Here is a 57,509-nt window from a genome sequence, read left to right as displayed (position 1 = left end):
ATGACCTGCCGCGCATTCCGGATGAAGACAACGAGCTGTACTACATCCCGCTCGGCGTAGGCGTAGTAATCCCGCCATGGAACTTCCCTCTGGCAATCATGGTCGGTATGACAACAGCAGCTCTCGTAGCGGGTAACACCGTTGTGCTGAAGCCTGCTTCCACTACACCAGTAATCGCAGCGAAATTCATGGAAATTCTCGAAGACGCTGGCGTACCAGCAGGCGTAGTAAACTTCGTGCCAGGTTCCGGCAGCGAAATCGGCGACTTCCTCGTAGAACATACGCTGACTCGCTTCATCAGCTTCACAGGCTCCCGTGACGTAGGTCTGCGCATCAACGAGCTGGCTGCGAAACATCGCCCAGGCCAAAAATGGATGAAGCGCCTGGTAGCAGAAATGGGCGGGAAAGACTCCATCGTGGTTGACAGCGATTGCGACATCGAGTTGGCTGCACAATCCATCGTTGCTTCCGCATTCGGCTTCTCAGGTCAAAAATGTTCCGCTTGCTCCCGTGCGATCGTTCACCAAGACGTGTACGATCAAGTGCTGGGCCGCGTAGTCGAGCTGACCAACCAACTGACTGTAGGCGACGTAAGATCCAACGAGTTCTACACAGGTCCGGTTGTCGATGAAAAAGCTTACAACAAAATCCTCGAATACATCGAGATCGGTAAAACAGAAGGCAAACTGGTTGCAGGTGGCGAAAAAGGCCCAGAAACCGGCTACTTCATCAAGCCAACCGTATTTGCTGACGTAGATCCGCAAGCTCGCATCATGCAGGAAGAAATCTTTGGCCCAGTCGTAGCGTTCTGCAAAGCCAACGATTTTGACCATGCACTGGAAATCGCAAACAACACTGAGTACGGCTTGACTGGCGCTGTTATCAGCCGCAACCGTGCACACCTGGAGCGCGCTCGCGAAGAGTTCCACGTGGGCAACCTGTACTTCAACCGCAAGTGCACAGGCGCACTGGTTGGCGTGCATCCGTTCGGCGGCTTCAACATGTCCGGTACGGACTCCAAAGCGGGCGGACCAGACTACCTGCTCCTGTTCACTCAAGCAAAAATGGTTTCCGAAAAAATGTAAGAAAACACACGACAAAGCTGCCTCCAAACGGGGGCGGCTTTTTTGCGCTCCTTTTGTCCACACTAATGGGTAAGAAAATGATGTGCGGGCAGGTGAGGGTAGCTGTTTACTTACATTGCTTCAGGACTCTCGACGTTTTTTCTCGTCTACTTGCTGATGCCGTTAGCGTACCGTCTGGCCTGGAAAACGAAGCTGCTGGACATGCCCAGAGGAAGAAAAGGACACAGCAGACCGATGCCTTTGTCCGGCGGGCTGGCGATGTTTGTCGGGCTGCTGTTGGTGACAACTTTTTTTGCAGGGGCGCAAAAAACGGTGGCAGTTTTGGCAGTCGGCGGTTTGCTGCTGGTGGCGATCGGCTGGGTGGACGACACCTTCAAAGCCCGGCAAAAAGATTTTCCGGCATTCCCAAAGCTGCTGGTGCAACTGGCGGTGGCCGTTCTCGCTTTTCTTTTGGATATCCGGTTTCGCGGCATCAGCTTGACGTGGCTCGGGGCGGAGGAAGGCGCGTACGTATCGTTTCCGTTGCTCGTTTCGTTGCTGGCGACGGTGCTGTGGATTGTCGGACTTATCAACATGGTGAATTTTTTGGATGGAGTGGACGGGCTGGCGGCTGGGGCGACATCGTTTTCCGCGATCACCTTGTTTTTTCTGTCCATGGCCCGGGGCCAGGAGGTGACCGCTCTGCTTGCGGTGGCGCTGGCAGGTGCTGCGCTTGCGTTTTTGCGCTTTAATTTTTATCCCGCAAAAATTTTCATGGGGGATGCCGGGTCGATGTTTCTGGGGTTTGCGCTCGGGGTAATCTCGTTAGAGGGCACAATGAAAGGGGCGACGCTCATTTCGTTGGTCGTGACGGTGCTGGCGCTGGGCTTGCCCGTCGTGGACACGATACAGGTGATGATTAGTCGGCTGTTGGCCGGATCACCCATGTATCAGGCAGATCGCAGGCACGTTCACCATCGGCTGATGTCGTTCGGGCTGTCGGCCAAGCAGACAGTCGTCGTCCTGTACTTGGTGAGCTTGCTGTTTTCCGTCCTGTCTGTGTTCCTGTTTTTATACGGGTGAGATCGTTATTGCCTTAACGTGGTGAAGCCATTGACAAAAGAGCGGCCGCCAAATGAGTTGGCGCAGCCGAAATCTATCCATAAAACGGCGAACGGCTCAGTTTTGAGCGGGATCGAAGAAAAAGAACTGGTTGCGTCCCGTCGCTTTCGCTTTGTACAGAGCCTTGTCCGCATTGCTCAACAACTGGTCCGCCTCGCTTGCGGAAACAGGGTAAAGCGCGATGCCGATGCTGGACGTAAATGAAAAAGTCTGGCCCTGAAAGCTCCACGGTTGCTGCAGCGAATGCAAAATCCGGGTCGCGACTTTTTCCGCCTGACGCTCGTTCTGGATGCCAGTGAGAATGACGACGAACTCGTCTCCCCCCAGACGCGCGACCGTATCCTGTTCGCGGACACAAGCCTGGAGGCGCTGGGCGAGCATTTGCAAAAAAACGTCGCCGGCGTCATGGCCCCAAGTATCGTTTATTTGCTTGAAATGGTCGCAATCGAGATAGAGGGCCGCGACCATTTCGCCGGACGCTTTAGCCTTTTCCAAAGCTTGCTGGAGATTGGCGTAAAGCAGGCGTCTGTTTGGCAAGCCTGTGAGCACATCGTGGTAGGCCATGTATTCGAGCTGCCTTTCCAGCTTTTTGCGCTCGGTAATGTCCCGGGTCACGGAAAAAACATGGGTGCAAACCCCTTCACAGTTGAAGACGGGAGAGAGGATCGACTCTCCGATCATGTTGCCGTTTGTCGTGAAGTGAGTGGGGCTTGCGTCTTCGACCGTCTGTCTGTACATGCTGTTGAGCAGGTCTGCTTTTTCCGGCGGATACACTTCCTCAATCAGCTTTCCGTAAGTGTCCTCAGTAAGACCTGCTCCTTTCATAGCGGCAGGATTCATCAGGACATACCGGAACTGGTAGGCCCCGTCGGCGTTTTTTTCCACAGCCATAAGGAAAAACATATCCGACATGTGATGAAATAAGCTGGTCAAGATGTCGCCGTGCTGACTGATGAGAGTTGTGATATCAAGCTTCGCCATATCTGTAGTCTCCTGATTGTAGGCTTGTCCCATTATTATAGTATAGCAAGTCCGGGCAAGAAAATGATGAGACGTTGGTAATAGTGCAGGGTTTACTGGCTGTAAGTGGAGGTGGTAAAGTAAGGGTATTCGCTACTTGCTGTCTAATCGAAAACGATTAAGGAGTTCCACTTATGCGCAAAAAGCTGCTGCCAGGTCTGATTCATCGACTGCCGCAAAACGCAATGTCACGGACCATGGGGAAAATTACCGCTTCTCGCTTCAGTCGATTAGCGATCCAACACTACATCCGTCACTATAAAATTGATGCCTCCATCATAGAAAAGCCGGTAACGGAATACCGGACGCTCAAGGAATTTTTTACGCGCCGTCTGAAGCCGGGAGCAAGGCCGATCGCTCCCGGCAACGACGTTATCGTCAGCCCGGTAGACGGGACCGTCTCCCAGCTCGGCGACATATGCGAGGGCACGCTGATTCAGGCAAAAGGCAAGGAGTTCAGCGTGACAGAGCTGCTGGGCGGTTCCGAGGAAGAAGCAAAGCGCTACTACGGCGGAAAGTTCATCACGATCTACTTGAGCCCGCGCGACTATCACCGCATCCATATGCCGGTGGCAGGCGAGCTGGTGCGCTACAGCTATTTGCCGGGCCGTCTCTATCCGGTGAACCGGCTCGGGATTGAAAATGTGGACAGACTGTTTGCCCGCAACGAACGGCTTGTCACCTACATCGAGTCGGATGGCCTGGGCGAGATCGCACTGGTAAAAGTCGGCGCCCTGTTCGTCGGCAGCGTCAAAGTCGTGTACAATACCGCCACGACCAATATCAAGCACGGCCGGCAAACAGACGAGCCGATCGAAGGCACGCCGCACTACGCAAAGGGCGACGAGCTCGGCTGGTTCGAGTTCGGCTCGACCGTCATCCTGCTCCTGGAATCTTCGCAGCTAACATGGGCGGCAGGCGTGGAAAAAGGGAAGTCGCTGCTCATGGGGCAGTTGCTGGCGACGTTGCAAAAGGAACAAGCATAGCGGCTTGTTGCCTGAAAAATAGAATCCGAATGAAAATGGAGTCCGCTTTGGAGAAAAGGGACTCCTTTTTGCTATATATAGATGTTCCGCTGGTTGCAGACAACAAGCTGATTTTAACACTGGGACCGCGTCCCGCCTACTGTCTCGCCTGTATAGGCATCTATGATATGTGTCCCGCTCTCGCAGTTGGTTTCGCGAATGTAACGGATATAATACTGCCCGTTTGCGTATGTGACAGAGGTGATTTTTACCGGGCCAAGAGCGGGGTTTTTGCTCAAAATGGCGGTCAGTACTTGCGTGGCTTCCTCCGGGGTAAGCATTTGCTGCCGGGGGACTGAAAGCAGCAGGTTGGATATGGGAAGCGCATGATGCGTAGAAAGGATGGCAGCCAGCAGCAGCACGATCATTGAGTTCAAGGGCATCCTCCTTATTTTTAGAAATATCCATTTTTTAGGTGCTTGTCTTTCATTATACGCTTCACGCGTTACCGTTCCAAGTCGAGACATTGCCAGGACGATGCCCGGCTCCGAGACATGCCAGACCGCATGCCAGAGCTGAAACGATCTGTTTTCGAAACAGCTTCGCCTCTCTAATCATTCAGCCAATCATTTTTACTCGAAAAAATTTTGTTTCTATGCTGCCGAATCCGCGCGAAAATTGACTGAACCTGCTGTTTTCAAGTAAGATCAAAGTTATGTGATACGATTCGGAGGTGGAAGAGATGAGTGCCATCACTCGCAAAGAAGTAGAGCATGTAGCCAATCTGGCCCGTTTGCAACTGACGGAGGACGAGGCTTTGCAATACACAAAGGACCTGAACGCCATCCTGGAGTTTGCCGCGAAGCTGAACGAGCTCGATACGTCCAACATTGAGCCGACCAGCCACGCGACCGATGTGAAAAACGTGATGCGCGAAGACGTGAACAGACCGTCGCTGCCGCGCGAAGAAGTGCTGAAAAACGCACCGGATCACGAAGACGGGCAATTCAAGGTACCGGCTGTATTCGAATAATCTGTCAGGAGAACGAGAAGGGAGGAACCCACTGTGTCGCTGTTTGACAAGCGATTGTCGGAAATACATAGCGCCTTGCGCGCAAAAGAGCTTTCGGTCACAGACCTGGTGCAGGCTTCCATCGCAAGCATCAAGGAGCACGATGAAAAAATCAAGTCCGTCCTGCACGTGGATGAGGAGGGAGCGCTCGCCCATGCTCGCCAGTTGGACGAGCGTCTGGTTAAGGAGAACGGGGAGCTGGGACTTCTCTTCGGCTTGCCGGCAGGGCTCAAGGACAACCTGATTACAAAAGACGTACGGACAACCTGCGCCAGCAAATTTTTGGCGAACTACGATCCTGTCCATGACGGAACTGCTTCGAAAAAGGTGAAGGAAGCGGACGCCGTGATCGTGGCGAAGCTGAACATGGACGAGTTCGCCATGGGCGGCTCCAATGAAAACTCCGGTTTCTTCCCGGCCAAAAACCCGTGGAACACCGATTACGTGCCAGGCGGCTCGTCCGGCGGTTCTGCCGCAGCGATGGCTGCCCGTCACTTCTATTTCACGCTCGGCTCGGATACGGGCGGCTCCATTCGCCAGCCTGCCGCTTTTTGCGGTGTCGTCGGTCTGAAGCCTACGTACGGCCGCGTGTCCCGCTTCGGTCTGGTGGCTTTCGCTTCTTCTCTCGACCAGATCGGACCTGTGACCAAGAGCGTAGAAGACGCAGCATACGTGCTGCAAGCGATTGCCGGACATGACGAGTTCGACTCCACCTCTGCCAATGTGGAAGTGCCGGATTACCTCTCCGCGCTCACTGGCGATGTCAAAGGTCTGCGCATTGGAGTGCCAAAAGAGCTGATCGGCGAAGGCATTGATGCCGAGGTGCGCGAGGCTGTGCTCGCCGCCTTGAAGCAGCTTGAGAGCATGGGCGCAACTTGGAGCGAAGTCTCCATGCCGCATACCGAATACGCGGTTCCAGCCTACTACCTGCTGTCTTCCTCGGAAGCATCGTCCAACCTGGCCCGCTTCGACGGCGTGCGCTACGGCGTGCGCGCAGACAATGCGTCCAACTTGATCGAGCTGTACAAGGAATCGCGCAGCCAAGGCTTCGGACCGGAAGTGAAACGCCGGATCATGCTCGGAACCTATGCGCTTTCGTCCGGCTACTACGACGCCTACTACAAAAAAGCGCAGCAGGTGCGCACGCTGATTATCCAGGACTTCAACAACATTTTCGCCGACTTCGATGTCATTTTGCATCCGACTACGCCGTCGACCGCGTTCAAGATCGGCGAAAACGTCAACGATCCGGTCAAAATGTATCTGGAAGATATTTGCACCGTGCCTGTCAACCTGGCAGGGCTGCCAGCGATCAGCGTACCGTGCGGCTTCGCCCAAAACGGTTTGCCGATCGGCTTGCAGATCGTCGGGCGCGCGTTTGACGAATCCACCGTATTGCGCGTAGCACATGCCTACGAGCAGGCAACAGGCTACAGCAAGCGCAAGCCGGAATGGGTGAGGGGGTAAGAGGCATGAGCAAGTACGAAACCGTCATCGGCCTGGAGGTTCACGCCGAGCTTTCGACCAAGAGCAAAATTTTCTGCGGCTGCCCGACTGAGTTCGGCGCGCCACCGAATACACATACATGCCCGATTTGTCTGGGACATCCGGGCGTGCTTCCGGTAACGAACAAGCAAGCGGTAGAGTTTGCAATGAAAGCAGCGCTCGCGCTCAACTGCGAGATTTCCCGCGAGACGAAATTCGACCGCAAAAACTACTTTTACCCGGACTCGCCAAAAGCGTACCAAATCTCCCAGTACGACCAGCCGATCGGCTACAACGGCTGGATCGACATTGAGGTCAACGGGGAGACGAAGCGCATCGGGATCACCCGCCTCCACCTGGAGGAAGACGCGGGCAAGCTGACGCACAGCGACTTCGGCGGAGAATCGCTCGTAGACTTCAACCGCGTGGGCGTACCGCTCATCGAGATCGTGTCCGAGCCGGACATCCGCTCGCCGGAAGAAGCACGCGCCTATCTGGAAAAGCTGAAAGCGATCATCCAGTACACGGAAGTGTCCGACGTGCGCATGGAGCAAGGCTCGCTGCGCTGCGATGCCAACGTGTCGATTCGTCCATATGGGCAAAAAGAGTTCGGTACCAAGACCGAGCTGAAAAATATGAACTCCTTCCGCAACGTGCAAATGGGGCTGGAATACGAAGTTCAGCGCCAGACAGAGGTGTTGAACTCCGGCGGTACGATCGTGCAGGAAACCCGCCGCTGGGATGAGGCGAACAAAAAGACGGTCAGCATGCGCTCCAAAGAAGAGGCGCACGACTATCGGTACTTCCCGGACCCAGACCTGGTGCGCATGCAAATCTCCGAAGAGTGGATTGAAGCGGTCCGCGCCACGATTCCGGAGCTGCCGGATGCCCGCAAGGCTCGCTACGTAAACGAGTTCGGCCTGTCGCAGGCAGATGCGGAGGTCATCACCATTTCCAAGGAAACGGCGGATTTCTTCGATGCAACCGTCAAGACAGGCGCAGATGCGAAAGCAGTCGCCAACTGGCTGATGGTAGACCTGCTCGCGCACCTGAACGCCAACAACCTGACGTTTGCCGATGTGAAAATGACGCCGCAGGGCTTGGGCGACATGATTAAGCTGATCGCAGACGGCACGATCTCCTCGAAAATCGCCAAAACCGTCTTCAAGGAGATGGTGGAGACCGGAAAAGATCCGAAGAAGATCGTCGAGGAAAAAGGACTGGTGCAAATCAGCGACGAGGGCGCCCTGCGCCAAATCGTCATCGACGCCGTCAATGCCAACCCGCAGGCAGTAGCGGACTACAAGGCCGGAAACGAAAAAGCAGCCGCTTTCTTCGTCGGCCAGGTCATGAAGCAAACCAAAGGCAAAGCAAACCCGCCAATGGTTAACAAGCTGATTCAGGAAGTATTGAGCAGCCTGTAAGGCACAACAACAAGCAGCACTTTCCGACTAGGGAAAGTGCTGTTTCTTTTGGCAAGAGAGAGGCACAAAACAGAAGAGGGGGACATGGCGAGGAACGGCATTGGCAGCAAGTACCAATGGCTTTGAAGCGGTTTGACGCGCCTCTAGTTGGCGGCGAGAGCAGCTTGCAGTTTTTCCAGCAAGGAGACAGCCTGAATCTCGTTTTGCTCGATGGCCTGCAAAAGCTGTACAGCTTGCTTGCTTTGCTCCTCTGCATTTGGTTCGCCGCCAGCCGGGAAAGGAAACAGTCTGGTCAGCTTGCCGAAGTCGTCCGCGATAGCGGCGTAAAGCGCGGCTGCTTCCTTGAGCAGCGGGCGCGCTTCATCCAGCGAAGGGTCAGTCCACGTGTCGGCGATTTCCGTAAAGAACCGGTAGGCGTTGCAGCGGGCGTCGTGTGCGACCGCTGTGGTGTAGGCGTTTCCGTTTGGCTCGATGGTTCCTTTGGCAAAAGCCGCCTGCCAGGCAGGATAGGCAGCCAGGCCGTAGATGAAGTTGGCGTTTTGCCCTTCCTGGCCGCGGTAATGCGCCAGGGCTGAATCCAGAGCGTTAGCCAGCATCGTGCGCTGGTCGATGGGGAGCGTCTCTTCGATGGCGAGCACAAACAGCTCTGCCACCAGTCCGCGCCCCAGATGCTCATACGGCACCGTGCCGTCGTTGCCGCAGTTGTCTCCGGCGTGCAGCAGCTTGGCTTCATCCTCGTAACCGTAGATCAGGCCAAATTCAGGCATGAACAAGTCCCAGGCGAGCACCGGATTTCCTTTGTCAACCGCGTGGTGAATCAGCTCCAGTGCCTGAGGCAGCAGGGCAGGAAGCTGCCGCTTTTCGCGCGCGGCAGGGCTGAGCAGCGCGGGATCGACCTGGTTCGCATTCGGGCCAGGCGTGCCGTCCAACTGCTCCTGGCAGACGGAACGAGGCTTGAAGCCCATGTTCCGCAAGCCTTGCTCCAGAACGGGCTGGAAGTAAAACATGGTTGGCCCCGCAATATGAATGCTCTTTGGAACGATCGTCAGGCGGAAGGCGTGCCCGCTCAAACCGAGAACCAGCGGCAGGGACAGCTTTCGTTCCGTACACTCGACTAATCCGTGCAACGCTGCCCCGCATGTAATCCATGTTTTCAGCTTCATGGCTTCCGGCTTTTTCAAAACGACTTTTTTCATAATTCCCGCATCCTTTCGCATTTGCACATAGTGGTCAACAACGAGGCGAATTTTTTCCTGCACGAGCTTTTTGCGTGAGCGAGACAGCACCTGGTACACATTTGCCTGGGTCATCTCGAACATGCGCGCAATCTCGTGAGGGGCCAGATGGTCAAAAAAGTGAGATTCGACGATCCGCCGTTCGCGCGGGCTGAGGCAGTGCAGCAAGCTTTTGATCGTCGTAAACAGCTCGCGGCGCATCAAGACCTCCTCGGGGTTGCCGTTGCTCTCGGCTGCGGTCGACCAGCTACGGCCAAGCCTGTGCAAAATGCTGTCGAGATCCTCCCAGTCGGTCGGCTCTGCCTCGCCCGTTTGCCTGGTTAGCCCGGAAAAGACCTGCTCCCGTGCTTGCGGTCCCTTTTTCAGACGCGTGTACGCCTGATTGCGCACAATCCGGTGCAGCCAGGGCAGGAAGCGGCGGCTGTCGACCAGCGTACCCAGGTGGAGGAAGGCGCGAATGAGCGCGTCCTGGACGATGTCTTCCGCGAGATAGGCTTCCTGGGTGTACGAACGGGCGTAGCCGTACACTTTGGAGCGGTGGCGTCTGACCAGTTCGCCAAACGCCTCCTGATCTCCGGCTTTTGCCCGTTCTACCAAAGTCTCGTCCTGCTCCTCTTCTCTTTGACTGGCAGGCTTGATAACCAAATGATCCATTGCCAAAACTCCTCGTTGTTAGTTGACTTACTGCATAGACTACCGGGCGCAGGATTTTCTGACAGATGCGTAAAAACTTTTTGTAAAAAATTTATTTGCAAGCGGCGGACATAGACTCCGGCCTGATTTGCTGCGGGTTGGCCGGATTTGTAAGAAATTCCACTCTACCCTATAATGAACATACACGAACAAAAAGGGGGAAGGAAAGTACATGAAGCTGATTTCTGTCACAGGAGAGAGTGTAGCGCCGGGCAAGGGCGGCTCGCCATCCGATACATTTGACCGTTCGATTGCGACGTGGGAAGACAATGGGCAGCAAAAAACGGTGACCGTGACCTACTGTCGCTACTTCGGCAAAGTGTTGGCCGAGCGGGGCATCTACGACCAGGAGGCGGAAGGGATTCCGGTCACGCATCTGGTCGCTCCGCTGTTTGAAGAAAAGTACCCCGGGCAAAAAGAAACGCGTCACTACATTAACGATACGGAAAGCTTTGTGGCCCTGTTTGAAGGCTTTTCCCTGCCCAAATGGAAGGAACGCTACGCGAGTGCCCTGACCTCGGCATGAGGAGAGCGCAGCTATAGCGCCCGTGTGTAAAAGTCAAAAGATTCTGAGCCAGCATCAGACACATAGCTCAAACTTTGCGGAGGGCATGCTAAGGACAACCATTTACTGGAGATGATTAGCATGCTTTCTGTATGGATGACGCTTCTGCTCATGGCTTCCGCCAGCCCGGCAGGCTCGCTTGGCGCAGCATCGCCGCAGGCCACTGTGATCGCTTCGCCTGCGGCGGTTCAGGAGTTCGACGCTTTTTTGCAAGATTGGAGGGGCGGGCTTGCGCTTGCTTCGCTGCGCCATCCGCTGTTTGACCTGACAAGGGTATCCGGCGGCGTCAGCGGAGCTGTGAATACGATCGTGTTTTCCGGGGAGGCGCACGGTGCCGCAGGGGAAATCTCGCTCGTGTTTTATTCGCTGGACGGAGACAGGATATACTCTCCGCCGGGCACAGTGACTGTCGCGCGCGTCGATGACAGGCACAGGCAGTTCCACGTGGCGGCGGCGATACCGCGAGTGCTGCAAGGCCGCACAGGGGTTGTACAGGTGACGTTTTCCGGGGAGAAAAGAGCTTCCTATTTGCTGAAAGTCCGATTTTGACGGCGGGACGCCAGGCGTCAACTGCCGTTGCGGCTGGCCGTGGACCAAGTGCTGGCCGTTCGGTTCGAAGGGAGAAGGAGAGGAGGGCTGCTGTTGATTGAGGTAAAAGAAGTCAGCAAACAGTTCGGGACGATCACAGCGGTCCGCGATTTGACGTTTCGCGTGGAAGAGGGCGAGGTGTACGGCCTGTTGGGCGAAAACGGCGCCGGGAAGACGACGACGATGCGCATGATGGCGACGATTCTCGCGCCGACTGCGGGAGACATCGAGATCAGCGGATTTTCGGTGCGGCACGAGCCTTTGGAGGTGCGGCGCAGAATCGGCATCCTGTTTGGCGGGGAAGTCGGCTTGTACAGTCGGCTGACAGCCAGGGAAAACATCGCCTACTTCGGTAGCCTCTATGGCTTGCCGCCGTCGCGGGTGCAGGAGCGGATCGACAGCCTGAGCCGCATTTTGGAGATGGAGCCGTTTATCGACAGGCGCGTCGGCGCTTTTTCCCGGGGAATGAAGCAAAAAGTGGCAATCGCCCGCACGCTTGTCCACGATCCTGACGTCATTTTGCTGGATGAGCCGACGACAGGGCTCGACGTGACGGCTGCTACCATTTTTCGCCGGATGGTGACAAGGCTGCAGGAGGAAGGCAAGACGATCCTGTTTTCCAGCCACAACATGGGCGAAATCAACAAGCTGTGCAAGCGGGTGGCTCTGATCCACAAAGGCCGGCTGCGCTTTTCCGGGGGATTGGACGCCTTGCGCAAGCAGTTTGGGACTGACGATCTGGACGACATCTTCATGGCGGTTGTGGAAGGGGGCGAGCACTGATGGACTGGCAAATCATCTGGACCGTTTTCAAAAAGGAGCTGCTCGACCTGTTTCGCGACCGGAAGGCGTGGCTGGGGACGTTTCTCGTGCCCTTGGTGATTATTCCGTTTGTGTTTTTTTTATTGGGCAACTCCTACAGCAACGTGGAAAAGGAAGCGCGGGAATACGTGCCGCTGGCTGTTCACGGCTCCTCCAAGCTGATTAAGTCCCTGCAAGAAAACCAAGGGGTCAAAATTCTTCAGCCGCCTGATCCCGAGCAAGCGCTGCAGGCGGGGCAACTGCGCGCGATCATTACGATCCCGGAATCGTTTGACGAGCAGATTCAGGCGGGGAAAACGGCCACACTGCACGTCGCTTTTGACTCGACCAATTCCAAGTCAGTCTACGCCCGCGATCTGATCGAGCGGACCGTAGAGGCGTACAGCAAGGAGATTGTGGCGAAGCGGCTCAAGCAGGCAGGCTTGTCCGAGCAGACGATTCAGCCGATCGCGCCTGACTTTCAAAACGTAGCGTCGGAAGAAAGGCAGTCGGGCGGGATGCTCGCAGGCATCATTCCGCTCATGCTCGTCGTGTCGCTCGCCTCTGGAGGAATCGCCTCCGCCAACGACCTCGTCGCGGGGGAAAAAGAGCGGGGGACGCTGGAGTCGCTTCTGACGGCGCCGATTGCCGCCAACCACATTCTGACGGCGAAGCTTTTGGCGGTCATGGTGATGAGTATCATGAGTGCGGGAGCCTCGCTCATCTCGGTATCGCTGGTGATGAGCATGGGGCCGTTTGGAGGGGCAGGCGACCATTTTTCGCTCGCGTTTTTCTCGCCTGTTACCTTGCTCGTGCTGATCGTCGTCATCCTGCTCATGGCGGCGACGTTTGCCGGACTGGAGCTGATGCTCAGCACGATTGCAAAGTCTTTTAAAGAAGGACAGACGTACATGAGCGGAGTCATCTTCCTGGCGATGGTGCCGTCGTACATGCTGATGCCGCAAAGCCCGGTGGACATCGCGGAGCATTACTACGCGCTGCCCGTGTTCAATGGCGTGGCGCTGTGCAAGGAAGTGTTTTACGGCAAGGTCGACCCGCTGCACGCGTTGGTCGGCATCGGTTCTTCGCTGGTGTACGTGGCGATCACGATTTTTTTCGCCTCGCGACTGTTCCGCAGAGAAGGGGCTGGATTGAAAAACTGATCGGGAGGGAGTAAATCCAGGCTGTCTGTTGCCCATGTCGCTGCCATTGTGAGAAGGCTGGTGAATGTCGTGAATCCGCTGTACATCGGTGTGCTGTACGTGCTTGCTTCGGCTGCGGGCTTTGGCGTCATGTCCATTTTTGCCGTGTATGCCTATGGAGCAGGCGTTTCGGTATCTACGCTCTTGTTTTTGCGCTTTTTGTTTGCTGCTGTGCTGTTTTTCGGCCTCTTGGCCTGGCGCAAGGAGTCGCTGCGGCTCAATCGTCGCCAGGTGCTCGCCCTGTTTTTTCTGGGCGGCATTTTGTACACGCTGCAATCGCTCAGCTTTTTTTCCGCAGTTCAGTACATTCCGACCTCGATGGCGGCGTTGCTGCTGTACACGTTTCCCGTGTTTGTGGCGGTCCTGAGCTATTTTGTGGAAAAAGAGCCGCTGACGAAAAAGACCGTTTTCGCCATGCTGCTGTCTTTGCTGGGCCTGGGGCTGGTGCTTGGGCTGTCGTTTGGCGGCATTCAGCCGCTCGGAGTCGTGTTGGCGCTCGCGGCAGCGCTGTTTTACTCGGTGTACATCATCGTGGGCAACCGGGTCGTAAAAGGTTTGTCCCCGTATGTGACGTCGGGTTACATCTCGTTGTTTGCAGCCGCGTCGACCTTTTTGATCGCGCAAAAAGAAGGAGGCGTCGACCTGGCCTTTGCTCTGGCGGGCTGGTGGGCCTTGGGCGGGATCGTCGTTTTTTCTACAGTCATGGCGATCAGCTTTTTCTTCCGCGGCCTGCAGTTGACCGGCTCGACCAAAGCTTCCGTGCTGAGTACGTCCGAGCCAGTCGTGACGATCGTGTTCTCGGCCCTGTTGTTCGGCGAAGCGTTCAGCCTGCTCCAACTGCTCGGCGGCTGCGCGGTGCTGGCGGGCGCGGCCCTGATCGTCGCAGGCAAGGAGCCGAAGCCAGGTCGGGCGGAGGAAGGGGAAGCGTCTGCGGCGCGGGTGATTGAATCGTAGAGGAAAAGCGCTTCTGTGTGGCGGTAGTGGCGGTGCTGGCAGGAGCGAGTTGATCGTCGCAGGGAAAGAGCCGAAACCAGATCGGGCGGAGGAAGGGAAAGCGTCTGTGGCGCGTGTGATTGAATCGTAGAGGGAAAAGCGCTTCTGCGCGGCGGCATTGAGGCTGCTGGCAGGAGCGCTTTTTTGTATCGTTTATCGTATCGGAAAAGAACTGGGCCGTAGCTTATGGATTTCTTAGCGTGAGCGAATGAAAAAGCAGAAGTTCCGTTGCCCTTACCGTCGGCAGCAAGCTTTTTGCAAGCAAACAGCCTGCCAAAACGCGCTCATTTTGCCGTTCCTGTCTCGGTAAATGTGTTTCTCCGCTTGTTTGGAGAAGCCCTCAAATCGCGAGGCAGCAACAGAAAACTGACGGCTACTCTTCCATCTGCGAGCGGATCAGCCAGCCCGCTCCGTACACGCCCGCGTCGTTGCCCAGTGTGGCAGCCACAATCTCGGTTGCTTCCACGACGTAAGCGAACGGAACAAACCGCGCAAACGCATCGCGAATGCGGGAAAAGAGGAAGTCGCCTGCCGCCGCCACGCCGCCCCCGATAACAAATTTGGCCGGATTCAAAACAATCGCCAGATGCGAGAGGGCAAGGCCCAGGTAGAGCGCCACCTGGTCGGCGATGGCAAGAGCAGCGACGTCGCCTGCTACGGCTGCTTCGAACACGTCCTTTGCCCCGAGCTTGCCTTTTTCGGCCAGCACGGAAGCGAGGTACGGGCTCGTTCCGTTTTCGGCAGCGAGGTGCCCTTCGCGGATAATGGCGGTGGCGGAGGTGTACGTTTCCAGACAGCCTGTTTTGCCGCAATTGCAGAGAGCGCCGCTGTCTGGCGTCATGGTGATGTGCCCGATTTCGCCGCCGACTCCGTTCATGCCGTGAACGACTTTTCCGTTCAGGATGACGCCGCCGCCGACTCCTGTGCCAATCGTAATCAGCACGAGGTCTTGTGCGCCTTGGCCTGCGCCCTGCCACATTTCGCCCAGTGCCGCCGCATTGGCGTCGTTGTCGACTGCGACTGGCCGCCCTGTAAGTGCTTCCAGCTTTTGCTTCAATAAGACAGGCTTGGTCCAGTGCAGGTTGACGGCTTGCATGACGATTCCGTTTTGGGCATCAATAGGTCCGGGGATTCCTACGCCGATTCCGCTCACTTGCTCCGGCGCATAGCCGTGTTTGTGCAGAAGAACGCGGGTCATCTCCGCGATTTTTCGCAGTACGCCATCTTCTCCATCTGCGACAGGTGTCGGCTCGTGCGTTTTCGCTACCAGCTCACCATCCGGGGTAATCAACGCTATTTTGATTGCCGTTCCGCCCACGTCAACACCAACGATGATTTTGTTCACAACTGTCCCCTCGCTCTCCTTTTTGCCATCTTTTTCTATATTATCACGCTGTTACCCGCATAGCGATTCCCAAAAATGGCTATACAGGATATGATGGAAGGAAGTACACCCGTGAGCGAGGGAAGGAAGAAGGGATCTGCCTTGAAACGAGCCAGATTGATCTACAATCCGAGCTCCGGCCGGGAAATCGTGCGGCGACGATTGCCGGATATTCTCGATTTGATGGAATCGGCCGGATACGAAACCTCCTGCCATGCAACCAGAGGGGAAGATGATGCGACCGAGGAAGCTGCCCGCGCCGTGGCCCGCGGCTTCGACGTCATCCTGGCTGCTGGCGGAGACGGAACCATATACGAAGTTGTGAACGGGATGGCGGAGCAAAAAGCACGCCCCACCCTTGGCATTATCCCCTGCGGAACCAGCAACGATTTTGCCCGGGCGGTAGGCATACCGAAGTCGATCACGCGCGCCACGGAAATCATCGCCAAAGGCAAGAAGAAGCGCATCGACCTGGGCCGGATCAACAACCGTTATTTCATGAATATTGCGGGAGGCGGCTCCCTCACCAACCTGACCTATGAGGTCCCGAGCAAGCTGAAAACGCTGCTGGGCCAGATGGCGTACTACGTCAAAGGGTTGGAGAAGCTGCCCTCCCTGCACCCGATCCGGGTCCGCCTGGAAAATCGCAAGGAAGTGCTGCTGGACGAGGAGATCATGGTGTTTCTCATCGCCAACAGCCATGCGGTCGGCGGCTTCGACAAGCTCGCCCCGGAGGCCGATTTGTCAGACGGCAAGCTGGATGTCATCGTCGTGAAAAAGACGAACATCGCCGAATTTATCCGCCTCGCGACACAAGCGGTTCGCGGCGAGCATTTGCGCGACCCCAACATCCTGTATTTCCAGGCAGACTACATCAAAGCGACCTCTCCCACAGGCGAGGTGGTCCAGCTCAATCTGGACGGCGAGCTCGGCGGACAGTTGCCGTGCGTCGTGGAAGCTTTGCCAGGACATATCGAGTTGTTCGTCCCGTAGGAAGATAGTAAAATGAATAGCAATAGCCGTAGGGATGCCGCGTTCGCTGTGCATCCCTGCCTGCTTCCTTGAGCAAAAAGCAGCCGGGAAGCCAGAGCGCAAGACAAAAGGAGCAAACGAAACGTGGCAAAAACAACAAAAAAGCGGCGCGGACCGCAGCAGACCGCCAAGGTGGAGCTGGACGTCCCGGTACGTGTCGGCCAAACTTTGGAAGTGGAGATAACCGGACTGAACCACGAGGGCGCTGGAGTCGGCCGGATTGAAGGATATACGCTGTTCGTAGACGGCGCACTCGCAGGCGAGCGAGTCCACGCGCGCGTCGACCATGTCAAAAAGAACTTCGGCTTCGCCAAGCTGACGAAAGTGGTGGAAGCCAGCACATACCGCGCGCACCCACCCTGTCCGCTTTACGACCGTTGCGGCGGCTGTTCGCTGCAGCACCTCGCCTACGAGGAACAACTGCGGCACAAGCAGCAAATCGTCCGCGACAACCTGCGCCGCATCGGCGGCTTTCAGGTGGAGGGAGAAGGAGCAATCACGGTGCACCCGACGCTCGGTATGAGCGATCCATGGCGCTACCGCAACAAGGCACAGGTGCCAATCGGCGAGGAAAACGGCGCCTTGGTCGGCGGCTTTTACGCGGAAAAATCCCACTCCATCATCGACATGAACGAATGCCTCATCCAGCACCAAAAGAACGACGAGGCGGTCGCCACCGTGAAGAGAGCCGCTGCTGCTCTCGGCATCAAGCCGTACGACGAAGTGCGCGGCACAGGCTTGCTGCGCCACGTAGTCGTCAAGGTGGGGGTAAAGACGGGCGAAGTCATGGTCGTGCTCGTGACGACCGCGGAGGCGATTCCGCAGCGGGACAAGCTCGTGGAAGCGATCCGCACCGAGGTGGCGGGCGTCGCCAGCATCGTGCAAAACATCAACCCGGACAAGACCAACGTCATTTTCGGCAAAAAGACTGTGACACTCTGGGGCAGCGACGTCATTTACGATTACATCGGCCCGATCAAATTCGCGATCTCGGCGCGGTCGTTCTACCAGGTCAACCCGGCACAGACGGAAGTGCTGTACAACAAAACGTTGGAGTACGCCGGCGCGACAGGGACGGAAACGGTCATCGACGCCTATTGCGGCATCGGCACGATCTCGCTGTTTTTGGCGCAGAAGTCGAAGCATGTGTACGGCGTGGAAATCGTCCCGGAAGCGATCGCGGATGCGAACCGCAACGCCCGGTTGAACGGCGTGGAGAACGCGACATTCGAGGCAGGCCCGGCAGAGGTCGTGATTCCGGCGTGGAAGGAGCAGGGGATCCGCGCCGATGTAATCGTGGTCGACCCGCCGCGCAAGGGCTGCGATGAGGCGCTGTTGACGACAATTTTGGAAATGCAGCCGGAGCGCGTGGTGTACGTGTCGTGTAACCCGTCGACGCTGGCAAGGGATTTGAAGGTATTGGCGGAGCGGTATGAGGTGAAGGAAGTGCAGCCGGTGGATATGTTTCCGCATACGGGGCATGTGGAGTGCGTAATAGGAATGCAACGAATCGATACGTAGAAATCCTTTGTTTTCAACACTTTGCGCGTTTTATGACTTTCACGGCAGACGGCAACGACTTCAAAAATAAGTTGCTCAAAGACAAAATCGAGGTTTCGGTCGTTTTGGACCTGGATTTGGACGTCGGGTGTGTAGACATGTGAGATGGTTGTGCCAAGCTAATAATTTCAAAAGTTTGAGTGTTTAAGAGAGCGTCCTTAGTGGATGTTCTCTTTTTATATAGATATTTTTCAATTGGGGAAAAACCGTTGACAAAAGTAATACCTCTATTGTCCGGCTCACTCAATTTGGAGGGCATTCTTAATAAGGCTTGGGTTTATGTTAAAATTAGGTTGTTATTTTATAAAGCATGATGGAAGGGAATTAGTTGATGAAGGGACGGTTGCATTGAATATATTTAAACAGATACGAATATGGAATAATGAAAATTGTCCCTGTGGAAGTGGCAAAAAATACGGTTTCTGTTGCAAAAATAAGAAGATTTCTTCTGAGAAAAAATCCCAAAAGCCGCCCGAGGTTCAATTAATGGAACTGATGAGAAAGTCTATGAAAAAAATTTGTATGCATCCTGAACAAGCGCAATGCAAAGGGAGAATCAAGGGTGCACATGCTTTACAGAACAATAAAATTATTACTTTGCTTGCGGGCGAAGGACGACATGTCTACATGTTAGATTCCAAAAAGAAACCTCTCATAGTTCCAATGTTGAACGGAAAATCAGAAGTAATTGTTGAGGTAAGTAGAACAAGTGCAAACGATGCGACTACTGAAACTTGTTTTTGCGATTTACATGATAATACTGTATTCGCAGCCATAGAAAAAGGAGCGCCGGATTTTGAAGAAACGAATGAGAAAATGAAATTCATATATGCATATAAGGCCTTTATCTTCGAGTATTACAAGCAACGGATGTCGATAGATATTTTTAGATCGATGTTTGTGAAACAACCTGTTGCATTTAAAGCTCCTACGATGGTGGGCTTTTATAGAATGCTTCAATTGAAAATGAAGGAATTCGAACCAGTGAAAGCTCATTTCGATGAACAAATACTATCGAAAACGTATGGAGGTATCGAAACCTGCGTCATTAAAATACCTGAGCAGATTAAATTTGCTGTTTACTCTTATATAGCTCTTGATTATGATTTAGATGGAAAAAAAATTAAACACACTGTTAAGGGAATTATGCATCGGCTTGCTGTGACTGTTTTTCCTGAAATAAATCAGTCGTACATTTTATTAAGTTGTTTGGAAGGCGAAAAGCATATATATGAAATGCTATTCCATCAATTGAAAAATGCTTCAATTGATAGAATTAAATTTTATTTGTCGACGATTTTACCATTATATTCAGAAAACATGGTTCTGAGTGCAGATTTGTGGAATGCTTGGGACGATGAGACTAAGATGGCGTATACTTTCTATGCAAATTTAAAAGGGCCGGATTTCATTAGATTCAGCAAAGTTATTGGGATGGTACTTCGAAAAGCAAACCGTAAAAGTACAGAAATTGACTTTAGCAAACGAGGGAAAATCGATTTATTTCCGATTTGAAATTGCTCTCCAAGATGTTTTTACAGACTCCAAAAAATCAAAAATAACAACAGAAGTTAACGATATGGATTGAGATATTAGTTCAAGAGAACGCTCTTTATACGGCGTTCTCTTTTTATATAGATACTCTCAAAAAGCCGGTTGTCCTGAAATATCAGCGCAACCGGCTTTTTTGCGTGAAAGGAGAAGTGTAGGATGACCAAGGTGATCGCCCTCGCCAATCAGAAAGGCGGCGTTGGCAAGACCACAACGGCGGTCAATCTGGGGATCGGTTTGGCAGCCGAGGGGAAAAAGGTTTTACTGGTTGATGCGGACGCGCAAGGCAACCTGACGGATTCGTTAGGTTTCCACGAGCCGGATAATTTGTCGGTATCTTTGGCGACATTGCTGGCGAAGACGATGCTGGAAGAATCCTATAAAGCGCGGGAAGGTATTTTGCATCACCATGAAGGCGTTGACCTGATGCCAGGCAATATTGAATTGTCCGCTGTTGAGGTATCGCTCGTCAATACGATGAGCAGAGAAACGATTTTGCGTTCGTACATCGATTCGGTTAAAGCCGATTACGACTACGTGCTGATCGATTGCATGCCGAGTTTGGGCATGTTGACCATCAATGCGTTGGCGGCAGCAGACAGCGTCATTATCCCCGTTCAAGCACACTATTTGCCCGCCAAGGGAATGACACAGCTCTTGCAGACCATTGCCCGTGTGCGCAGGCAAATCAATCCGAAGCTGGTTTTGAACGGCGTGCTGCTCACGATGGTCGACAGCCGGACGAAATTTGCCAAAGACATTTCCTTTATTCTTCGGCGCGACTACGGCGACAAGCTGCGCGTGTTCAACACCGAAATTCCCTTATCCGTTCGCGCGGCGGAAACAAGCGCCAAGGGGAAAAGCATCTACGTCCATGATCCGGATGGGAAAGCTGCGGAGGCTTATGCCGCCTTTACGAAGGAGGTGCAGAGCATTGGCAGCGAAAGACGACATGCGCGCCAGCATCAAACTGACCACAGTCGCTGATTTATTCTCCACCGAGGAGAGCCGCGCCGATGAAAAGCGGGAAAAAGTGTTGGACATCCCTTTATCTGCAATCAGCGATTTTCCCGGCCATCCGTTCAAGGTGAAGGCGGACGAAGCGATGTTGGAAATGGCGGATAGCGTGAAGCAATACGGCGTTCTCGTTCCCGGACTGGTACGTCCGAAAGGTGATGGCGGCTACGAAATGGTAGCCGGGCATCGGCGCAAAAAAGCGAGCGAACTGGCAGGCAAAGAAACGCTGCCCTGCATCGTTCGCGAACTGGACGACGATCAGGCGACGATCATCATGGTGGACAGCAACCTGCAACGGGAAAATATTGCGCCAAGCGAGAAAGCATTTGCCTATAAGATGAAGTTGGAGGCGATGAAGAGACAGGCGGGCAGACCGAGTAAAGAAAATTCTACCCAAGTTGGGCAGGATTTACGAGGAAAATATTCAGTTGAAATTTTGGCAGATCAGGCAGGCGAAAGCCGTAATCAAATCCAGCGCTATATCCGCCTTACCGAACTGACCCCCTCCATTCTCGAAATGGTGGATGATAAACGAATCGCCTTCAATCCGGCCGTAGAGATTTCTTACTTGGCCGAAGAAGAACAGCATGCCCTGTACGAAACGATGCAGTCCGAAGACTGCACGCCTTCGCTGGCGCAGGCGCAGCGCATGAAAAAACTGAGCCAGGACGGGCGGCTTAACGTGGATGTCATCTTCTCGATTCTCACGGAGGAGAAGCCGAACCAGAAAGAAAAAATGACCATTCGGCGCGAGCGGATCGACCGTTTCTTCCCGAGGGACTTTACCGAAAAGCAAAAGGAAGATCTGATCGTACAACTGCTGGAAAGCTGGTATAAAAAACGGCAACGGGAACTGGAACGTTAACCTGAATCCAGTTCGGCAGGCACTCTCCCCTAGACGGAGAGCTTTTTTATACCCATTTTTGGGGAGGCGATTCATGATGTATTTCACGAAAGGGAGGCGTCGTCAATATGAGCGCCTGATGCAAGAAAAGCCGGGTTTCAACCGCTTCGAAGTTCTGGAGGATGAGATCGAACAACCGCGCACGCGAAACAAGAACTCTCGTAATGTCGGCCTATCAAAGCAAAACCGGGGAACGAGGAATGACAGCAATTTTCCAGGAAATGAGGACGGACAATGGAAGAAATAAAGCGAATGGTGGACAACTATGAAGTCGTTCAGGCCATCTCCATCGGGAAGGTGGAAGTGCTGCTTGGTGTAGACGAAACCAATGCCGAACGGCCGTACATGGTTTGTACCTGCACCCGAAACAATTCTTTGGGTGTCGAGCAATTTTACGCGATTGCGGCCGGCGCGGATTATCTTGAGGCCATGCATGACTTTGTTTCCCGCGTGCAATGGGAACTGGAGGATCTCAAAGAAGAAAGGGCCAGTGTCAAGGTGCCCCTATCTCCCCTTACCCAAGTCCAATGCCAGCCGATTCGCGAAGAGATGCGCATTGACCACCAGGTTGTTGTCATCCGGCCGGAACGGTTGCGACCTGAATACCGCACCGCTGTTAACCAGCTTGTGCTGGCGCTAAGCGGTTTTGGCACCTCTGCCAATTCCCGAGGTCGCGCCGTCTACGTGATCAATCTGTATACCGGAGAAGAGGCTCGCTGGAATCGGGAGGATTTTATGGGTCTGATAAAACCGGAGCATATGCCTGCATGGGCGCAAGAAAAATTGGAGTAGCATCAGATTGGAACTCAGCAAAAGCCGAAGCAACGTGACGAAGCCCGGTAAAGTCAATCGACAGCACTTCAATTTTGGTTTGAAAGGAGACGTGAGCGATGTCGTGGACGTATCGGCACCGCAAGGCGCTTATCATCGCGGCGATTGCCGTAAGCGTTTGTTTACTGGCTGCTGCGGCCATTTATTCTCTGATTAAGCAATCAGAGCAAGAGCAGAAACAACAGCAAATGAAGGAACATTATGAAAGGCAAATCGAAGAATTGAAAACGATAGAGGAACAATCGCGCAGAAGCGTTTGGACTGTGGCGCACGCTGTTCCGGCCGGCGGCATCGTGAAGGCGGAAGACCTCAAGTCTGTTCCGCTGCCTGCGAATCTGGTGCCGCAAGGAATGATTACTGATCAGAACGCGGTCATTGGCAAAAGCGCCAAAATCGAATTAGAGCCAGGCACGCCGTTGATGCCTTCCATGCTGTACGAGGGCGCGCCAATCCCAAAGGATTTGCGGGTGCAGGAGTTTCAAGTCATTCAGCTTCCCTCCAATCTGCAAAAGGGACAGTACATCGACGTGCGAATCAACTTCCCGACTGGCGAGGATTTTGTCTTGCTGGCGAAGAAGAAGGCGCGGGAGTTGTCCGGCAATGTCATCTGGCTGGAAATGAACGAGCTGGATCTATTACGGACTTCAAGCGCGATCATCGATGCCTACTTGCAAGGCGCGCGGCTGTATGCCCTGCCCTACATCGAGCCGGGCTTGCAGGAATCGGCAGTAGTCAATTATCCCGCCAATCCGAAGGTGCTCGACTTGATGGATCATGATCCGAACCTGCTAGAAAAAGCGACAACCGAGCTTGCCCGCCAACTGCGAACGACACTGGATGACAATCTGAAGGCGATGAGCGAGTCGGACAAACTGCGCGTAACGAGCGGCAGCGTAACGGTTCAGCAGCAACTGCAAAACGAACGGATTGTCACGCAGCAAGGCAATGCCATGCATGAGGCGACCCCATCGCCGCCGCCGGCAGGCGCAACGGCTACGGTCGATCAGGAACCGCCAGCTGCGCAGCCGCTGCCCACCTCTTCCGTTCCGACAACGACGAGTGAGAATCGGCCGGAAACGTCAGCGGAGTCTACATCATCTGTTTCAACAGAACCGGCGCCAGCTTCGTCGTCTGGAGAGCCTGCAAAAGTGGATAAATTGGAGCAAATTTTTAATCAGTGAAGGAGGCCGTTATGAAAAAAGTCGTGTTTTTCGGCGCGCCGGACAAAAGCCACTTGCTCCTTGTGCTGGGCAAGCTGCTCACGGCGATGGAGCGAAAGGTGCTGATCGTGGATTCCACCCTTGCCCAGTCCATGCAAGGCTATTTGCCGCGAGGGGAATTCGGCGATTCGCTGCGGGAGTTTGAAGGCATCGATGTGGCGACCGGGCTCATCACGCCAGCGCAATTGGAACGCTCCCTGCTTCAAGCCGAAGGCGAAGCGGCCTACGATGTCATGCTGCTCGACACCGATCACACCGAACTTGTGAAGGGACGAGAGTTGCCGGGCTATGACAAGCGGGTTTGGTGCAGCAATTGGAGCCGGCTCGGCATGCATAAAAACGCGGAGTTGATGCAGCGGCTGTGCCTTCACGAAGCGGAAGGCCAGCCGCTCACGTTTTACAAACTGATTGCTCCCACTCTGCAGATCGCCATGCCTGAGACCTATTTCGATTCGCTGCTGCCGCAGCAGGCTGTACGCTGGGAGGAAGCGATATTCCGCTTTCCGCTGGACGAACGGGATATGTCGGTCGAACTGGACAACCAGCATCATGGCCGCATTGACATCAGGCGGCTGTCCGGGGCGTATCGCCGGAACGTGCTGGACATGCTGCAACAGTTGTTTGATTGCGATGCCAAAACGGCCCGGCGTGCATGGGCGCGTGCGCGAAAGCGTGCGTGAACCCGGTAAAGTCGCATGAAAGGAGATGAAGGAATGGGTTTTACCGTGGTGTTTTGGAGTCCGGTTTCGGGACAGGCCGGTACGACGAGCAACCTGATCGCCGCCGCGGCGCTGCTCGGATTGGAATACTCCTCGCGCCTTTTGCTGCTTGGGCATTTGCAAAGTGAATACGCGGCCATCGAACGCAGCTTTTACCCGAGACGGGGCTGGATGAGCAAAGCGGACACCCCGCCTGACGCGGGCATCGACTCGCTGCTCAGGCTCTTGCAGAACCGCAAGCTGGAACCGAACAGGTTGCGGGATTACACGCTGCCGCTGCTCGCCGACCGACTCGACATCCTTCCGGGATCGAACAAGCCGGATGCATCGTTTGTTTCCGCCGCACAGGAATGGCTTGCGCCTCTTTTGGAACTGACAAGGCGCGCTTACGATCTGGTATTGCTGGACGGCGGAAGCGGCAACCTGTCGGCGTGGACACAGGCGCTGCTGCGTCAGGCGGATTTGCTGGTCGTCTGTTTGCCGCAAAACGCGCTCAAGCTGGAGCAGGTCTTTCCGCTGGTGGAGGCGCAGCTTCAGCCCGACCGGAAGCATTTGCTTGTATTCGGACAATACGATCCTCGCTCCGCTTTGACCGTTAAGAATATCAAGCGCCAGTTCCATCGGCGGGAGCCAGCGTACCCGATTGTCCATAATACGGGCTGGCTGGACGCGACCCAACAAGGAGAAGCCGTCCGTTTTTTATTTCGCAACCGGCAGGTGCCGCGCAGTCATGAAAATGCTTCTTTTATGAAACAAGTGCGGACATTGGCGCAGGCGATCATCAACAACGCCGGACTGGACAAGCCTCTTTTCGGAGGGAAGGAGGATGATAACCGATGATGTTCGCGCTGAACGGTTTGCTTCTGGCGGGCATCCTCGTTGCGATCGGCGTCTTGCTCTATTTGCGTATGAGCCGCCGCTTGCCGGAGCAGCCGGACGAAAAGCCGGTCTATACGCTGGAAGCGATGACCGTGTTTGTGAAAGAGGCGCTGCACGAGATGACGAGCAGCAACCTGATTGACTTCGGCTTGTCGGAAGAAGAATACCGCCGCCGCAAAAACAAGCGCGCAGAACTGAAGAAGGCGCTGCGGGGCTGCACGTCCGGAGATTTGCGGGACAAGGCGTATATGAAGCAGGTCATCTCCGATTTGCTCGAACAGCGTTATACCTTGGACGATAATAACCTGAATCGCCTCCTGCCGTTTGACGACCCGCAGGCGCTCACATCGCAAGATCAATTTGACATCCTGCTCTATCTCTATAAAAAACAACATCGTTTGAAAGCGCTGGACGAACTGATCCGCAAATATGAACTGGACTGCCCCAAACGGAGCTTGGAAGACGAAGAGACTGAGTCGTACCGGATTACCGCCGACGAAATTCGCGATATTTACAAGCAGGAAGCGCGCAGGCTGTCTGTCGAGGACAAAACCCAGATCGTTGTGCAGCGGATCTACCAGCAGTACAAAGGGTTTAGCGTCATCGACGAAATCCGCGACATGAAAATCGACGGCGTATCGGGCGGCGTATCCGGCATCCCCCCGGCGATGTGGGAAGGCGAATGGAGCCTGGAGGAAGAAGCGCTGCTGCGCGAGGTGCCAAGGTCGCATGACAGCGTGTGGCTGTTTTATAAAGGGAAATCCATTCATTTGAGCTTCCTGTCCTTCGGCTCGGAGCAAGAACTGAGGCGCGTGTGCCAGAACGTGTACAAACATAATTTTCCCGGTCAATTGTCCGAGGCGAACGGCTTTAAGGTGAACGAAATGGCCGACGGCTCCCGCGTCGTCGTGCTGCGCCCCCGGTTCAGCGAATCGTGGGCTTTTTTTGTGCGCAAATTCGATGTGCAAAACGCCGCGCTCGAACAATTGATTCAGGACGACAACGCCGAGCTGCCCATCGGACTGATCCGATATCTCGTCATGGGCGAGCGTATCACGGCCATCACCGGCGCGCAGGGCAGCGGCAAAACGACGCTCTTGATGGCGATGGTGTGCTACATTCCGGCCATCTTGCCGATCCGGGTGCAGGAAATGAGCTTTGAGCTTCAACTTCGGAAAATATACCGGGAACGCAACATTTTAAGCTTGCGGGAAACGGAAACGATCTCCGGGCAGGACGGTCTGGACATCCAGAAAAAAACGGACGGCTCGGTCAATATTTTGGGAGAAGTGGCGACCGACCCGGTTGCAGCCTGGATGGTGCAGATGGCGCAGGTCGCTTCGCTGTTCACCTTGTTTACGCATCATGCCAAAACGTTCCGCGATCTCGTCTATTCGCTGCGCAATTCGCTGCTGAAGACAGGGGTGTTTACGAACGAAAAAGTGGCCGAGCAGCAGGTCGTCAGCGTCATCAACTTCGACATTCACCTCAGGCGGGACGCGGACGGACATCGCTACATCGAACGGATTACCGAATGCGTTCCGGTGGAGCAGGAGACGGCCTATCCGGAGACGTTCCGCCTCAAAACGACGACCGAGGAGAAAATGACGGCGTTCATGGAGACGATGCTGGAATATTTCCGCCGCTCGACGGACCGCCCGCTTTATGTCGCGCGGAACGTTATCGAATACCGAGACGGACGCTATGTCGCCGTTCATCCGTTGTCCGAGCGAAGCCGAAAGGAAATCGCCGCATGCCTCGCCGGGCCGGACCAGGCGGCGTTCGAGGCGTTTTTGGCGGTTCACTGGGGGGATCGCGATGAAGCTTGAATGGCTGTCCCTGTTGCTGGGCGCCGCGACGGTATTGTTCCTCGCGATGGTGGCGGCGTTTCAATGGGTATCCCGCCACGGTTCGGACGCGGAGGCCGTTCGGCGGTATGAAGCGCTGCGCAAACCGGGCAAAGCCCGCAAGAAGCAAGCGCTGCACAGCGTGTTGCAGCAGTTGTATCGCCTATGCGAACACGTACCGATTCTACGCGCTTATTTGCACCAACTTCGCAAACGAATGACCATTCTCCAGCTTGGCGACGAATGGAAGCTGCGGCTGGAGACGATGAAGACGGCGCTTCTCATATGGGGCGTGCTGCTCGCGGCGGCTGTTCCGCTGGCGCTCGGCGTGCGCGACCCGGCCGCGCTCGGCATGATGGGCATCGGCTTCTGGGTTGGCCACGGGATCTTTTCGGACAACCTGATCCATCGGCTGGAGACGCGACTGCTGCGGCAACTCCGGCATTTTTTCTCGGATGTGCGTCATCATTATCATCGTCATGGCATGGTGGAAGAAGCCATTTATGAAGCGGCGGACGGCGCGCCGTATGAGATGGCGCTGCACGGACACGAAATATACGAAGTGCTCACGGCAAGCGACGCCGAGCAGCGGCTGGCGCAGTATATCGAGAGCGCGCCGAACCGCTATTTGCAGGGCTTGGCCGGGCTGTCGCATCTGGTGAAGGAATACGGCGACAAACGAACCGCAGCCGGTTCCGTGTACTTGAAGGCGCTCGGGAAGCTCGCGACAGAACTGAATCTGGAACTGCTGCGCCGCGAGCGCCTCAGTTTCCTGTTGCAAGGACTGACCGCCATCGCGCTGTTGCCGCTCTTGTTTACCCGGCCGATCGAAGCTTGGGCCAGCCATTACTTTCCGGCCATGGACGCCTTTTATGCGAGCACGACCGGCTGGATCGTGAAAATCGGCCTGATTGCGGTCGTATGGCTGTCCTACGTCCTGCTGCGGAACATTCAGGAGCTGGACGCGAGTCCAAAACCAACCGGCCGAAAAAGATGGGAGAAACGGGTTTGCGAATGGCCGTGGATGCGCTGGGTTGTGCATCGTTTCGGTCCCGCCCCCGGTTCCCGGGAAGCTGACCGCATGGTCAAGCTGCTTAAAGACACCGCGTCGCCGCTTCGGCTGGAATGGCTCTATGTGCAGCGCATCGTGGCGGGGGGCATGGCTTTTCTGGCAGTGCTCGGGATGTTTATTACGCTTCATGCCGCAAGCCGGCATCAAATCCTGTATGTGCCGGTAAAGCCGGGCATCCTGTTCGGCCAACTTTCGCCGGAGGAGGAAGCCAAGGCGCGCGAGGCGGCGGCGCTCGATCGCCGCATCATCGATCGCGTAAAGGAGGTGAAGCACCGCACCGAAGAAACGGTGATGGCCCTGCTCCGCAGCGAAACGCCGACGGCGAATCAGGACGATCAGCTTCGCGCCGCGGCTCGGCGCATTATGGTCAAGCTCACGAAGCTGGACAATCAGTATGTGAAGTGGTGGGAAGCGCTCCTCGCCGCTCTCGCGGGATGGGGCGGCTACGCCATGCCGGTCGGCGTTCGGTTGTTCCAGCGGCGCATGCGGCAGATGGAGATGAAGCATGAAGTGGATCAACTGCATGCCGTCATCGCCATGCTGGCGGATATGGACCGGATGTCGGTCGAGCATCTGCTCATCTGGATGGAACAGTTTGCCCGAGTGTTCAAGGAACCGCTGCAAACCTGCTTGCTTCACTTCGAACAGGGCGCGGATCAGGCGCTGGCGCAGCTGAAAGAGGATGCGCCGTTTGTGCCGTTCGTCCGCACGGTCGAAAAGCTGGAACTGGCGGCGCAAAGTTTGCCGATCCGGGAAGCGTTCGACGACCTGGAGTCGGAACAGGCTTACGCGCAGGAGCAGCGCAAACAGGAGTACGAGCAATTGATCGAGCAAAAGGCGGGCTGGGGAAAATGGATCGGGTTTGCGCCGATGATGGCCCTCATTTTCGGTTATCTGGTCATTCCGCTCGTCATCGTCAGCTTGCACCAGATGTCCGTTTACTACGAACAGATTCAACGCATTCAGTAAACGGACATGTTGCGGCGCTTTCCAATCGGGAAGTGTCTTTTTATTTCGAATTTTATTTGAAGGAGAGATCGGTTCATGTCCAACGCGCAAAAAGCACTCGTGATGGCGGCAGGCATTTTTCTTGCCATCGCGCTCATTACCCTCGCCGTCGTATTGTTTATTTCCGCGCAAGACTCCACCAAGGCGGCGCAAAGCAATTTCAGCAATATCCAGACGGAACTGTCGCAAACGGCATTTACGGTGTACGACAACACGACGCTATCGGGCAGTCAGGTGGTCAACGCGCTGCGCAAGTTCAGCGATAAAGAAGAGTTCGGCATCCAGATTGTCACCGGGAAAAATCCGGCGGGTCAGTGGTATGGCAAGGTGATCAACACGGGTGTTCCGATCGACAGTGTGACTTACGGCTCAGTGGTTGGTGATGCGCCGGGGTAACTGAGCCATGCGCTCGATGAAGCGAATATCAACTACGTCAATCCGAGCGGCAAATTTCGGGCGCAACTGGTGCACGACAGCAGCAACGTCATTCGCGGCATCGTGTTTCGTCAGCAGTAAGCGCCCTTACTGACATCACAACGCTGACGGGGCGTCCTTTCGGGTATAGACGGACGCCCCGGCGTTTTCAAGGAGGAAGCCGATGGAACATGCACCCAGAACGATGCTGGAAATGAGCGTGGCCTGTCTTCTCTTTCTGATGGCCGCAACGAGCGGACTCATGCTCTTTCAAACCGGGGCCGCGCTGAACGCCACCGCCTATGTGTCGGGAAAGACGCTGGATCGCAACATGCAGATGACGTTTTCGCCGATTGCCGGCGACGGTACCGTATCCGGCGCAGAGGTAGCGCAATCCATTGCCCGGCTGGAGACGGGAGACGCGGAAATTGTGGTGGACGGCGTTCGATACGTGCCGCCGCTCGATCGGGACCCGTTCGTCCCCGCCGGCATTCGCCTGAATGCCCGGTATACGGCAGTCGCCCAGCGAGATGCGTCCGGACAACTGGTGCGTCTCATTTTCGCTTTACGCTAAGGAGAATGCCATGAACAGTATCTCGAAAGTTTTCGCGGCGCTCATTGCCGTTCTTTTGCTCTACCTCTACCCCATTTCCGCAGCCTTCGACCAGCAGGACGATATTTCGGAACTGGTCGTCCTGAAAGCGACGACAACGTTTGTGGATGCAGTGCGGGACAAGGGCTTTGTGTCGCCGAGCATGTATACGGACTTTATGGAGGCGATTGCGGCAACGGGCAACACCTTCGATGTGCAAATGGAACACGGAAGCAAAAAGTACGTGCCGGTTTACGACGACCCGACAAGGCCGGATACGTTTCGGGGCAGCTACGAAGTGCACTACGACCTATTTTACAACGCGCAGATTTTGCCTGTGCTGTTCCCGAACAGCGCGGCCGCAAAAGACGATCCGGCGAGACGCTACAAACTGCGGGTCGGCGATACATTTGCGGTCACGGTTAAAAATACGAACCGGACTCCCGGCACGATCCTGTTCGATTTCCTGAACCAGGCCATCAGTCCGAACGAAAAAATCTTCATTCCTTACGGCGGGGTGGTGCGCAATGAGGCTGATTGAATGGGCCATTGTCGGGGCGCTCATTTTCCTGCCGTTTGCGACCGTGAACCGGATTGAAGTCGAAACGCAGCGGAAGGCGCTACTCTCCGAGCTGCGCTATAACACCGCGCTGGATGCGGCGGTGGATGACGCAGCGCGGATGTTGACCGTCAATGCGAATCAGCAGCGGGAGACGCAATACGAATCGGCCAAGCGGGTGGCGCTGAACAAGGACGAAGCGATTGCCGCTTTTTATCGGACGCTGTACGCAAGCTTCGGCATTGCCGACGATCCCGTTGCGCAAGGCGTACTCAATCGGTATATCCCGGCTATTGCGGTGATTGGTTACGACGGTTTCTACGTCTATGCCGAGGAGGAGTGGACGGGAGCCGACGGGAGCACGGAACGAAAACCGGTTTGGGGAGCAAAGAGGCCGTATGCCTACGCCGATTCATCGGGTAACAGCCTTTCGTTCACGCTGGACGATTTCGTCCTCGCTTACGATGCGGGCAGCCGGAGCTGGCACGAAGGCTTGCGGGCCGACGTCGGGCAGCAGACGAATATTGCGCTATTAAAGGATGCGGAGCGATTTGAGCAGGTGCGCCGGAGCACCATCGTCCGCGCAATTGAAGACGAACTCGCCTACCGGATCAATAAACACAACGAATCGGTTTCCCGATACGGCTTTTCTTACACCTTCATGCTGCCGACCATTTCGCAGGAGGAATGGCACAATACCGTGAATGATGTCGGGGTGCTTGCCTTTATCCAAGGCATTCCGATGGGAGGCAAGTTTTACAACCATTATGCGCTCGGCGGAAGCCGCGTGCTCAAGAAGCCGGAGATTGTCGGGGCCAGGAAAGGAAGCATGAAGGTGTATTATCGCAGCACATGCGGCTTTGCTTATCCGGTGGAAGAGACGTTTTCCAGCGAACAAGCGGCCGCGCAAAAAGGCTATATGCCGCTGGACTGTCCGGTCCCGCCATCTTAACGAGACGGCGGTGATTTCGGAAAGTGGACACGCCGTCAGATCGGCTCTATGATGAACCTGACAGTAGAAATCTTCCAAACTTGTCATGACCCCTATTAAGAGAGGAGCGAATGGCGTGAGAAAATGGGTAATTGCAGGACTTGTCGCCGCGATGCTTTGCAGCTTGTTCACCGTAACGGCAAGCGCGGCGAGCCGACTTCCGTCCTTTGTCGGCGTCGTCATGGACGGACAAAAAATCTGGTTTCCCGATGCGCAAGCATTTGTCGATGAAAACAACCGGACGCTCGTGCCGGTTCGATTCATCGCGGAACAGATGGGCGCGAAAGTTGGATGGGAGCCCAAAACCATGACCGTTCCGATTGAGCGGGACGACCTGCATATTGTGCTTACGATCGGCGATAGCACGGCGCTCGTCAACGGTAAAGAAGTGGTCTTCGATTCGAAGGCGATCACCAGCGGCGGCCGGACGTTTGTCCCGCTGCGTTTTGTCAGCGAAGCGCTGGGGGCGAAAGTGAATTGGGATAGCCCGACATCGACCGTATTTATTTCCATACAAGAAGACGCCAATGCAAAGTACGATGAATGGGGCCGCCTGATTCGCACAACCCATTTGCCGAAGAACGCGAAAGATTACCCGTACATTCTGGCCGATGTGCCGAATGAAGCCTATGAAATGGCCTATCCCTACTCGCATCCTACGGACAGCAAGGTTTCTTCGGTGCTCTATTCGACCATACCGGAATTCAATAAGAAAAACGTGGATATATGGATGAACCGGCTGAAAACGTTCGGCGCGTTGTGGCTGAATGTGGATTACAACACGATCGACGATTCGTGGGCGCAGGCTTTATTCGCTACAAAAATGCAAAATTCCAATGCCGAACTAAAGTATATTCGTCGTTATGTGGATTGGGTAAAGGAGAACAAAATTCAAGTCAAAGGTTATCTTGATCCGGAACCGTCGATGATTTACCGTGACGGTTTTGGTAAAAATTATGTAAGGTCCAAATTCAGGATTAAATTCGTATCCTATTCAGAGCGCAAGGACTTGATTTATGATACATGGTTTCCCAATGATTTGAAGTATGAGAAAGGCACATGGGTGCCCAACGATACTCCTCTTGAAAAAAATGTATGGTATGAAGGTTACGCCGACATTGCGTTAGGAACAAATATTGGGGGAGACTGGGGCAGCACGTTGAAGGTGGCCACCGCAAGTTTATTCTACAACCAACTGATCAGGAAGGTTGAATAATATGATTAAAAGCATCGTTACAAAGTGGGTATGCCTTACGATGGCATGCCTTTTTTTATTGCCATTGCTACCGAGACAAGTCTTTGCCGAAACTCCGAATGTTTATACGGAGTCAGGGAAAATTCGTTTTGAGATCACCAGCACGGCTGCAACATCGTCCATCAGATACAGAACCGTGGGATGGACGGTGCGACGGGACCAACTATGTACGAATACTACGCCCAAGCAGTGTGGCGATCCTCGAAACGGCCAACATGCTTCTTTTTTGGACCAGCAAGTGCGGCAGGTAGGTCAAGACCCGAATCCGCCGATCCCCGGAGCGCCTTTAACGACATTTTATGAAATCAGCGAGGCGCTTGTCACGGAAGGCATGTGGAACGCGGGCATGGGCGACATCAAAGACAACGACGACTTATATTTGTATGCCATCATGGTGTCCATCGACGGAAACGGCAACGTGCGCAAAGGGCCCTTTTATACGTTAGATGAGATCAAGAGAGCCGAACCTTGGGCGCACCCGGACGACTTGGACGATTATTTCGGCATTCATGTACCCTATCGAAGCGCGGAATTTCCCGTCGATGTCATTGCAAAAACCGTAGACGGCATAGTCATTCAAAGACCGGAAGTTACATTTCTAAAGGGCGAGTACAAAGTCGGGGAAACGATCAATCATGAATTTCCCGAAACGATTGAGGACAACGGAAAAACGTATACGATCGTTCGTTCCTATTTATCGCCCAAGCAGGACCCGACGCGGAAAGACTGGCTGCAAGAAGACCCGGAAACCAATCCGAAGGTGCGAACGCGAAGCTTTACGGTGCATCTGGGCGGAACGGACGCGGTTGCCGAATATGCGGAGAACAATCCGGTGAAGGCCATCTATCAAAAAGAAGACGGCACCAAACTCAAAGAAGTGGACAAAGGCGTTTTCGCAACCGGCGAGGAAGCGAACCATACGTTCGAAGGACAAATCACTTCCGGCGGTCAGACGTATGAAATCATCCGCTCTTACATTACGAACAATAACAAACCCGACGAGAAGCTGTTCATTCAGGAAAAAGGCGACCCCAAGCTCAAAGAGCGCTCCATTCTGGTGGGATCGGGCGGCTCCAACTTTATCGGCATTTACAAAATTCCCTCCTCGGTAACGGTCGCGTCCCGGATTGAAGCGCCGGAAACGGTCGACCAAAACGTGACCGAAGTGGACGGGAATTTTGTTTTTGAAGTCAAGTCGTTAAAAAATTTGCAGTCATACGAAATCACGGATATTCGAAATGCCAGGCTCGTTCAAACGGGCGACAAAACCGGAAACCTCTCCGGCACGTCAACGAGTAAAACGATTCCGATCAAAATCCCGTTCACGTCCGGCGACAAAGTGAGCGTGCAAATCACCGTCGTTGTGAAGGATGTGGACGGCAATACGGGGGACTCGACATCCGATCATACGGTACGCAAAGGCGACGGCGACGGAAAACCGCAGCCCGGCGCTTCCCAGCAGGCCGAAGCGATGGAGCCAAGCGCTTCTGCTGTCATTCAGGCGGATGCGCGCGGCGCAGAAAAATTTGATGTGCTGCAAGGCATTCCGACTTCAGAGAACCTGTATGTGAACGCTTTGGCCAAATCGTACTTGTATCGCAACACGTTCACGGAAACGACCGGCACGAAGCAATACCCGATTCAGGTGAGTAAAACATATACCCTCACCTGGACGGAGACGCGATCCGGCCCGCCCGATGCGGACGGGAATCCGACCACCATTACCGTTCCGCGTTCAGATACACAGACGGTCACCAAAAACTATTCGATTGAACGCAAGTACAGCTTCTGGACGATTCAAAATCTCGAAGTGTACGGCATTCAAAAGGCGACGGTCTCCAATTATGCGCTTCCTTCGGGAACAGTTACGCTGGAGCCGAATGGCTATACGCCGCCAACCGTTTCCGCTGCGCATGATGCGTCGCTCAGCGCGCATATGACCGATCCGGTCTATTCGAATGTGACGCTGCCCGGACAAACGATTTCCGGCGGTTCCAGCCGGCCTTCCGTACCGAACGAGGACTGGACAAACGAGGCCGAGAGAGCTATTGGCAAGATCAAGGTAAAAAACGACTCGTTCGTTTTTAACGGAAATACAATCATGGACAACCGAATCGTTGAGGAAAAAGCGCCGACGCCGGGGGCGATACCGGCCCCGCCGATGATTGGGCAAGATGTGCTGTACGGCAAAGGTTATCTCATTGACGCTTTCAAAACAAACAAAGCGAATCAACCGAGCACCGGCACCATCTTTTATACGCTGGTCAAGGGCATTGGCGGCGGGGAAAACAAGAGCTTTCCGATCGGCGGCATCAATCCGGTGACGGTGCATACGCCCGTTGTCAATCAGGCGTCCGTATCCGACGACCAGGCGCATAATCAGAAAACGCAGCCAACCGCCGGTCGGGCTGCGCTCATTCTGGACCGGCCCTTTACCGTAACGATTCCGACAAGCGGCCCGCACAAGGACATCAAGGGCTACGGCAATCGGGATTATGCCAAGTATGTGAGGGACAAACAGATTTGGTTTCCGTTCGATGTGTACAAAGCGGATCGCACGACGTTTGTCCCCAAGGAAACGTGGGTATCCATCCCGGTCGGTCAGATACAGACGACCTTCTATTTGCCCGTTTGGGTGGATGAAGGCTATTACGACGTATTATTCCGGACGTTTGCCGAGAATAGTCCGGCCTCCTTTACGTCCCAGATGAATGCCAATCTGGACTTGTCCAACCATGTGGCTACGCAGGTGGTTCCAGTGGAAGTGATCGGACGTCTCTATGATTTCCGCATCACCGACATTGCCGATTTTGCATGGGAATCGGTGTTCCGCACCCAAAAGGGCAGCGCGACGCCGACAGGAAATGCCTATTGGGTCGGCACGAAAGGAATTGACGGCGCACCGCGCGGCAATACCCCACCTTACGTGCTGCCGGTACGGCAAGGCAGTCATCCCGAGAGCGGCAAGAAAAACGTAGCGGTCAAAACGGGTTACCATGTCAAATTCGAAGTCATGACGAAAGGCAACATGTTCGGTTCGGGCGACGGCATCCTCATTACACCGACGTTTTATTTTGTGGACAGCAAGGGGAAGAACAGGCAAGAAGTCGATCTGTACTATCATTCAGGCAGTCAGCGGTTTATTCGTATCGGCTCCAGCGACGATGTGGAGAAACGGTATGTGACGCTCGACGCTCGCCTGCGCAATGTGCCGAAGCAGGAGTTGACCGACACTGCCGCAACGCTTTGGTCGCTAAACGGTTCGCCCGGAGACAGGCAGACGTTTATTGATCAATATGTAAAGGATGCGCAGAAGCCGACCTATGTGGGCGGCTACGATATCATGCTGCTGCCGCCTCAGCTTCGGACGTTTGTTGGCAGTATGCAGGTGCCCTCCGGCATCGATGCGGCCCGCGCCAACGCTTCGGTGCAGCGGTGGAGGGGGGACTACAGTTTGCCCGCCGCACCGTACGTGGTGCCGAAAGGCTTCAATCTGGCCGAGTACGGCCGCACGCACCGGCTGGACGATCATGCGCCCGTATTTCTGAAGGATGGGTACATCATCGTCAATTTCAACATCGAAACGATCCGCAATCAAGACTTGAACCATCCGCATCTGCAATACAAAAACGCGCCGCTTGACAATCAGTGGCGGATGGAAGGGTTTCAGCCCAGCTACGTCGATCCATACGGGGCAACGTTCTCCCTGCTGGACGGCGACGTCGTCTTTTATCATGCCAATTTGTCCAGCTACGACGACTTTGGGACGGGAGGCACCCATTAAATTCACCAGACGGGAGGGATAAACATGTTGGAAAAGCTGCAAAGTGCCGCGCCAGAGGATACGGCTTATTTTTATTCCGCTTCTGCCGCAGAGGAGATCGAACGTGGCTGCATCGGCCACCTGCGCGGCGATTTTGGGCGGTCGGGCGAGGAGTTCTGGGTAACCTGGTTTCCCCGGCGCTCTCCCTTTGAAACGACTGCTTTTAAAGAAGAATTGGGTAAGGTCTTTCAAGCTATCGGCGATCAGAAGGTGCTGAAAAGCCGCCAGCATATGTTACGATTTTGTAGCGAGCATCCGGAGGCGCGCATCGGCGGTGCTTGGAGCACGGATGTGTACGGGTTTTGCATGCAAACGCAGGATCACCGCTACTATTTGCGCTGCTTTCCCTTTGCCGGGGATTACAACTTTTACTTGTACTGCTATGCCCGGCCGGAGCGCTTGGTGGAGCAGCAACAGCAAGCGCCTTCCACGCCTGCCGCACAGAAGAAAAAAACGGAAACGCAACGATAGGAGGACGCAATGAACGATCTCGCTCGTTATCGGCTGCTGGACGGAGCCTCGCTTCCGCTTGCGGCCAAGCTGGTGTACTGCTATTTACCGGATTTGGCGGGCGGAAAAAACAGCGCCGTGTGGCTTTCCTCCCGTCGGCTTGTGGCAGATATCGGACTTTCCCCTTCTATGTGTGTCGCAACCTAGAGCGAACACCTACCAGCCGGGAGGAAAAGAATATGCTGGAAAGACTGCAAACGGCCGTGTCGGAGGATGCGGCCTATTTTTATTCCGCTTCGATAAAGAAGGATACGGAACGGGGTTGCATCGGGCACCTGCGCGGTTATTTTGGCAGCAGCGGCGAGACATTCTGGGCAAACTGGTTCGAGCATTTGCCAGCGCTAAAAACGCCGGCTTTCCGGGCGGAACTGGATGCGGTTGTGCGGGCATTGACGGAGCAGGGACTTCTTCAAAGCCGCAGCCAGATGCACCGTTTTTGCCTGTCGCATCCGGAGGCCCGATTATCGGGGGCGTGGCATTCCGGCGTATACGGCTTTTGTTTTCAAACAGAGCGCCATCGGTACTACCTGCGTTGTTTCCCGCATGCGGGAGACTACAATTTCTATCTGTACTGCTACATCCGGCCGGATCGTTTGTCGGAACGGTCGCCGGAGCGTTAGCGTCTGCCGAGGAGGAAGTTTATGAATGATCTTACCCGGTATCAACTGCTGGCCAAAGCGAAGGTCCCTCCTGCAGCAAAGCTATTGTACAGCTACCTGATGGACCGCGCGGGCGGGCGGCACGGCTGCGTCTTGTTGTCCGGCAAAAAGCTGGCTTTGGAGGTGGGTCTCTCTCCTTCCACTGTCCGCCGAAATCTGCATCGCCTGCAACTTATTGGACTCATTCGGATTACGGCCCGTTATTCGGAGGAAGGCATTCGCCTCACCAATCAAATAACGTTTCGGTAAGGGAGGTGCTCTCGTGACAGCCAAGTTGCAGCGCATCGTCGAACTGGCTGCCGGCACGGCTCGCACGGTAACGAATCAGCCTGAGCGGTGGGCGGATTTTTTGCGGACGGCGGCCTGGAACTATAAATATCCGTTTCAGGATCAACTGTTGATCTACGCCCAACGTCCGGACGCAACGGCCTGCGCGCCGATTGACGTCTGGAACAAGCGGCTGGATCGCTGGGTGAAACGCGGCGCAAAAGGGATTGCCCTGATTGAAGACCGAGGCAACCACCTGGGCCTGCGCCATGTGTTTGACGTATCGGATACCCAAAGCAGACGCCAGCCGCAGGTGTCGCTTTGGCGGTTGCAGGACAGCGACACGGCTCATGTGATAGAAACGCTGGAAAATGCGTTCGGAGCGCCGGACGAGAGCGAACGGCGTGCGGATCTGCCTGCCGCGTTGCTCGCTGCTGCGCGGAATGCGGTGGATGACAACAGCGCCGATTATGTGGCGGAGTTGATGAAAGAGCGGGAGAACAGTTTGCTTGAGGACCTGGACGTTCCGCATGTGGAATTGTTGTTCAAACAAGCGTCTGAAAAAGCCGTCGCTTATATGGCCTTAACCCGCTGCGAGTTGAATCCCGAACTTTACATTAGCACCGAGGATTTGTCTTCCATTGGTTATTTCAATACGCTTCCAGCATTATCCCATTTGGGCGCAGCGATCAGCGATGTGTCCGAGATGATGCTGCGGGAAATTGAATCGACCGTCCGGGCGCTGCGCCGGGATGCACAACGTGCAAATGAGGGTCAGTCGCTTCATACCCTTGCAAGACCCGATTCCTTGCCGCACAATGAAGCTACCCTGCAAGAAAGGAAGGATGAACATGGAACTGACGTACACGCCGCAAGGGGATTATCTGCTGCCCAACCTGACGCTGAGCGAAGCGGAGACGACCATCGGGAAGTACGGGATGATGCGCAAGACGTTTCTGAAAACCGAGCGGAAGGGCATGTACGCCCATCTGATGTTGTCGGAGCAGTTGAACCGGCATCTGGCGGACATCGACCGGACGGCGCGGGAGCAGATCGACCGGACGATGCAGGAGATGCTCGCTTCTTACCCGGCCCCGGACAAGGCGAGCGATCCGCTGGCCTGGACGGGACATATGAACAACCTGAAGCAGCAGGCGGAGGAACTGATTCTCGCGGAACTGATTTATCATTAAAATGGTACGACCGGGAAACGGAGGACCGAAGTCTTCCGTTTTTTCATGACCAGGCCATCATCAATGACATGCTTCGAGCCGCGCCGCTGCGGGAGAGCAAGTCGGACATCGCAGCATTTTTCCTTGCTCATGAGGACGAGCGCGAGCGCATGTTGTATGTGCGCGGTTTGTTTCCGGCAGGCATCACCGAACTGACGCTTGATGAAGGCGTACGAGCAGGATTTGAACCGTATCGCAACGTTTTGCATCTGTGGACAGGTACGGCGGAGGAACGCACGGCGCAAAGCTTTTACGATTGGGGTGTCATCGCCGGGCATCTCGCCAGCATGATGCTGTTGAACGAATTTGACTTGTCGCGAAAGTCAGAACCTTCCATCGAGCAACAGACGCTGTGGATGGAACAAGCGGAGGACGCAAAAGCCTCCGCTTTTTTCATGCCGCAAGCGGTCATTGACGCCATTTTGCAAAACGGCAGCGGTTTTGAGAACGGCAAGTATCGCATTGCGCTGCATTTCCAGCAGTCGCTGTCCGCACAGGAGAACGCCGATTTCCTGAAACGGGAATACGGGACCGGCGGGCGTCTTCCCGCGCTGATCGGCACGGATATTCACATGAATTATGACAGCAAAGGCATCACGCTGACCCGCGGCTCGATCATGAACCCGGATACGCAGGTGGTGCTGCCGTGGATGAACGTGCAGAAACGTATCGGCGAACTGCTGGCAGCGGGTCGTTACTTGAACCGGAAGGAAGCCGAGCGATTGCCCGCCTTTGCGGAAGAACAGGAGGAAAAGCTGCGGCTGCAAGCGGCGGAAATGGCCAGGCGCGAATTGCCGCAGCCGGATGCATCGTCGGGGCTTTCCCGACCGGACGCACAAGCGGAATCGGAACACACGCCGGTGAATCGGGAACGGGCACGATACGGTTATGACGCGGGCAGCACGGTCTGGATCGGCGCGGACGAATATGAAGTTGTGCAGCTGGAGCAACGAACAGTGACGCTGCAAGACCGTCAGTTCCCGCTCTTCATCAAAGAGGTGAATCGCCGGGATTTTGAGCGAATGCTGCGCGAAAACCCGCTGAACGATCATCTGATTACCGGGGAGCAGGAGTCGGAATGGACTGACGAAACGGCATGGGAAACGGCGGAAGATGCGGTTTTACCGGAAGAGCCGGTGACGGAGGGGCCAGAGGCCGTATCGCAGCCAGACACTTCCCTTTCCTCTGATGGTGCGGCCGGCCGCGCCGCGCCAGCCCGTCCGTCTATCCCGGCTGTCAACTACCGGATTACGGATGATGAACTGGGGCATGGCGGCGCAAAAACGAAGTTCAAATGGAACATGGAAGCGATTCGGCTGCTGAACAAGCTGGAGCAGGAGCAGCGGCAAGCGACAGCGGACGAGCAGGCGGTGCTGGCTCGATATGTCGGATGGGGCGGCATTCCGCAGGCGTTTGACGAAGCGAACACGCAGTGGGCAGCCGAATATGCGGAACTGAAAAATGTGCTGGAGCCGGATGAATATGCATCCGCTCGCGCGTCAACGCTGAATGCCCATTATACGTCTGTGACCGTCATCAAGGCGATGTACGACTGTCTGGAATCGATGGGCTTTCGCAGCGGCAATATTTTGGAGCCGTCCTGCGGCATCGGCAATTTCTTTGGACTGGTGCCGGAGTCGTTCCAAGGCTCGCGGCTGTTTGGCGTGGAACTGGACAGCATTACCGGCCGTATTGCCAAGCAGCTATACCCGCAGGCGTCGATTGCGGTCAGCGGCTACGAACAGACGAATTTGCCGGACAGCTTCTTTGATCTCGCCATCGGGAACGTGCCGTTCGGCGGTTATGGCGTGGCGGATAAACGTTACGACAAGCACAAGTTTCTCATCCATGATTACTTTTTCGCCAAGACATTGGACAAAGTGCGTCCGGGCGGCATCATCGCTTTTATTACGTCCAAAGGAACGATGGACAAGCAAAATCCTGCGGTTCGCAAATATATTGCGGAACGCGCCGAACTGCTCGGAGCGGTGCGTCTGCCAAGCAATGCGTTTCTGGCCAATGCCGGAACCGAAGTAACCGCTGACATCATCTTTTTACAGAAACGGGATCGCATGGTCGCCGTCAGCGAGCAAACCGAAGCATGGCTATCCCTGTCCGAGACAGCGGACGGTGTGCCGGTGAATCGTTATTTCGCGGAACATCCCGATATGGTGCTGGGCACAATGGTTTTTGACGACCGGATGTACGGCAACCGCCAGGAAACGTCCTGCAAGCCATTCCCGGACGCCAATCTGGATGAATTGCTGCGCGAAGCGTTCTCCAACATCCATGCCGAATGGGCGGAGCTGGAACGGGAAGACCAGCCGGAGGAAGAAGAGCCTTCTCTCCCTGCTGATCCGACTGTGCGCAATTTCAGCTTTGCGTTGGTGGACGGACAAATCTACTATCGGGAGAACAGCCGAATGCGGCGTGTGGACACTTCTGCTACGGCGGCAGGCCGCATCAAGGGAATGATTCAGCTGCGGGACACCGTGCGCGAGCTGATCGAGTACCAAACCGAAGACTATAGCGATGAGATGATAGAGCAGCAACAGCGAAAGCTGAATGCGCAGTATGAACGGTTTACGGCGCAATACGGCCTGATCAACAGCCGCGCCAACAGCCTTGCTTTTTCGGACGACAGTTCCTACTTTCTTCTTTGCTCGCTGGAAATCATCGACGAGGAAGGACGGCTGCTGCGCAAGGCGGATATGTTCACCAAACGCACCATCCGGCAGCGCATCCGCGTGGAACAGGTGGATACCGCTTCGGAGGCGCTTGCCGTCTCCATCGGTGCAAAAGCCCGTGTCGATCTGCCGTATATGGCGCAGCTAACCGGTTGGACGGAAGAACAACTGATAAAAGAGCTGCGCGGCGTCATCTTCCCCAATCCCGAAAATCTGGACGAGGAAGGTAAGCCGATCTACGAAACCGCCGATGCGTACTTGTCCGGCAATGTGCGGGAGAAGCTGCGTGTGGCCAGACAGTTTGCCGCATACGATGCCGAACGTTACGGCGAAAACGTCAAAGCGCTTGAAGCGGTGCAGCCGAAAGACCTGAACGCCTCTGAAATTGATGTCCGCTTGGGCGCAACCTGGCTGCCGCCGGAAGACATTCGGCAATTTCTGTTTGAGCTGGTGGACACGCCGCCGATGTACCAGACCTACATCAACGTCATGTATTCCGAATATACGGCTGCCTGGAACGTCAAAGGCAAAAGCGATGACCGCAGCAACAATATCAAGGCGAACGTCACGTACGGCACAAACCGCGTCAATGCGTACAAAATTCTCGAAGATACGCTGAATTTGCGGGACGTGCGCGTATTTGACACCGTGTATGAGGATGGCGTGGAAAAGCGTGTACTGAACAAGCAGGAAACGGCCATCGCCCAGCAAAAGCAGGAGATGATGAAAGAAGCGTTCCGCGACTGGATATGGAAAGACCCGCAGCGGCGCGAACGGCTGACACGGCTGTACAATGACCGGTTCAATGCCATCCGCCCACGCGAATACGACGGCAGTCATATCCGATTCACCGGGATGAACCCGGAAATCCGGCTGCGCCAGCACCAGGTCAATGCGGTTGCCCGGGCGCTGTACGGCGGCAACTCCCTTTTCGCGCATTGTGTCGGCGCAGGCAAAACCTTTGCGATGACCGCCGCGGCGATGGAGAGCAAGCATCTAGGGCTGTGCAACAAGAGCATGCTGGTCGTTCCGAACCATCTGACCGAACAGTGGGCGGCGGAGTTTTTGCAGCTGTATCCGTCGGCGAATATTCTGGTGGCGACCAAAAAGGACTTTGAAACGAAAAACCGCAAAACGTTTTGCGCGCGGATCGCTACCGGCGATTATGATGCGATCATCATCGGCCATTCGCAGTTTGAAAAAATACCGATTTCCATGGAACGTCAGCGGCAGCAACTGTACGAGCAGATTTCGGAAATTACAAGCGGCATCCGGGAACTCAAGGAAGCCAGAGGCGAACGCTATGCGATCAAGCAGCTTGAAAAAACGAAAAAGACGCTGCAAATCAAGCTGGAGAAGCTGAACGACACTAGCCGCAAGGATGATGTCGTGACCTTCGAGGAATTGGGCGTAGACCGGCTATTCGTGGACGAAGCCGATTCGTACAAAAATCTGTTTCTTTATACGAAAATGCGCAATGTGGCCGGACTGTCGCAAACCGAAGCGCAGAAGTCGTCGGACATGTTTGCTAAATGCCGCTATCTGGATGAACTGACCGGAGGCCGGGGCATCATCTTTGCGACGGGTACGCCAATCTCCAATTCGATTACCGAGATGTACACGATGCAGCGCTATTTGCAATACGAGCGGCTCAAGCGGCAAGGCTTGCAGCATTTCGATGCGTGGGCTTCGACGTTTGGCGAAACCGTCACCGCGATCGAGCTTGCGCCGGAAGGAACGGGCTATCGGGCGAAAACCCGGTTTGCCCGTTTTTACAATTTGCCGGAACTGATGAATATGTTCAAGGAAGTGGCGGATATCCAGACGGCGGACATGCTCCAGCTTCCCGTACCGAAAGCCCATTTCCACAATGTTGCAGTGCCGCCAAGCGACTTTCAGCGTGACATGGTCGCGGATCTCGCCCGCCGCGCCGAACGGGTGCGGGCGAAAGAAGTGGAGCCGCACGAGGACAACATGCTGACGATCACCAATGACGGACGCAAACTGGCGCTCGATCAGCGGCTGGCTAATCCCCTGCTTCCCGACGACGAAGGCAGCAAAGTCAGTGCCTGCGCGGACAATATCTACCGGTATTGGGAAGAACATCAGGAGCAGCGGTTGACCCAGTTGGTGTTTTGTGATTTGTCCATTCCGAAACAGGATGGCGCCTTCAATGTGTACGACGAGCTGCGGCGCAAGCTGATGGAGAAAGGCGTTCCCGCCGAGGAAATCGCCTATATTCACGACGCCAATACCGAGGTCAAGAAAAAGGAACTGTTCGCCAAAGTACGCAGCGGACAGGTTCGGATACTGCTCGGATCGACGTTCAAGATGGGCGCAGGCACCAACGTGCAAACGAAGCTGATTGCCCTTCACGACCTTGACTGCCCTTGGCGTCCGCGGGATCTGGAGCAGCGCAGCGGGCGCATTATCCGGCAAGGCAATCAGAACAGCGAGGTGCATATTTTTCGCTATGTGACGGAGAACACGTTCGACGCGTATTTGTACCAGACACTCGAAAACAAGCAGCGCTTCATTTCGCAGATCATGACCAGCAAATCGCCTGTCCGTTCCGCCGAGGATATTGACGAGACGGCTCTCTCCTATGCCGAGGTGAAGGCGCTGGCGACCGGCAACCCGTACATCAAAGAGAAAATGGACCTGGACATTCAGGTATCCAAATTGAAGCTGCTCAAAGCCAACCACTTGAGCCAGCGCTATGCGCTGGAGGACCGGCTGCTCAAGCTGCTGCCGCAGCAAATCAAGTCCACGGAGGAACGAATTGCCGGCTATGAACAGGACGTTGCTTTGTATACACGTTCTCTGGCATCCGAGGCGGATGGGGCAGATAAATTCCCCGGCATGACGGTCAAGGATTACACCTATTCGGAGAGGGCGGCGGCGGGCGCGGCTTTGCTCGACGCATGCAAAGGCATGACATCGCCCGATCCGCAGGAATTCGGCAGCTACCGGGGATTTTCCTTGTGGCTGTCCTTTGACAGCTTCCATAAGGAGTACAAGGTCACGCTTCGCGGCGCGCTCGGTCATACGGTGACGCTCGGAGCGGATGCAGGCGGCAACATAAGCCGCATCAACAATGCCTTGTCCGACTTGCCTGCGAAGCTGGAACATGCCCGCGAGCAGCTTGCCACCTTGCGGCAGCAAATGGAAACGGCGAAGGAACAAATCGCGGCTCCTTTCGAGAAGGAGCAGGAACTGCAAACGAAAGCGGCGCGTCTTGCGGAATTGAATGTGCTGCTCAACATGGACAAACGGGAAAACGAAGCTGTGGACAGCGTGCCGGACGAAGAACTGGAAGCGCCCGAACGGCGGGTGGTGGGTCGTGAACGATAACGGTCTGACACCGTCGTTCCTCCCCCTGAAAGGGAACTTCATGCTGACCATTACGGAAAAGAACATGGTATCGGTGCGAGCATTTCACAGGTCGAAGATAGCTCACTTGTTAAAGTTATCAATCACATGATGAATTGGACTCCGGTTTTGGGGTCCTTTTCTCATTTCCGGAGGAATGAACATGTTGTATGCCATCCCAAGCGGCGGATGCTTTTGTCCGATTTTGCCGCCTTTTGGTTACGGAACCGGCTTGATCGAGGAGGGAGAAACCGTGCCATCGTTGGAGTTGATATCCAAAGAGAAAAACGGATTTGGCGACACGTATTATTACATCCGCGACTCAAACGGGGTGACCAGTCAAGTTCATGAAGGCGATTTAGACGCATTCATGAAAAAGAAAGGCGTTACGAAGTTGAAGGAAGGCAGAGCTTATACGTACCCCAAAAAGAGGGGTAAGGCACGATGAACAATATACCCATCGGACGCTGCCTGGATTTCCAAAAGGAGCCGCGGCAATGAGCTATGTAAACAAGGAACAGATCGAACGTGCCAAAAGACTGGACCTGCTCACATATTTGCATATGCACGAGCCGGCAGAACTGGTTCGATGCTCTCGCAATGTCTACACCACCCGGTCACACGACAGCTTGAAAATTTCCAACGGCAAATGGTACTGGTGGTCAAGGGGGATCGGCGGACGCTCGGCGCTGGACTATTTGATCAAAGTGCGGGGCATGTCTTTTCCCGATGCGGTGCTGCAAATTGAAGGCGTTCATCCAGGCAGCGCACCTGCATTTTCGCAATCTTTGCAACAACGCTCATCTCCAGCGCGGTTTGAGCTTCCCGAACCGAATCATACATCGCATCGCGTCATGGCCTATCTCAGCAAACGTGGTATCCATCGCACGTTGATCGACTACTGTCTCGAAACGGGGCGTTTGTATGAAAGCCGCCGCTATCACAACGCGGTATTCGTCGGTTTCGATCAGCAAGGAACGCCGCGCTATGCGGCGATACGCGGTACGACAAGCACTCGTTATATGGGGGAAGCCGCTGGAAGCGACAAGCGGTATTCATTTTCCATTCCGGCCTCGGAAAACAGTACGGAACTGCATCTGTTTGAGAGCGCCATTGATCTCTTATCCTACTGTACGCTGAAACATCTCGCCGGCCGGGATTGGCGGCAGGCGCATAAGCTGTCGCTGGCCGGAATATACAGGCCCAGGACAAATGGGGAGGACTCTACTCCCCCGTCTGCCCTAACGCATTACTTGCAGTGCTTTCCCCAAGTAAATCGACTTGTTCTGCACCTGGATAATGATGAGCCGGGGCGATTGGCGGCAGCCACGATACAGAGGCTCCTCTCCCCCGCCCTTCTCATATCCGATGAGCCGCCTAAGTTCGGAAAGGATGTAAACAACGAATTGATGGAATTCCGAAGAAGACGCGGTGAACCATCCCGATAGCGGTAGACGCTGAACGGTTGGTGTCTTTTTTTATGGGTTACGGAAAATTTTCGCAGCATGTGGATAAGATGTGAATAGATTGAGGATAAGCGCAACTGCATTGATTGTATAGCATGTAATAGGTATAATAAAATCAATATACAGCTATCAAGGAGTGACCAAGATGATTATCAAGCCTTCCGCCAGTATCCGGCAAAACTATAATGAAATCGCCGATCTATGCAAATCGTCCGGGGAACCGGTGTATCTGACCAAGAACGGTGAAGGCGATCTCGTCGTGATGGACATTGAGACGTTTTCCCGTCGCGAGAAGATGTTAAAGCTGCGCGAAGAACTGCTCGCTGTGCAAGAGGATCGTTTGGCGGGCCGTGTTGGTGTGACGCCGGATGAACTGGACGCTTACCTGGAGGGCATTATAGACGAGGTTCAGCATGGAAAAGATGCCCCGTTATAAGATCATCGTTTCCGATCGCGCCCGCCAAATGCTGGCGGTTCATGTGCGATTCCTTGCGGAAAAAAATCCGGATGCGGCGCGAAAAACGAAAAACGAATTGCTGCAAGCGATACGTTCCTTGGCGAAAATGCCGGAACGCTATCCTTTTCTGGAAGCTGAATTTATTCCGTCAAACAAGTATCACAAGATGTTCGTGGAAAAATGGTATCTGGTGTTGTATCAGATTCAGGATGAAATCGTGTATGTCGATTTCATTGTAGACTGCCGCCAGGATTACCGCTGGTTGGTGCGATAACAAAAAAGTTCTGAGGAAGACGCTGAGCGAATCGGCGTCTTTTTGTGTTTTTGGGGTCCTCTCTTTTTCCCGGCAGGTGCTTGAAGGCGACGCGAGACGGATGTCTCGTGTTGCAGCAAGCACTGAATTTGGATATCCAAATTCGCTTGTTAGTGGCACAGCCCCTAAGACCCCGTTCGCACGATGCAATTGTTTGATGCTCGATTTGATCCGCGGCGATGAGATTTTCTGTCGGAAGCTCATGTTCGGAAAGGGGTGATGCAAATGAGGAAACGACCAATCTCTTTTCTGGTTCGCTTAAATGAAAGCGAGCATGCTCGCCTTATGACAGAAGTGAAAAAAACGGGACTTTCTCGGGAAGCGTACATTCGGGCATTGATCAATGGGTATATTCCCAAACCGCTACCGCCCCTGGATTATTACGCGATGATGCGTGAACTGAACGCTATTGGGAATAACCTGAATCAACTCACTGTGAAGGCCCATACGACTGGACATCTGGAACGGGCTGCATTTCAGGTGGAAGCCGACCGCTTACGTCACGCAGTCCAGCAGATTCAACAGGCTGTAACCGAACCGGAACGAAGACCACCAGTGCATCCAAATGTGCATCCGCCGTAAGGGGGGGGGATTTCACGTGGCAACGACCGCAATCTGGGGGGTGACCGACAGGCTTAAGCGGGTGCTGGATTACGCCGCAAATCCTGACAAGACAGCAGAACGTAGCGAAGGTGGTTTGGAGCAGGTACTCGCTTATACACAGGCGGATGCCAAAACGGAGAAGCAACTATATGTCAGCGGTGTCAACTGCGATCCGTTAACGGCTTATGAGCAGATGCAGCGGACGAAGCGGCGGTTTTTTAAGACGGACGGCATTTTGGCCTTTCACGCCTATCAAGCGTTTGCGCCGGGGGAGACAACGCCGCAAATCGCTCATACCATCGGTGTTAAGTTAGCGCAGGAGTTGTGGGGGGAGCGCTTTGAAGTCGTCGTATCGACCCATTTGGATAAACAGCATGTGCACAATCACTTTGTGTTAAACTCGGTCTCCTTTGTGGATGGGAAACGGTATTACGACAACAAAGCTTCCTATGCTCTGCTGAGGCAGACATCCGACCGGCTTTGCCAGGAACATGCGCTATCGGTGATTGAGCATCCCGAACCGAGCAAAGCCAAGCATTATGGAGAATGGAAAGCGGAACGTGAGCGAAAGCCAACATGGAGAGGGCTAATCCGGCAGGACATCGATCAGGCTATTGCATCTTCCATGACGATGACACAGTTTTTTGCCCATTTACAAAAGCAAGGTTATGAGCTAAAAACGGCGGTTAAACATATGGCGATACGGCCGCCTGGAAAGACACGCTTTGTCCGTTTGCGCAGTCTAGGCGATGGCTATACCGAGGAAGCGATCAAGCAGCGAATATTGCGAAACCGAATACCTGAACGGGAAAGGCCATCCCATGTCCGCAGACGACGTGCCATGTGTAAGAGCCATGTTCGGTCTGGTCGCAAATTGCGCGGCTTGCAAGCTTTATATATCCGCTACTTGTTTGAAATGGGTGTGCTTCCTAGAAAACGAAAGCCTGTCAAAAAGCCATCCTTTAGACTTCGGGAGGATTTGAGACACTTGTCGGTATTGATGGAGCAAACCAAGCTGCTATGCAAGTATCGCCTCACCCATCAAGAGGAGCTTCTCGCTTTCCGTGACAGGTTGGAGGAACAGATCCAATCCCTGCACCTGAAGCGCAAGTCGTTGTACAACCGAATTCGCCGCTGCAAGGATGCTGGCCAGCGAGAACAATACAAAACGCAAATTGCTGTTTGTTCTAAACGGCTTGCCTCGCTTCGAAAGGAGGTGAAGCTGGTTCAAGGCATTTTGGAGCGATCAGGAGAATTACGAGAGACGTTAAACAGAAGTGGCGCACAGGATCGAAAGGAGGAAATTTTCGATGAGTACCGAAACGGAAGCCGCCAATCAGGTTGTCAACATGAGCTTGAAAAGCATCGAAGTCATGGCCAAGATTTCCGGCGAAGGCGCTAAGCATTTGGCGGTATATTTGTTTGCGGCCTTGCAAGGACAAAAACGAACAAAGGGCAGCATCCGGTTGGAGAGTTTGCTGCGCAGTGGGAAAGAATTAAAGGTATTTGCGGTCAAGAACGAAGACCTGGCAACCTTCTGCAAGGAAGCCAAGCGGTATGGCGTGTTGTACTGTGCTTTGCGCGACAAAAAGAACGTGGACGGGATGTGCGATGTGATGGTCCGGGCGGAGGATGCGTCCAAAATCAATCGGATCGTGGAGCGTTTCCACTTGGCCACTGTGGATACCGCCAAAATTAAGAGTGAAATTGAAAAATCCAATGGAATGTCCGAAGCTCCTGCTGTGGAACAAGGACATGAACCAGGTCACGAGCAAGTTCAGGAACAAGAGCTGTCGAAGGAAATCGCAGAAGAAAGGAATACGGACGACTTGTTGGATGAATTGATGGGAAAGTCCGAACTGCCGGAGCCGACTCCATCGGAGGACGACCATTCAACAGCGGAGAAGGAACCGGCGGAAACGTCCCATCCGTCCGAGAATACCTTCGAGCGCAACGAGGTTACCGCAAGGGATACTGATCCACCTTCTCGTCAAGAGCCGGAGCGAGTGTCCGTCCGTCAATTATTGCGGGAAATACGCGAAGAGAACCGGCAGCAAAGGATATGGGAGAAAGACAGACAGCCGCGGGAACAAGCGGAACCGTTGCCGTCTCGAAAGGAGCGGATAGCCGCCGATAAACAACAAGCCAACAAAGCAAAAGGACGAAAGCGAGGGAAAGCCAAATGAGCGAACTGGATGATTTATTCCGACAGGATGCTGCGGCTTCCTCTTCTTTCCGTACAACCGAACCATCCTTCGATAAAGAAGCATGGGTGCAAAAGAAACAGGAGCTGCGGCAATGGACATATGATACGATTGATGCCACCACCTTGTCGGTGATGCAGAACGGTGAGGCGTTCCAGCAATATTTGGATGTCCAGAGCCGCTTTGACCGCTATAGCGTGGCCAATGCGTTGCTGATTCTGGCGCAGCGGCCAAACGCGACTCGCATTGCCGATTTTGACACATGGAAGGAACAAGGGGTATTCATTCGTCGAAAGGAAACAGGGTTTTACATTCTGGAACCGGACGAAACCTATCAAAAGCAGGATGGCAGCACCGGTATCAGCTACAATCCGAAAAAGATGTTTGATATTGCGCAAACGACCGCCGCGTTGAAACGGGAAGAACCGGCATTCCCGGATGATCGCGCCCGTATTAAAGCGTTAATTGACCTCGCCCCTGTTCCGATTGGCATTGGTGATGCGTTGCCATCGGTAAAGCACGCGTTCTATCAGCCAGATACAAAAAACATTACCATTCGTCGCGGGCTTGAGGCCGGCGATATTTTTCGAGCGCTTGCCCAAGAACTGACACATGCTGAACTGGATCGTGGCGATGGACGGTACAACCGCTCAGATAACGAGTTTGTTGCCTACTCCGCTTCTTATATGTTGTGCAGGCAATTTGGTGTTGCAACCGACACCTTCCGCTTTGATCGAGCGCCGGAGAAGTGGAACGGGTTGGAACCGCAGCAAGTTCGTGCCGAGTTGACGCTCATGAAGGAAGCTTTTCAACAAACATCCCAGAGAATGAACCGGAACCTGTCACAACAGCGCCAGCCTAAACGATACGATCCGGTTCGCTAAGTTTTGTCTGGAGGGAGTGCTATGAAAAAACAGGAACGAATCTTGTCTTTGAATCATTATGAGCACGGGATAGTCGTCCATGCGCTGAATGCGTTACGAAATGACTTAATCGGTGAGAAACGACCGACGGATGCCGTGGATGATTTATTGTTAAAAATGATTGATGCCCCACTTCTAAATAAAAAGCGCTGGAGGCATTATGAAACGCGATGAAGCCGCAAGGAGTAATTTGATACTCTTTGCGGCTTTTTTTATTCCCGTCATCTGGTTGGCACTGTTGGTTGCTCCCGCATGGTCAGAAGGATTGCCGAGTATGTTGGTCCATCTCAGCACGGCGATGCGCCAGCCGCTTAACATAGAGTGGGTGGACGATACGCCCCGCTGCTTGTTGATTTTTGCGCTGATCTATGGGCTTTGCGCTGGGGTTTATTTGGCGACACCACGGAATTATCGTCGGCGGGAAGAGCACGGCAGCGCCCGCTGGGGCCGAGCGAAAACCGTCAATGCCAAGTATCGAGACAGACGGACGGAACAAAACAAAATTTTGACGCAGCGGGTCAAAATCGGTCTGGATGGCCGCAAGCATCGCCGGAACCTGAACGTGTTGGTTGTCGGCGGCTCCGGCGCGGGCAAAACACGGTTCTATGCTAAGCCGAATGTGATGCAAGCCTCGACCTCTTATGTCGTTCTGGACCCAAAGGGGGAAATATTGCGGGACACCGGTCATCTGCTTAAAGCCAAAGGCTATGACATCAAAGTGCTGGACCTGATTCACCCGCATCGTTCGCATGGCTATAACCCGTTTGTCTATTTGCAGGACGACAAGGATGTCTTGAAATTGGTGACCAACCTGATTCGCAATACGACACCCAAAAACAGCAACACGAACGATCCCTTCTGGGAGCGTTCGGAAACAGCGCTGCTGGAGGCGCTTATGTTGTACTTGCTTTATGAAGCGCCGCCGGAGGAACAAAACTTTCCGATGATTATGGAAATGATCGCCGCGGCGGAAGTGCGGGAGGAAGATGAGACCTATCAGAGTCCGCTGGACGAGTTGTTCGAGCGGTTGGAGATGCGCGACCCGGAGCATTTGGCGGTCAAACAGTACAACATTTTCAAATTGGCTGCCGGAAAAACGGCCAAATCCATTTTGATCGGGCTTGGCGTACGGCTGGAGAAGTTTAATCTGACCAGCATCGCGGGCATGAGTACGGTGGATGAATTGGACTTGCCCCGCATGGGTACGAAAAAAACTGCCTTGTTTGCCGTCATCCCCGACAACGACAGCAGCTTTAACTTCATCGTCGGCATGCTGTACACGCAGCTTTTTCAATCGCTCATGTATGAAGCGGATTACCGGCATGGTGGGAGGCTGCCTACGCATGTTCATTTTGTAATGGACGAGTTTGCCAATGTGGCGTTGCCAGATGAATTTGACAAGCTGCTGTCGACCATGCGGAGTCGGGAAATTTCGGTGTCGATTATCCTTCAAAACCTGGCGCAACTTAAAGCGTTGTACAAGGATGCCTGGGAGTCGATTGTCGGCAACTGCGATGTGTTTTTGTACTTGGGAGGCAATGAACAATCCACACACAAATATGTGTCGGAACTGCTCGGCAAGGAAACGATTGACACCAACACCTATGGTGAGAGCAAGGGGCGCAGCGGTAACTATTCGATCAATTACCAGCATTCGGGAAGAGAATTGTTGACCCCGGACGAAGTGCGGATGTTGGATAACCGCTATGCCCTGCTCTTTATTCGTGGAGAACGACCGATACAGGATGACAAGTATGATTTGCTGCGGCATCCGAACATCGAGCTTACAACGGATGGTCAGGCTTCGCCGTTCCAGCATGGAGGTACGGATTATGCCATCGACTGGTTATCGGTGCAGCTTCATGAAGACGGAGATTACGAGCTGTTGGCAGAGGATGAAGTGGAGTCATTATTTTTAGGAAAGGAATGATGAACGTGAAACATCGATGGAAACGATGGATGACGCTGTACATGGTTTGCGTGCTGGTGGGGAGCTTTGCTACACCTGCATACGCGAATGATCCGATGACTACCGTGAATAATTTGTCTGATTTTATTTTTGGCCTGATCCGGGCTGTGGGCATGATTATTTTGGGTTTTGGCATTGTGCAGATTGGTTTGTCTTTCAAGTCTCACGACCCTACCCAAAGAGCTAACGGGTTCTTAACACTCGCCGGTGGCGTGGTCATTACCTTTACGAAGGAAATTCTCAACCTGATTGCCGGATAAGTACGGGTATTCGCATTCGGGGAATAAGCCAGCGGTTTGTTCCCCGAATCTGGGGGGAGGGTGAATGTGTCTAAGAACAGTTGGATCATCGACAATCTCGAAAATGCATTAGAGACCTGGAATGATAAAATGTCGGAGATTTGGGAGTTGGTCACCGAGTCGCCGGCGGATTTTAAAGGCGGTGGTATATGGCGCGTCATCTTAGATATTCACGGTGCGTTGCAAGCTACGGGATTGGCCTTGCTGGTATTGTTTTTTGTGATTGGCGTGATGAAAACGACCGGTAACTTTGCGGAAATGAAACGACCGGAGGTTGCCGTGAAGTTATTTGTTCGATTTATTTTGGCCAAGGCGGCGGTCACGTATGGTCTGGAATTGATGATGGCGCTATTTTCGATTGTACAGGGCATCATTGCCGCCATGATTGGCCGGTCGGGATTTGGTTCATCGGACATGATGACACTGCCGGATACGATTGTCCAAGCGATTCAAGATGTGGGCTTCTGGCAAAGCATTCCGCTGTGGGTGGTAACGCTGCTAGGCAGCCTGTTCATCACCGTTTTATCGTTTATTATGATTCTCTCTGTTTACGGCCGTTTTTTTCGTCTCTATATTTACACAGCCATTGCTCCTGTCCCCCTCTCATCGTTTGCTGGGGAGCCGACCCAATCCATCGGCAGGTCCTTTTTAAAGGGATATGCCGCCGTTTGTTTAGAAGGGGCGATCATTGTGCTGGCTTGCATTGTTTTTTCGGCATTTGCTACCGCGCCATCGGTCGTGAACGAAGGCGCACAGGCGGTGACCATGGTCTGGACGTACATTGGCGAACTGATTTTCAACATGCTGGTTCTCGTCGGCATGGTGAAAATGGCGGATCGGATCGTGCGGGAGATGATGGGGCTGTAATCGAAGGCATGCTGACGGGAGGGAAGGCAGTTCGGGGAGTATTACCGGATGGCTGCCAAAAAGAGCCTCAAAAGCGCCAGGGCATCGTTTCGTTGCTTTTCAGTACATTGGTTTAGTGCAGCTAAAATCAGTTCGGTATCATTGCTTTTGCTATTTGTCTCTTGCTCCAGCAACAACTCATTTGGGGATAGTTTCAGCAGGGTACAAATACGAAGCATGGTTTCAATGGACATGCCGGCTTGTCCGCGTTCAATATCGGCACAGAATCTGGGGACTCTCCCAATATACTCGGCCATTTGTTCTCGCGAGATATCCAAAGCTTCTCGCTGTTTCCGAATGCGCTGACCTACCTTCTTTCTATCGTACACACTCATCATTGGTCACCCCTTTACAATCAGGTTCAGTTTATAACTCCTATTATGGAGGAGCACATAATTGACTGAAATGAGTTTAAAAAGTACTATCAGGGTAGTTTTTCCGATGACAACATGCTAATGCTTCATGATAGAGTTGCACACAGAATGAGGAAGAGGAGTGCAAATGAGTGGATGATCTAGTAAGAAAACTGGAGAAAGAGAGGCAAAAATTAAACGAGCTTGGCGAAAAGTCGTTGATGCAATCGATTCCTTTATCCGACAATCAAGAGGTTCAGGAACAGAGTAGGAGGGTAGACGAGTTGATGGTGCAATATCAACGAATGAAGGCCAAGGATAGGCAACCGATACGGTAAAAGAGGGATGAAAGGGGCAAGGTCATGGGATTTCCAACGTGGTTCCGAGGAGCCATTCAAAGGCGATTGGATGAGGTTTCGGCACAAATCGAACATCATCCAGAGCTGAAAAAAATTAGGGATGAAGAAGATGAGGCGTTTCACACTATATTTTCGGGGCTGATCATGGCTCAAACACCTGAGTTTGAAGACTGGGAGGACAAGTATATTCTCAAGCAAGCCATGATGAATGAACGGCTGTACATGCAGGGATTGACAGATGGCATACAACTTGCCACTGCTTTACTGAATCATTCCGCTTTGCCGCCACATGAAACGCCGGTTACATTCAGTCACGAAAAGGGCCAAGCGAAGGCGAAGCCGTAAGAACAGGAAGCAATTGGGAGGGATGACATGTGGAAGTGAAAATCAACCGGGAGATCCGGGAATATACGGAAAGCATCTTTTTTGGACTGTCCTTGCGACAGTTCTTTTTTTCTGTTTTGGCCGTAGGTGTGGCGATAGCGCTGTACTTTATGATGCGCAGTCGTTTCGGCATTGAGACACTCAGTTGGGTATGCGTCTTAGGTGCGGCCCCCTTCGCAGCCCTGGGCTTTATCCGGTACCACGGTATGAATGCCGAGCAATTGCTATGGGCGTATATCAAATCGGAATTTTTAATGCCGCGGCGCTTAGTCTTCCACTCGACGAACACGTATGCGGCGGCGTTAAGCAAGACCATAGAGCAGTATGAAAAAGGAATGAAGCGCCATGATTAAGACGTTAAGTCGTATCATCAAGCAGGATAAGGAACGATTTGTTATACCGAAAGGCGTACAACAAGTGATCCCGATTCGCTCTATTTGGGCGGACGGGATTTTTTTAGTTGGCAACAAGTTTTCCAAGACGTATCGCTTCGAGGACATCAATTATTCCGTCGCCTCCCGCGAAGATAAGGAAGCGATGTTCCTGTCGTATTCCGAATTGCTCAATTCCTTTGATAGCGGGGCGACAACGAAAATCACCATCCATAACCGGAGGCTGAATCGAGCGGATTTTGAAAGTTCGGTCTTCATTCCGCTTCAGCAAGATGAGCTGGACGAATATCGACAAGAGTATAATCAGATGCTGCTGGAAAAATCCGTTGGGGCCAACGGTACGATTCAAGAGAAGTATATAACGATATCCATTGCCAAACCCAATATCGAAGAAGCCCGGCATTATTTTTCTCGAGTTGGGACCGATCTGATCGCCCATTTTTCTCGTCTCGGCTCCAAATGTACGGAACTGAACGCCACTGAGCGGCTGCGTATTTTTCACCATTTCTTCCGCCAGGGAGAGGAAACGGACTTTCGTTTCGACTTGTCGGAAACGATGCGCAAAGGACATGATTTCAAAGATTATATTTGTCCGGATACGTTTGAGTTTGAAAAGGATCATTTTCGGATGGGGAAGCTTTATGGTCGGGTCATCTTCCTGCGTGAGTATGCCAGCTATATCAAGGACAGTATGGTATCCGAGCTTTGCGACCTGCACCGCAACCTATTTCTGTCCCTTGACATCATTCCGATACCAACGGATGAGGCGGTTCGCGAAATCGAAAACCGTTTGTTGGGCGTAGAGACGAATATTACGAACTGGCAGCGGCGGCAAAACAATAACAACAACTTCTCCGCCGTTATCCCGTATGACATGGAGCAGCAGCGAAAAGAGAGCAAGGAATTTCTGGATGACCTGACGACTCGCGACCAACGCATGATGTTTGGCTTATTGACGATGGTGCATGTGGCTGAAAGCAAGGAGCAACTCGACAACGATACCGAAGCGATATTGACGACGGCCCGCAAACATCTGTGTCAATTCTCGCCTCTTATGTACCAGCAGATGGACGGTCTAAATACCGTGTTGCCTTATGGTTTACGGAAAGTACATGCTTTGAGAACGTTGACGACAGAAAGCACAGCGGTGTTTATCCCGTTTCGGGCGCAGGAAATCATGCATGAAGGCGGTATTTACTACGGACAAAACGTCATCAGTAAAAATATGCTCATTGCCAATCGCAAGCAGTTGCTCAATGGAAACAGC

55 protein-coding genes and 1 pseudogene (2 of these 56 cut by a window edge) are annotated in these 57,509 nt (G+C 53.9%); 50 read left to right on the top strand and 6 right to left on the bottom strand.

Features of this window, described 5'->3' with window-relative positions:
• Both pruA and AC27IT_RS13475 read left to right on the top strand, forming a co-directional pair.
• Nucleotides 1-1,085: the 3' portion of an L-glutamate gamma-semialdehyde dehydrogenase gene (gene pruA / locus AC27IT_RS13480; protein WP_005836481.1), read on the top strand. 463 nt of this gene lie to the left of the window's left edge; the window shows 1,085 of its 1,548 coding nt (coding positions 464-1,548); the start codon falls outside the window, past its left edge; the stop codon is at nt 1,083-1,085.
• A 201-nt stretch (nt 1,086-1,286) separates the two neighbouring features.
• On the top strand, nt 1,287-2,147 hold the full coding sequence (locus AC27IT_RS13475) for an MraY family glycosyltransferase (RefSeq protein ID WP_237716585.1): 861 nt from the start codon (nt 1,287-1,289) through the stop codon (nt 2,145-2,147).
• Nucleotides 2,148-2,243: 96 nt separating this feature from the next.
• On the opposite strand, the gene AC27IT_RS13470 is transcribed toward AC27IT_RS13475, so the two are convergent.
• Entirely contained in the window at nt 2,244-3,167 is a 924-nt protein-coding gene (locus tag AC27IT_RS13470) for a sensor domain-containing diguanylate cyclase (protein WP_005836474.1), read from the bottom strand.
• A gap of 173 nt (nt 3,168-3,340) precedes the next feature.
• On the opposite strand from AC27IT_RS13470, the gene asd reads away from it, so the two are divergent.
• Nucleotides 3,341-4,192 carry an archaetidylserine decarboxylase gene (asd, locus tag AC27IT_RS13465; RefSeq protein WP_007778623.1) on the top strand — a complete coding sequence of 284 codons (852 nt, stop codon included), beginning with the start codon at nt 3,341-3,343 and terminating at the stop codon, nt 4,190-4,192.
• A 113-nt stretch (nt 4,193-4,305) separates the two neighbouring features.
• Here the strand turns inward: asd and AC27IT_RS13460 are convergent, their stop codons facing one another.
• On the bottom strand, nt 4,306-4,599 hold the full coding sequence (locus tag AC27IT_RS13460) for a hypothetical protein (protein ID WP_487091835.1): 294 nt from the start codon (nt 4,597-4,599) through the stop codon (nt 4,306-4,308).
• Between the two features lie 314 nt (nt 4,600-4,913).
• On the opposite strand from AC27IT_RS13460, the gene gatC reads away from it, so the two are divergent.
• Genes gatC through gatB form a run of 3 tightly spaced genes read left to right on the top strand, consistent with a single transcriptional unit; the run spans nt 4,914 to nt 8,152 of the window.
• Nucleotides 4,914-5,204 (top strand): Asp-tRNA(Asn)/Glu-tRNA(Gln) amidotransferase subunit GatC, encoded by a 291-nt coding sequence (gene gatC, locus AC27IT_RS13455; protein ID WP_005836468.1) that lies wholly within the window; start codon nt 4,914-4,916, stop codon nt 5,202-5,204.
• A 33-nt stretch (nt 5,205-5,237) separates the two neighbouring features.
• Nucleotides 5,238-6,710, top strand: coding sequence for an Asp-tRNA(Asn)/Glu-tRNA(Gln) amidotransferase subunit GatA (gene gatA, locus AC27IT_RS13450; RefSeq protein ID WP_007778616.1), 1,473 nt, complete (start codon nt 5,238-5,240; stop codon nt 6,708-6,710).
• Nucleotides 6,711-6,715: 5 nt separating this feature from the next.
• On the top strand, nt 6,716-8,152 hold the full coding sequence (gatB, locus tag AC27IT_RS13445) for an Asp-tRNA(Asn)/Glu-tRNA(Gln) amidotransferase subunit GatB (RefSeq protein WP_431809446.1): 1,437 nt from the start codon (nt 6,716-6,718) through the stop codon (nt 8,150-8,152).
• Between the two features lie 143 nt (nt 8,153-8,295).
• Here the strand turns inward: gatB and AC27IT_RS13440 are convergent, their stop codons facing one another.
• Nucleotides 8,296-10,041 (bottom strand): RNA polymerase sigma factor, encoded by a 1,746-nt coding sequence (locus AC27IT_RS13440; protein ID WP_487091832.1) that lies wholly within the window; start codon nt 10,039-10,041, stop codon nt 8,296-8,298.
• A 211-nt stretch (nt 10,042-10,252) separates the two neighbouring features.
• Here AC27IT_RS13440 and AC27IT_RS13435 point away from each other — a divergent pair, with 211 nt between their 5' ends.
• From AC27IT_RS13435 to AC27IT_RS13415, 5 genes are all read left to right on the top strand, one after another.
• Nucleotides 10,253-10,606: a hypothetical protein gene (locus tag AC27IT_RS13435; RefSeq protein ID WP_005832542.1), complete on the top strand. Its 354-nt coding sequence runs from the start codon at nt 10,253-10,255 to the stop codon at nt 10,604-10,606.
• Between the two features lie 120 nt (nt 10,607-10,726).
• Entirely contained in the window at nt 10,727-11,194 is a 468-nt protein-coding gene (locus AC27IT_RS13430; RefSeq protein WP_122953190.1) for a hypothetical protein, read from the top strand.
• 93 nt (nt 11,195-11,287) lie between these two features.
• Nucleotides 11,288-12,016: an ABC transporter ATP-binding protein gene (locus tag AC27IT_RS13425; RefSeq protein ID WP_025847326.1), complete on the top strand. Its 729-nt coding sequence runs from the start codon at nt 11,288-11,290 to the stop codon at nt 12,014-12,016.
• On the top strand, nt 12,016-13,197 hold the full coding sequence (locus AC27IT_RS13420; protein ID WP_005832536.1) for an ABC transporter permease: 1,182 nt from the start codon (nt 12,016-12,018) through the stop codon (nt 13,195-13,197). The genes AC27IT_RS13425 and AC27IT_RS13420 overlap by 1 nt, the downstream gene beginning before the upstream one ends.
• Before the next feature lie 69 nt (nt 13,198-13,266).
• Nucleotides 13,267-14,190 carry a DMT family transporter gene (locus AC27IT_RS13415; protein ID WP_483073081.1) on the top strand — a complete coding sequence of 308 codons (924 nt, stop codon included), beginning with the start codon at nt 13,267-13,269 and terminating at the stop codon, nt 14,188-14,190.
• Between the two features lie 412 nt (nt 14,191-14,602).
• Here the strand turns inward: AC27IT_RS13415 and AC27IT_RS13410 are convergent, their stop codons facing one another.
• The gene (locus tag AC27IT_RS13410; RefSeq protein ID WP_238503192.1) at nt 14,603-15,574 is read right to left on the bottom strand and encodes an ROK family glucokinase; all 972 of its coding nucleotides are present in this window, start codon (nt 15,572-15,574) and stop codon (nt 14,603-14,605) included.
• A gap of 141 nt (nt 15,575-15,715) precedes the next feature.
• On the opposite strand from AC27IT_RS13410, the gene AC27IT_RS13405 reads away from it, so the two are divergent.
• The 22 genes and pseudogenes from AC27IT_RS13405 (at nt 15,716) to AC27IT_RS13300 (ending at nt 38,305) form a co-directional block, all read left to right on the top strand.
• Complete coding sequence (locus tag AC27IT_RS13405) at nt 15,716-16,606, top strand: diacylglycerol kinase (protein ID WP_005832529.1); 891 nt, start codon at nt 15,716-15,718, stop codon at nt 16,604-16,606.
• A gap of 123 nt (nt 16,607-16,729) precedes the next feature.
• Nucleotides 16,730-18,166 (top strand): 23S rRNA (uracil(1939)-C(5))-methyltransferase RlmD, encoded by a 1,437-nt coding sequence (gene rlmD, locus AC27IT_RS13400; protein ID WP_327944897.1) that lies wholly within the window; start codon nt 16,730-16,732, stop codon nt 18,164-18,166.
• Nucleotides 18,167-18,484: 318 nt separating this feature from the next.
• A complete protein-coding gene (locus tag AC27IT_RS13395) occupies nt 18,485-19,720 on the top strand; it encodes a hypothetical protein (protein ID WP_283858639.1) in 1,236 nt (411 codons plus the stop codon).
• Nucleotides 19,721-19,915: 195 nt separating this feature from the next.
• Nucleotides 19,916-20,743, top strand: a complete 828-nt coding sequence (locus AC27IT_RS13390) for a ParA family protein (RefSeq protein WP_036623525.1) — start codon at nt 19,916-19,918, stop codon at nt 20,741-20,743.
• On the top strand, nt 20,691-21,638 hold the full coding sequence (locus AC27IT_RS13385) for a ParB/RepB/Spo0J family partition protein (RefSeq protein ID WP_425325241.1): 948 nt from the start codon (nt 20,691-20,693) through the stop codon (nt 21,636-21,638). Before AC27IT_RS13390 ends, AC27IT_RS13385 begins: the two co-directional genes overlap by 53 nt.
• 73 nt (nt 21,639-21,711) lie before the next feature.
• Entirely contained in the window at nt 21,712-21,924 is a 213-nt protein-coding gene (locus AC27IT_RS13380; RefSeq protein WP_036623523.1) for a hypothetical protein, read from the top strand.
• Nucleotides 21,912-22,469: a hypothetical protein gene (locus tag AC27IT_RS13375; RefSeq protein ID WP_487091831.1), complete on the top strand. Its 558-nt coding sequence runs from the start codon at nt 21,912-21,914 to the stop codon at nt 22,467-22,469. The genes AC27IT_RS13380 and AC27IT_RS13375 overlap by 13 nt, the downstream gene beginning before the upstream one ends.
• A 98-nt stretch (nt 22,470-22,567) precedes the next feature.
• Nucleotides 22,568-23,689 carry an SAF domain-containing protein gene (locus AC27IT_RS13370; RefSeq protein ID WP_036623520.1) on the top strand — a complete coding sequence of 374 codons (1,122 nt, stop codon included), beginning with the start codon at nt 22,568-22,570 and terminating at the stop codon, nt 23,687-23,689.
• An 11-nt stretch (nt 23,690-23,700) separates the two neighbouring features.
• Nucleotides 23,701-24,408 carry a hypothetical protein gene (locus AC27IT_RS13365; protein ID WP_036623518.1) on the top strand — a complete coding sequence of 236 codons (708 nt, stop codon included), beginning with the start codon at nt 23,701-23,703 and terminating at the stop codon, nt 24,406-24,408.
• 33 nt (nt 24,409-24,441) lie between these two features.
• Nucleotides 24,442-25,287: a CpaE/TadZ family protein gene (locus AC27IT_RS13360; protein ID WP_283858640.1), complete on the top strand. Its 846-nt coding sequence runs from the start codon at nt 24,442-24,444 to the stop codon at nt 25,285-25,287.
• Nucleotides 25,284-27,155 (top strand): ATPase, T2SS/T4P/T4SS family, encoded by a 1,872-nt coding sequence (locus AC27IT_RS13355; protein WP_283858641.1) that lies wholly within the window; start codon nt 25,284-25,286, stop codon nt 27,153-27,155. The genes AC27IT_RS13360 and AC27IT_RS13355 overlap by 4 nt, the downstream gene beginning before the upstream one ends.
• Nucleotides 27,145-29,214 (top strand): hypothetical protein, encoded by a 2,070-nt coding sequence (locus AC27IT_RS13350; RefSeq protein ID WP_283858642.1) that lies wholly within the window; start codon nt 27,145-27,147, stop codon nt 29,212-29,214. Before AC27IT_RS13355 ends, AC27IT_RS13350 begins: the two co-directional genes overlap by 11 nt.
• A gap of 75 nt (nt 29,215-29,289) precedes the next feature.
• A pseudogene (locus AC27IT_RS13345) lies at nt 29,290-29,769 on the top strand (ABC transporter permease).
• A gap of 82 nt (nt 29,770-29,851) precedes the next feature.
• Nucleotides 29,852-30,241, top strand: coding sequence for a hypothetical protein (locus tag AC27IT_RS13340; protein ID WP_036623512.1), 390 nt, complete (start codon nt 29,852-29,854; stop codon nt 30,239-30,241).
• Nucleotides 30,242-30,251: 10 nt separating this feature from the next.
• Nucleotides 30,252-30,800: a hypothetical protein gene (locus AC27IT_RS13335; RefSeq protein WP_036623510.1), complete on the top strand. Its 549-nt coding sequence runs from the start codon at nt 30,252-30,254 to the stop codon at nt 30,798-30,800.
• On the top strand, nt 30,787-31,770 hold the full coding sequence (locus AC27IT_RS13330) for a hypothetical protein (protein ID WP_283858643.1): 984 nt from the start codon (nt 30,787-30,789) through the stop codon (nt 31,768-31,770). Before AC27IT_RS13335 ends, AC27IT_RS13330 begins: the two co-directional genes overlap by 14 nt.
• 115 nt (nt 31,771-31,885) lie before the next feature.
• Nucleotides 31,886-33,025, top strand: a complete 1,140-nt coding sequence (locus tag AC27IT_RS13325) for a copper amine oxidase N-terminal domain-containing protein (RefSeq protein WP_283858644.1) — start codon at nt 31,886-31,888, stop codon at nt 33,023-33,025.
• A 385-nt stretch (nt 33,026-33,410) separates the two neighbouring features.
• On the top strand, nt 33,411-36,848 hold the full coding sequence (locus tag AC27IT_RS13320) for a DUF5704 domain-containing protein (RefSeq protein ID WP_412679497.1): 3,438 nt from the start codon (nt 33,411-33,413) through the stop codon (nt 36,846-36,848).
• 24 nt (nt 36,849-36,872) lie between these two features.
• Nucleotides 36,873-37,358, top strand: a complete 486-nt coding sequence (locus AC27IT_RS13315) for a hypothetical protein (RefSeq protein WP_062410483.1) — start codon at nt 36,873-36,875, stop codon at nt 37,356-37,358.
• A 9-nt stretch (nt 37,359-37,367) separates the two neighbouring features.
• Nucleotides 37,368-37,544, top strand: a complete 177-nt coding sequence (locus tag AC27IT_RS13310) for a hypothetical protein (RefSeq protein WP_186311127.1) — start codon at nt 37,368-37,370, stop codon at nt 37,542-37,544.
• A gap of 32 nt (nt 37,545-37,576) precedes the next feature.
• Nucleotides 37,577-38,017 (top strand): hypothetical protein, encoded by a 441-nt coding sequence (locus tag AC27IT_RS13305; RefSeq protein WP_080835134.1) that lies wholly within the window; start codon nt 37,577-37,579, stop codon nt 38,015-38,017.
• A 21-nt stretch (nt 38,018-38,038) separates the two neighbouring features.
• Nucleotides 38,039-38,305, top strand: coding sequence for a helix-turn-helix domain-containing protein (locus tag AC27IT_RS13300; RefSeq protein ID WP_124331901.1), 267 nt, complete (start codon nt 38,039-38,041; stop codon nt 38,303-38,305).
• Here AC27IT_RS13300 and AC27IT_RS13295 read toward each other — a convergent pair.
• The gene (locus AC27IT_RS13295) at nt 38,280-38,876 is read right to left on the bottom strand and encodes a hypothetical protein (RefSeq protein WP_283858646.1); all 597 of its coding nucleotides are present in this window, start codon (nt 38,874-38,876) and stop codon (nt 38,280-38,282) included. The genes AC27IT_RS13300 and AC27IT_RS13295 overlap by 26 nt on opposite strands.
• 298 nt (nt 38,877-39,174) lie before the next feature.
• Here AC27IT_RS13295 and AC27IT_RS13290 point away from each other — a divergent pair, with 298 nt between their 5' ends.
• The 14 genes from AC27IT_RS13290 to AC27IT_RS13225 all read left to right on the top strand — a co-directional run bounded on the left by AC27IT_RS13290 (nt 39,175) and on the right by AC27IT_RS13225 (nt 54,715).
• Complete coding sequence (locus AC27IT_RS13290) at nt 39,175-39,516, top strand: TnpV protein (protein WP_274364792.1); 342 nt, start codon at nt 39,175-39,177, stop codon at nt 39,514-39,516.
• A 68-nt stretch (nt 39,517-39,584) separates the two neighbouring features.
• On the top strand, nt 39,585-45,596 hold the full coding sequence (locus AC27IT_RS13285) for a helicase-related protein (protein ID WP_283858647.1): 6,012 nt from the start codon (nt 39,585-39,587) through the stop codon (nt 45,594-45,596).
• A 181-nt stretch (nt 45,597-45,777) separates the two neighbouring features.
• Entirely contained in the window at nt 45,778-46,062 is a 285-nt protein-coding gene (locus AC27IT_RS13280) for a hypothetical protein (RefSeq protein WP_062410487.1), read from the top strand.
• A gap of 49 nt (nt 46,063-46,111) precedes the next feature.
• Complete coding sequence (locus AC27IT_RS13275; RefSeq protein ID WP_283858648.1) at nt 46,112-47,062, top strand: DUF3991 and TOPRIM domain-containing protein; 951 nt, start codon at nt 46,112-46,114, stop codon at nt 47,060-47,062.
• A gap of 163 nt (nt 47,063-47,225) precedes the next feature.
• Nucleotides 47,226-47,516, top strand: a complete 291-nt coding sequence (locus AC27IT_RS13270) for a type II toxin-antitoxin system Phd/YefM family antitoxin (RefSeq protein WP_036623502.1) — start codon at nt 47,226-47,228, stop codon at nt 47,514-47,516.
• Entirely contained in the window at nt 47,494-47,811 is a 318-nt protein-coding gene (locus tag AC27IT_RS13265) for a type II toxin-antitoxin system RelE/ParE family toxin (RefSeq protein ID WP_124331898.1), read from the top strand. Before AC27IT_RS13270 ends, AC27IT_RS13265 begins: the two co-directional genes overlap by 23 nt.
• 264 nt (nt 47,812-48,075) lie before the next feature.
• Nucleotides 48,076-48,432 (top strand): plasmid mobilization protein, encoded by a 357-nt coding sequence (locus tag AC27IT_RS13260; protein WP_036623498.1) that lies wholly within the window; start codon nt 48,076-48,078, stop codon nt 48,430-48,432.
• 16 nt (nt 48,433-48,448) lie between these two features.
• Nucleotides 48,449-49,855, top strand: coding sequence for a relaxase/mobilization nuclease domain-containing protein (locus AC27IT_RS13255; RefSeq protein WP_036623496.1), 1,407 nt, complete (start codon nt 48,449-48,451; stop codon nt 49,853-49,855).
• Nucleotides 49,803-50,639 carry a PcfB family protein gene (locus AC27IT_RS13250; protein WP_007130976.1) on the top strand — a complete coding sequence of 279 codons (837 nt, stop codon included), beginning with the start codon at nt 49,803-49,805 and terminating at the stop codon, nt 50,637-50,639. The genes AC27IT_RS13255 and AC27IT_RS13250 overlap by 53 nt, the downstream gene beginning before the upstream one ends.
• Nucleotides 50,636-51,541 (top strand): hypothetical protein, encoded by a 906-nt coding sequence (locus tag AC27IT_RS13245; RefSeq protein ID WP_036623492.1) that lies wholly within the window; start codon nt 50,636-50,638, stop codon nt 51,539-51,541. Before AC27IT_RS13250 ends, AC27IT_RS13245 begins: the two co-directional genes overlap by 4 nt.
• 21 nt (nt 51,542-51,562) lie before the next feature.
• Nucleotides 51,563-51,754: a hypothetical protein gene (locus tag AC27IT_RS13240; protein ID WP_007130974.1), complete on the top strand. Its 192-nt coding sequence runs from the start codon at nt 51,563-51,565 to the stop codon at nt 51,752-51,754.
• Entirely contained in the window at nt 51,741-53,510 is a 1,770-nt protein-coding gene (locus AC27IT_RS13235; protein WP_036623490.1) for a VirD4-like conjugal transfer protein, CD1115 family, read from the top strand. The genes AC27IT_RS13240 and AC27IT_RS13235 overlap by 14 nt, the downstream gene beginning before the upstream one ends.
• A complete protein-coding gene (locus AC27IT_RS13230; protein WP_036623488.1) occupies nt 53,510-53,809 on the top strand; it encodes a glutamyl-tRNA amidotransferase in 300 nt (99 codons plus the stop codon). Before AC27IT_RS13235 ends, AC27IT_RS13230 begins: the two co-directional genes overlap by 1 nt.
• A gap of 66 nt (nt 53,810-53,875) precedes the next feature.
• On the top strand, nt 53,876-54,715 hold the full coding sequence (locus AC27IT_RS13225; protein WP_227872721.1) for a VirB6/TrbL-like conjugal transfer protein, CD1112 family: 840 nt from the start codon (nt 53,876-53,878) through the stop codon (nt 54,713-54,715).
• A 41-nt stretch (nt 54,716-54,756) separates the two neighbouring features.
• On the opposite strand, the gene AC27IT_RS13220 is transcribed toward AC27IT_RS13225, so the two are convergent.
• Nucleotides 54,757-55,089 (bottom strand): helix-turn-helix domain-containing protein, encoded by a 333-nt coding sequence (locus AC27IT_RS13220; protein WP_036623484.1) that lies wholly within the window; start codon nt 55,087-55,089, stop codon nt 54,757-54,759.
• A gap of 380 nt (nt 55,090-55,469) precedes the next feature.
• Between AC27IT_RS13220 and AC27IT_RS13215 the strand changes: the two genes are divergently transcribed.
• The 3 genes in view from AC27IT_RS13215 to AC27IT_RS13205 are tightly spaced (at most 29 nt apart) and all read left to right on the top strand, a layout consistent with a single transcriptional unit that may run on beyond the window.
• On the top strand, nt 55,470-55,811 hold the full coding sequence (locus AC27IT_RS13215) for a hypothetical protein (protein WP_036623481.1): 342 nt from the start codon (nt 55,470-55,472) through the stop codon (nt 55,809-55,811).
• Nucleotides 55,812-55,840: 29 nt separating this feature from the next.
• Nucleotides 55,841-56,203, top strand: coding sequence for a PrgI family protein (locus tag AC27IT_RS13210; protein ID WP_010274537.1), 363 nt, complete (start codon nt 55,841-55,843; stop codon nt 56,201-56,203).
• Nucleotides 56,196-57,509, top strand: the 5' portion of a protein-coding gene (locus AC27IT_RS13205) for a VirB4-like conjugal transfer ATPase, CD1110 family (protein ID WP_036623477.1). 1,017 nt of this gene lie beyond the right edge of the window; the window shows 1,314 of its 2,331 coding nt (coding positions 1-1,314); its start codon is at nt 56,196-56,198; its stop codon lies off the right edge, out of view. Before AC27IT_RS13210 ends, AC27IT_RS13205 begins: the two co-directional genes overlap by 8 nt.

Source organism: Brevibacillus sp. YAE8 (assembly GCF_057543335.1).
Note: the sequence above shows the minus strand (reverse complement) of the source record. Positions and strands in the feature narration are given on the sequence as shown.

Excerpts from the sequence above, each read along its gene's own strand:
- AC27IT_RS13475 (WP_237716585.1), top strand. The coding sequence starts at position 1,287 with ATGCCCAGAGGAAGAAAAGGACACAGCAGACCGATGCCTTTGTCCGGC.
- AC27IT_RS13470 (WP_005836474.1), bottom strand. The coding sequence starts at position 3,167 with ATGGCGAAGCTTGATATCACAACTCTCATCAGTCAGCACGGCGACATC.
- asd (WP_007778623.1), top strand. The coding sequence starts at position 3,341 with ATGCGCAAAAAGCTGCTGCCAGGTCTGATTCATCGACTGCCGCAAAAC.
- AC27IT_RS13460 (WP_487091835.1), bottom strand. The coding sequence starts at position 4,599 with ATGATCGTGCTGCTGCTGGCTGCCATCCTTTCTACGCATCATGCGCTT.
- gatC (WP_005836468.1), top strand. The coding sequence starts at position 4,914 with ATGAGTGCCATCACTCGCAAAGAAGTAGAGCATGTAGCCAATCTGGCC.
- gatB (WP_431809446.1), top strand. The coding sequence starts at position 6,716 with ATGAGCAAGTACGAAACCGTCATCGGCCTGGAGGTTCACGCCGAGCTT.
- AC27IT_RS13440 (WP_487091832.1), bottom strand. The coding sequence starts at position 10,041 with ATGGATCATTTGGTTATCAAGCCTGCCAGTCAAAGAGAAGAGGAGCAG.
- AC27IT_RS13435 (WP_005832542.1), top strand. The coding sequence starts at position 10,253 with ATGAAGCTGATTTCTGTCACAGGAGAGAGTGTAGCGCCGGGCAAGGGC.
- AC27IT_RS13430 (WP_122953190.1), top strand. The coding sequence starts at position 10,727 with ATGCTTTCTGTATGGATGACGCTTCTGCTCATGGCTTCCGCCAGCCCG.
- AC27IT_RS13420 (WP_005832536.1), top strand. The coding sequence starts at position 12,016 with ATGGACTGGCAAATCATCTGGACCGTTTTCAAAAAGGAGCTGCTCGAC.
- AC27IT_RS13395 (WP_283858639.1), top strand. The coding sequence starts at position 18,485 with ATGTTAAAATTAGGTTGTTATTTTATAAAGCATGATGGAAGGGAATTA.
- AC27IT_RS13390 (WP_036623525.1), top strand. The coding sequence starts at position 19,916 with ATGACCAAGGTGATCGCCCTCGCCAATCAGAAAGGCGGCGTTGGCAAG.
- AC27IT_RS13380 (WP_036623523.1), top strand. The coding sequence starts at position 21,712 with ATGATGTATTTCACGAAAGGGAGGCGTCGTCAATATGAGCGCCTGATG.
- AC27IT_RS13375 (WP_487091831.1), top strand. The coding sequence starts at position 21,912 with ATGGAAGAAATAAAGCGAATGGTGGACAACTATGAAGTCGTTCAGGCC.
- AC27IT_RS13370 (WP_036623520.1), top strand. The coding sequence starts at position 22,568 with ATGTCGTGGACGTATCGGCACCGCAAGGCGCTTATCATCGCGGCGATT.
- AC27IT_RS13365 (WP_036623518.1), top strand. The coding sequence starts at position 23,701 with ATGAAAAAAGTCGTGTTTTTCGGCGCGCCGGACAAAAGCCACTTGCTC.
- AC27IT_RS13360 (WP_283858640.1), top strand. The coding sequence starts at position 24,442 with ATGGGTTTTACCGTGGTGTTTTGGAGTCCGGTTTCGGGACAGGCCGGT.
- AC27IT_RS13355 (WP_283858641.1), top strand. The coding sequence starts at position 25,284 with ATGATGTTCGCGCTGAACGGTTTGCTTCTGGCGGGCATCCTCGTTGCG.
- AC27IT_RS13350 (WP_283858642.1), top strand. The coding sequence starts at position 27,145 with ATGAAGCTTGAATGGCTGTCCCTGTTGCTGGGCGCCGCGACGGTATTG.
- AC27IT_RS13340 (WP_036623512.1), top strand. The coding sequence starts at position 29,852 with ATGGAACATGCACCCAGAACGATGCTGGAAATGAGCGTGGCCTGTCTT.
- AC27IT_RS13335 (WP_036623510.1), top strand. The coding sequence starts at position 30,252 with ATGAACAGTATCTCGAAAGTTTTCGCGGCGCTCATTGCCGTTCTTTTG.
- AC27IT_RS13330 (WP_283858643.1), top strand. The coding sequence starts at position 30,787 with ATGAGGCTGATTGAATGGGCCATTGTCGGGGCGCTCATTTTCCTGCCG.
- AC27IT_RS13320 (WP_412679497.1), top strand. The coding sequence starts at position 33,411 with ATGGGCGACATCAAAGACAACGACGACTTATATTTGTATGCCATCATG.
- AC27IT_RS13315 (WP_062410483.1), top strand. The coding sequence starts at position 36,873 with ATGTTGGAAAAGCTGCAAAGTGCCGCGCCAGAGGATACGGCTTATTTT.
- AC27IT_RS13310 (WP_186311127.1), top strand. The coding sequence starts at position 37,368 with ATGAACGATCTCGCTCGTTATCGGCTGCTGGACGGAGCCTCGCTTCCG.
- AC27IT_RS13305 (WP_080835134.1), top strand. The coding sequence starts at position 37,577 with ATGCTGGAAAGACTGCAAACGGCCGTGTCGGAGGATGCGGCCTATTTT.
- AC27IT_RS13300 (WP_124331901.1), top strand. The coding sequence starts at position 38,039 with ATGAATGATCTTACCCGGTATCAACTGCTGGCCAAAGCGAAGGTCCCT.
- AC27IT_RS13290 (WP_274364792.1), top strand. The coding sequence starts at position 39,175 with ATGGAACTGACGTACACGCCGCAAGGGGATTATCTGCTGCCCAACCTG.
- AC27IT_RS13285 (WP_283858647.1), top strand. The coding sequence starts at position 39,585 with ATGCTTCGAGCCGCGCCGCTGCGGGAGAGCAAGTCGGACATCGCAGCA.
- AC27IT_RS13280 (WP_062410487.1), top strand. The coding sequence starts at position 45,778 with ATGTTGTATGCCATCCCAAGCGGCGGATGCTTTTGTCCGATTTTGCCG.
- AC27IT_RS13275 (WP_283858648.1), top strand. The coding sequence starts at position 46,112 with ATGAGCTATGTAAACAAGGAACAGATCGAACGTGCCAAAAGACTGGAC.
- AC27IT_RS13270 (WP_036623502.1), top strand. The coding sequence starts at position 47,226 with ATGATTATCAAGCCTTCCGCCAGTATCCGGCAAAACTATAATGAAATC.
- AC27IT_RS13265 (WP_124331898.1), top strand. The coding sequence starts at position 47,494 with ATGGAAAAGATGCCCCGTTATAAGATCATCGTTTCCGATCGCGCCCGC.
- AC27IT_RS13260 (WP_036623498.1), top strand. The coding sequence starts at position 48,076 with ATGAGGAAACGACCAATCTCTTTTCTGGTTCGCTTAAATGAAAGCGAG.
- AC27IT_RS13250 (WP_007130976.1), top strand. The coding sequence starts at position 49,803 with ATGAGCTTGAAAAGCATCGAAGTCATGGCCAAGATTTCCGGCGAAGGC.
- AC27IT_RS13245 (WP_036623492.1), top strand. The coding sequence starts at position 50,636 with ATGAGCGAACTGGATGATTTATTCCGACAGGATGCTGCGGCTTCCTCT.
- AC27IT_RS13240 (WP_007130974.1), top strand. The coding sequence starts at position 51,563 with ATGAAAAAACAGGAACGAATCTTGTCTTTGAATCATTATGAGCACGGG.
- AC27IT_RS13235 (WP_036623490.1), top strand. The coding sequence starts at position 51,741 with ATGAAACGCGATGAAGCCGCAAGGAGTAATTTGATACTCTTTGCGGCT.
- AC27IT_RS13230 (WP_036623488.1), top strand. The coding sequence starts at position 53,510 with ATGAACGTGAAACATCGATGGAAACGATGGATGACGCTGTACATGGTT.
- AC27IT_RS13220 (WP_036623484.1), bottom strand. The coding sequence starts at position 55,089 with ATGAGTGTGTACGATAGAAAGAAGGTAGGTCAGCGCATTCGGAAACAG.
- AC27IT_RS13215 (WP_036623481.1), top strand. The coding sequence starts at position 55,470 with ATGGGATTTCCAACGTGGTTCCGAGGAGCCATTCAAAGGCGATTGGAT.